General features: G+C 69.2%; 58 protein-coding genes and 1 pseudogene (2 of these 59 cut by a window edge). 34 read left to right on the top strand and 25 right to left on the bottom strand.

Annotated features, from left to right (window positions below):
• The 5 genes from BLW75_RS02895 to BLW75_RS02875 form a co-directional block, all read left to right on the top strand.
• A protein-coding gene (locus BLW75_RS02895) for an alpha-ketoacid dehydrogenase subunit beta (protein ID WP_034318751.1) crosses the window boundary here: on the top strand, positions 1–45 show its 3' end. The gene continues 954 nt to the left of window position 1, outside the view; 45 of the gene's 999 nt are visible here — the last part of the coding sequence; its start codon lies off the left edge, out of view; it ends in the stop codon at positions 43–45.
• Positions 38–1231, top strand: coding sequence for a dihydrolipoamide acetyltransferase family protein (locus BLW75_RS02890; RefSeq protein ID WP_034318752.1), 1194 nt, complete (start codon positions 38–40; stop codon positions 1229–1231). The genes BLW75_RS02895 and BLW75_RS02890 overlap by 8 nt, the downstream gene beginning before the upstream one ends.
• A gap of 81 nt (positions 1232–1312) precedes the next feature.
• Entirely contained in the window at positions 1313–2584 is a 1272-nt protein-coding gene (locus BLW75_RS02885; RefSeq protein WP_241783914.1) for an MFS transporter, read from the top strand.
• Complete coding sequence (locus tag BLW75_RS02880; RefSeq protein ID WP_034318754.1) at positions 2538–2888, top strand: VOC family protein; 351 nt, start codon at positions 2538–2540, stop codon at positions 2886–2888. Before BLW75_RS02885 ends, BLW75_RS02880 begins: the two co-directional genes overlap by 47 nt.
• Before the next feature lie 70 nt (positions 2889–2958).
• Positions 2959–3732: a PE-PPE domain-containing protein gene (locus BLW75_RS02875; protein ID WP_034318756.1), complete on the top strand. Its 774-nt coding sequence runs from the start codon at positions 2959–2961 to the stop codon at positions 3730–3732.
• Positions 3733–3828: 96 nt separating this feature from the next.
• Here the strand turns inward: BLW75_RS02875 and fusA are convergent, their stop codons facing one another.
• Positions 3829–5910 carry an elongation factor G gene (fusA, locus tag BLW75_RS02870; RefSeq protein ID WP_091596650.1) on the bottom strand — a complete coding sequence of 694 codons (2082 nt, stop codon included), beginning with the start codon at positions 5908–5910 and terminating at the stop codon, positions 3829–3831.
• 335 nt (positions 5911–6245) lie between these two features.
• Between fusA and BLW75_RS02865 the strand changes: the two genes are divergently transcribed.
• From BLW75_RS02865 to BLW75_RS02855, 3 genes are all read left to right on the top strand, one after another.
• Positions 6246–7265: a sigma-70 family RNA polymerase sigma factor gene (locus tag BLW75_RS02865; RefSeq protein WP_034318761.1), complete on the top strand. Its 1020-nt coding sequence runs from the start codon at positions 6246–6248 to the stop codon at positions 7263–7265.
• Between the two features lie 67 nt (positions 7266–7332).
• The gene (locus BLW75_RS02860; protein WP_034318765.1) at positions 7333–8748 is read left to right on the top strand and encodes an MFS transporter; all 1416 of its coding nucleotides are present in this window, start codon (positions 7333–7335) and stop codon (positions 8746–8748) included.
• Complete coding sequence (locus BLW75_RS02855) at positions 8745–9488, top strand: isocitrate lyase/PEP mutase family protein (protein WP_034318768.1); 744 nt, start codon at positions 8745–8747, stop codon at positions 9486–9488. The genes BLW75_RS02860 and BLW75_RS02855 overlap by 4 nt, the downstream gene beginning before the upstream one ends.
• 101 nt (positions 9489–9589) lie before the next feature.
• Here BLW75_RS02855 and BLW75_RS02850 read toward each other — a convergent pair whose 3' ends face one another.
• Positions 9590–10726 carry a serine hydrolase domain-containing protein gene (locus tag BLW75_RS02850; protein ID WP_034318771.1) on the bottom strand — a complete coding sequence of 379 codons (1137 nt, stop codon included), beginning with the start codon at positions 10724–10726 and terminating at the stop codon, positions 9590–9592.
• 211 nt (positions 10727–10937) lie between these two features.
• Here BLW75_RS02850 and BLW75_RS02845 point away from each other — a divergent pair, with 211 nt between their 5' ends.
• Positions 10938–11432 carry a hypothetical protein gene (locus tag BLW75_RS02845; protein ID WP_034318774.1) on the top strand — a complete coding sequence of 165 codons (495 nt, stop codon included), beginning with the start codon at positions 10938–10940 and terminating at the stop codon, positions 11430–11432.
• On the opposite strand, the gene BLW75_RS02840 is transcribed toward BLW75_RS02845, so the two are convergent.
• Positions 11429–11791 carry a hypothetical protein gene (locus BLW75_RS02840; RefSeq protein ID WP_034318776.1) on the bottom strand — a complete coding sequence of 121 codons (363 nt, stop codon included), beginning with the start codon at positions 11789–11791 and terminating at the stop codon, positions 11429–11431. The genes BLW75_RS02845 and BLW75_RS02840 overlap by 4 nt on opposite strands.
• Positions 11792–11862: 71 nt before the next feature.
• On the opposite strand from BLW75_RS02840, the gene BLW75_RS02835 reads away from it, so the two are divergent.
• From BLW75_RS02835 to BLW75_RS02825, 3 genes are read left to right on the top strand one after another with little or no spacing between them, the layout of a single operon-like run.
• The gene (locus BLW75_RS02835; RefSeq protein ID WP_034318779.1) at positions 11863–12258 is read left to right on the top strand and encodes a GntR family transcriptional regulator; all 396 of its coding nucleotides are present in this window, start codon (positions 11863–11865) and stop codon (positions 12256–12258) included.
• Positions 12255–13280 (top strand): DUF1648 domain-containing protein, encoded by a 1026-nt coding sequence (locus BLW75_RS02830; protein WP_034318782.1) that lies wholly within the window; start codon positions 12255–12257, stop codon positions 13278–13280. The genes BLW75_RS02835 and BLW75_RS02830 overlap by 4 nt, the downstream gene beginning before the upstream one ends.
• Positions 13281–13330: 50 nt before the next feature.
• Entirely contained in the window at positions 13331–13681 is a 351-nt protein-coding gene (locus BLW75_RS02825) for a DUF5997 family protein (RefSeq protein WP_091596647.1), read from the top strand.
• Positions 13682–13712: 31 nt separating this feature from the next.
• On the opposite strand, the gene BLW75_RS02820 is transcribed toward BLW75_RS02825, so the two are convergent.
• Entirely contained in the window at positions 13713–14069 is a 357-nt protein-coding gene (locus BLW75_RS02820; protein ID WP_241783916.1) for an SCO4402 family protein, read from the bottom strand.
• A gap of 224 nt (positions 14070–14293) precedes the next feature.
• The gene (locus BLW75_RS02815) at positions 14294–15043 is read right to left on the bottom strand and encodes a LysR family substrate-binding domain-containing protein (protein ID WP_034318790.1); all 750 of its coding nucleotides are present in this window, start codon (positions 15041–15043) and stop codon (positions 14294–14296) included.
• A gap of 267 nt (positions 15044–15310) precedes the next feature.
• Here BLW75_RS02815 and BLW75_RS02810 point away from each other — a divergent pair, with 267 nt between their 5' ends.
• Positions 15311–15844, top strand: coding sequence for an MmpS family transport accessory protein (locus BLW75_RS02810; protein WP_167373465.1), 534 nt, complete (start codon positions 15311–15313; stop codon positions 15842–15844).
• 104 nt (positions 15845–15948) lie between these two features.
• Here BLW75_RS02810 and BLW75_RS02805 read toward each other — a convergent pair whose 3' ends face one another.
• Genes BLW75_RS02805 through BLW75_RS02785 form a run of 5 tightly spaced genes read right to left on the bottom strand, consistent with a single transcriptional unit; the run spans position 15949 to position 23207 of the window.
• The gene (locus tag BLW75_RS02805; RefSeq protein ID WP_034318795.1) at positions 15949–18672 is read right to left on the bottom strand and encodes an AbfB domain-containing protein; all 2724 of its coding nucleotides are present in this window, start codon (positions 18670–18672) and stop codon (positions 15949–15951) included.
• A 9-nt stretch (positions 18673–18681) separates the two neighbouring features.
• Complete coding sequence (locus BLW75_RS02800; RefSeq protein WP_034318798.1) at positions 18682–19674, bottom strand: ABC transporter permease; 993 nt, start codon at positions 19672–19674, stop codon at positions 18682–18684.
• Positions 19671–20627: an ABC transporter permease gene (locus BLW75_RS02795; RefSeq protein WP_034318802.1), complete on the bottom strand. Its 957-nt coding sequence runs from the start codon at positions 20625–20627 to the stop codon at positions 19671–19673. The genes BLW75_RS02800 and BLW75_RS02795 overlap by 4 nt, the downstream gene beginning before the upstream one ends.
• 34 nt (positions 20628–20661) lie before the next feature.
• The gene (locus BLW75_RS02790; RefSeq protein WP_091596640.1) at positions 20662–22137 is read right to left on the bottom strand and encodes a sugar ABC transporter ATP-binding protein; all 1476 of its coding nucleotides are present in this window, start codon (positions 22135–22137) and stop codon (positions 20662–20664) included.
• A 2-nt stretch (positions 22138–22139) separates the two neighbouring features.
• Positions 22140–23207, bottom strand: a complete 1068-nt coding sequence (locus BLW75_RS02785; protein WP_034319068.1) for an ABC transporter substrate-binding protein — start codon at positions 23205–23207, stop codon at positions 22140–22142.
• Positions 23208–23368: 161 nt separating this feature from the next.
• Between BLW75_RS02785 and BLW75_RS02780 the strand changes: the two genes are divergently transcribed.
• The 5 genes from BLW75_RS02780 to BLW75_RS02760 all read left to right on the top strand — a co-directional run bounded on the left by BLW75_RS02780 (position 23369) and on the right by BLW75_RS02760 (position 28128).
• On the top strand, positions 23369–24367 hold the full coding sequence (locus tag BLW75_RS02780; protein ID WP_034318806.1) for a LacI family DNA-binding transcriptional regulator: 999 nt from the start codon (positions 23369–23371) through the stop codon (positions 24365–24367).
• Between the two features lie 90 nt (positions 24368–24457).
• Positions 24458–25561, top strand: coding sequence for a sensor histidine kinase (locus BLW75_RS02775; protein ID WP_241783918.1), 1104 nt, complete (start codon positions 24458–24460; stop codon positions 25559–25561).
• Positions 25558–26199 carry a response regulator gene (locus tag BLW75_RS02770; protein ID WP_034318813.1) on the top strand — a complete coding sequence of 214 codons (642 nt, stop codon included), beginning with the start codon at positions 25558–25560 and terminating at the stop codon, positions 26197–26199. The genes BLW75_RS02775 and BLW75_RS02770 overlap by 4 nt, the downstream gene beginning before the upstream one ends.
• Before the next feature lie 175 nt (positions 26200–26374).
• Positions 26375–26773: a hypothetical protein gene (locus BLW75_RS02765; RefSeq protein ID WP_034318817.1), complete on the top strand. Its 399-nt coding sequence runs from the start codon at positions 26375–26377 to the stop codon at positions 26771–26773.
• A gap of 2 nt (positions 26774–26775) precedes the next feature.
• A complete protein-coding gene (locus BLW75_RS02760) occupies positions 26776–28128 on the top strand; it encodes a DJ-1/PfpI family protein (RefSeq protein WP_034318820.1) in 1353 nt (450 codons plus the stop codon).
• Here BLW75_RS02760 and BLW75_RS02755 read toward each other — a convergent pair.
• Positions 28064–28423: an antibiotic biosynthesis monooxygenase family protein gene (locus BLW75_RS02755; protein ID WP_034318823.1), complete on the bottom strand. Its 360-nt coding sequence runs from the start codon at positions 28421–28423 to the stop codon at positions 28064–28066. The two genes, BLW75_RS02760 and BLW75_RS02755, sit on opposite strands and share 65 nt — an antisense overlap.
• A 50-nt stretch (positions 28424–28473) precedes the next feature.
• On the opposite strand from BLW75_RS02755, the gene BLW75_RS02750 reads away from it, so the two are divergent.
• Together BLW75_RS02750 and BLW75_RS02745 are read left to right on the top strand one after the other, a co-directional pair.
• Entirely contained in the window at positions 28474–29322 is an 849-nt protein-coding gene (locus BLW75_RS02750; protein ID WP_034318826.1) for a DUF1206 domain-containing protein, read from the top strand.
• A gap of 51 nt (positions 29323–29373) precedes the next feature.
• A complete protein-coding gene (locus tag BLW75_RS02745) occupies positions 29374–30723 on the top strand; it encodes a DUF2252 domain-containing protein (RefSeq protein ID WP_034318828.1) in 1350 nt (449 codons plus the stop codon).
• Between the two features lie 19 nt (positions 30724–30742).
• Here the strand turns inward: BLW75_RS02745 and BLW75_RS02740 are convergent, their stop codons facing one another.
• The 3 genes from BLW75_RS02740 to BLW75_RS02730 all read right to left on the bottom strand — a co-directional run bounded on the left by BLW75_RS02740 (position 30743) and on the right by BLW75_RS02730 (position 35592).
• On the bottom strand, positions 30743–33313 hold the full coding sequence (locus BLW75_RS02740; protein WP_091596637.1) for an FtsX-like permease family protein: 2571 nt from the start codon (positions 33311–33313) through the stop codon (positions 30743–30745).
• A 4-nt stretch (positions 33314–33317) separates the two neighbouring features.
• The gene (locus tag BLW75_RS02735) at positions 33318–34058 is read right to left on the bottom strand and encodes an ABC transporter ATP-binding protein (RefSeq protein ID WP_034319075.1); all 741 of its coding nucleotides are present in this window, start codon (positions 34056–34058) and stop codon (positions 33318–33320) included.
• A 115-nt stretch (positions 34059–34173) separates the two neighbouring features.
• Complete coding sequence (locus BLW75_RS02730; protein ID WP_034318830.1) at positions 34174–35592, bottom strand: amidase; 1419 nt, start codon at positions 35590–35592, stop codon at positions 34174–34176.
• A 159-nt stretch (positions 35593–35751) separates the two neighbouring features.
• On the opposite strand from BLW75_RS02730, the gene BLW75_RS02725 reads away from it, so the two are divergent.
• Genes BLW75_RS02725 through BLW75_RS02720 form a run of 3 tightly spaced genes read left to right on the top strand, consistent with a single transcriptional unit; the run spans position 35752 to position 37639 of the window.
• Entirely contained in the window at positions 35752–36840 is a 1089-nt protein-coding gene (locus tag BLW75_RS02725; RefSeq protein WP_241783920.1) for an MFS transporter, read from the top strand.
• 8 nt (positions 36841–36848) lie between these two features.
• Positions 36849–37073, top strand: coding sequence for a hypothetical protein (locus tag BLW75_RS43370; RefSeq protein WP_241783922.1), 225 nt, complete (start codon positions 36849–36851; stop codon positions 37071–37073).
• Entirely contained in the window at positions 37070–37639 is a 570-nt protein-coding gene (locus BLW75_RS02720; RefSeq protein WP_034318832.1) for a nuclear transport factor 2 family protein, read from the top strand. Before BLW75_RS43370 ends, BLW75_RS02720 begins: the two co-directional genes overlap by 4 nt.
• Before the next feature lie 254 nt (positions 37640–37893).
• Here BLW75_RS02720 and BLW75_RS02715 read toward each other — a convergent pair whose 3' ends face one another.
• From BLW75_RS02715 to BLW75_RS02695, 5 genes are all read right to left on the bottom strand, one after another.
• Complete coding sequence (locus tag BLW75_RS02715) at positions 37894–38535, bottom strand: response regulator transcription factor (RefSeq protein WP_034318835.1); 642 nt, start codon at positions 38533–38535, stop codon at positions 37894–37896.
• A gap of 10 nt (positions 38536–38545) precedes the next feature.
• Positions 38546–39787, bottom strand: a complete 1242-nt coding sequence (locus BLW75_RS02710) for an amidase (protein ID WP_241783924.1) — start codon at positions 39785–39787, stop codon at positions 38546–38548.
• Positions 39788–39840: 53 nt separating this feature from the next.
• Positions 39841–40032: a hypothetical protein gene (locus BLW75_RS02705; RefSeq protein ID WP_241783926.1), complete on the bottom strand. Its 192-nt coding sequence runs from the start codon at positions 40030–40032 to the stop codon at positions 39841–39843.
• Positions 40029–40529 (bottom strand): flavin reductase, encoded by a 501-nt coding sequence (locus BLW75_RS02700; RefSeq protein ID WP_034318840.1) that lies wholly within the window; start codon positions 40527–40529, stop codon positions 40029–40031. The genes BLW75_RS02705 and BLW75_RS02700 overlap by 4 nt, the downstream gene beginning before the upstream one ends.
• 70 nt (positions 40530–40599) lie before the next feature.
• Entirely contained in the window at positions 40600–42087 is a 1488-nt protein-coding gene (locus tag BLW75_RS02695; RefSeq protein WP_034319077.1) for a PAS domain-containing sensor histidine kinase, read from the bottom strand.
• 159 nt (positions 42088–42246) lie between these two features.
• On the opposite strand from BLW75_RS02695, the gene BLW75_RS02690 reads away from it, so the two are divergent.
• From BLW75_RS02690 to BLW75_RS02660, 7 genes are all read left to right on the top strand, one after another.
• Positions 42247–43386, top strand: a complete 1140-nt coding sequence (locus BLW75_RS02690) for an acyl-CoA dehydrogenase family protein (RefSeq protein ID WP_034318844.1) — start codon at positions 42247–42249, stop codon at positions 43384–43386.
• A gap of 34 nt (positions 43387–43420) precedes the next feature.
• Positions 43421–43792 carry a hypothetical protein gene (locus BLW75_RS02685; RefSeq protein WP_034318847.1) on the top strand — a complete coding sequence of 124 codons (372 nt, stop codon included), beginning with the start codon at positions 43421–43423 and terminating at the stop codon, positions 43790–43792.
• A gap of 5 nt (positions 43793–43797) precedes the next feature.
• Positions 43798–45105: an aromatic ring-hydroxylating oxygenase subunit alpha gene (locus BLW75_RS02680; RefSeq protein ID WP_091596634.1), complete on the top strand. Its 1308-nt coding sequence runs from the start codon at positions 43798–43800 to the stop codon at positions 45103–45105.
• Positions 45098–45592, top strand: coding sequence for an aromatic-ring-hydroxylating dioxygenase subunit beta (locus tag BLW75_RS02675; RefSeq protein ID WP_034318850.1), 495 nt, complete (start codon positions 45098–45100; stop codon positions 45590–45592). The genes BLW75_RS02680 and BLW75_RS02675 overlap by 8 nt, the downstream gene beginning before the upstream one ends.
• A complete protein-coding gene (locus BLW75_RS02670; RefSeq protein ID WP_034318853.1) occupies positions 45589–46338 on the top strand; it encodes an SDR family NAD(P)-dependent oxidoreductase in 750 nt (249 codons plus the stop codon). Before BLW75_RS02675 ends, BLW75_RS02670 begins: the two co-directional genes overlap by 4 nt.
• Before the next feature lie 14 nt (positions 46339–46352).
• A complete protein-coding gene (locus BLW75_RS02665) occupies positions 46353–47306 on the top strand; it encodes a PDR/VanB family oxidoreductase (protein WP_034318856.1) in 954 nt (317 codons plus the stop codon).
• A gap of 91 nt (positions 47307–47397) precedes the next feature.
• Positions 47398–48621, top strand: a complete 1224-nt coding sequence (locus tag BLW75_RS02660) for a cytochrome P450 family protein (protein ID WP_034318859.1) — start codon at positions 47398–47400, stop codon at positions 48619–48621.
• Between the two features lie 8 nt (positions 48622–48629).
• Here the strand turns inward: BLW75_RS02660 and BLW75_RS02655 are convergent, their stop codons facing one another.
• On the bottom strand, positions 48630–50135 hold the full coding sequence (locus BLW75_RS02655; protein ID WP_034318863.1) for an FAD-dependent oxidoreductase: 1506 nt from the start codon (positions 50133–50135) through the stop codon (positions 48630–48632).
• A 1-nt stretch (position 50136) separates the two neighbouring features.
• Positions 50137–51054 (bottom strand): AurF N-oxygenase family protein, encoded by a 918-nt coding sequence (locus tag BLW75_RS02650; RefSeq protein ID WP_034318866.1) that lies wholly within the window; start codon positions 51052–51054, stop codon positions 50137–50139.
• 108 nt (positions 51055–51162) lie between these two features.
• Between BLW75_RS02650 and BLW75_RS02645 the strand changes: the two genes are divergently transcribed.
• The gene (locus BLW75_RS02645) at positions 51163–52014 is read left to right on the top strand and encodes an alpha/beta fold hydrolase (RefSeq protein ID WP_091596631.1); all 852 of its coding nucleotides are present in this window, start codon (positions 51163–51165) and stop codon (positions 52012–52014) included.
• A 101-nt stretch (positions 52015–52115) separates the two neighbouring features.
• Here the strand turns inward: BLW75_RS02645 and BLW75_RS43365 are convergent, their stop codons facing one another.
• Both BLW75_RS43365 and BLW75_RS44065 read right to left on the bottom strand, forming a co-directional pair.
• The gene (locus tag BLW75_RS43365) at positions 52116–52289 is read right to left on the bottom strand and encodes a putative quinol monooxygenase (RefSeq protein WP_244175774.1); all 174 of its coding nucleotides are present in this window, start codon (positions 52287–52289) and stop codon (positions 52116–52118) included.
• 119 nt (positions 52290–52408) lie between these two features.
• Positions 52409–52468, bottom strand: a pseudogene (locus BLW75_RS44065) (putative quinol monooxygenase); the annotation flags it as partial.
• Between the two features lie 64 nt (positions 52469–52532).
• On the opposite strand from BLW75_RS44065, the gene BLW75_RS02635 reads away from it, so the two are divergent.
• Positions 52533–53732, top strand: a complete 1200-nt coding sequence (locus BLW75_RS02635) for a sensor histidine kinase (protein WP_034318869.1) — start codon at positions 52533–52535, stop codon at positions 53730–53732.
• Positions 53720–54367: a response regulator transcription factor gene (locus BLW75_RS02630; protein ID WP_034318872.1), complete on the top strand. Its 648-nt coding sequence runs from the start codon at positions 53720–53722 to the stop codon at positions 54365–54367. Before BLW75_RS02635 ends, BLW75_RS02630 begins: the two co-directional genes overlap by 13 nt.
• Before the next feature lie 115 nt (positions 54368–54482).
• Here the strand turns inward: BLW75_RS02630 and BLW75_RS02625 are convergent, their stop codons facing one another.
• The gene (locus BLW75_RS02625; protein WP_034318874.1) at positions 54483–54929 is read right to left on the bottom strand and encodes a VOC family protein; all 447 of its coding nucleotides are present in this window, start codon (positions 54927–54929) and stop codon (positions 54483–54485) included.
• Positions 54930–55030: 101 nt separating this feature from the next.
• Between BLW75_RS02625 and BLW75_RS02620 the strand changes: the two genes are divergently transcribed.
• Entirely contained in the window at positions 55031–55225 is a 195-nt protein-coding gene (locus BLW75_RS02620) for a hypothetical protein (RefSeq protein ID WP_034318876.1), read from the top strand.
• On the opposite strand, the gene BLW75_RS02615 is transcribed toward BLW75_RS02620, so the two are convergent.
• Positions 55194–55939, bottom strand: partial view of a serine hydrolase gene (locus tag BLW75_RS02615; RefSeq protein WP_034318879.1) — the 3' portion only. It continues 169 nt past the right edge of the window; 746 of the gene's 915 nt are visible here — the last part of the coding sequence; its start codon lies off the right edge, out of view; it ends in the stop codon at positions 55194–55196. The genes BLW75_RS02620 and BLW75_RS02615 overlap by 32 nt on opposite strands.

Raw genomic sequence — 55939 nt, 5'->3', positions numbered from 1 at the left:
GCCCGGTTGCAGTGGCACGACGAACCGGTGGTGGCCGGTGCCTGACTTCCTGCTCCCGGACCTCGGTGAGGGGCTGACCGAAGGCACCATCGTCACCTGGCTCGTCGCGGAGGGCGACACGGTCGGGGTCGACCAGCCCGTCGTCGAAGTGGAGACCGCGAAGGCCGCGGTCGAGGTGCCGGTGCCGTTCGCCGGCGTCGTCACCCGCCTCCACGGCGAGCCCGGCCAGTCACTGCCGGTCGGCGCTCCGCTGCTCACCATCGGCCCCGGTTTCAGCGAACCCGGCGTGACGACCGCAAGCGAGGGCAGCGGCAACGTCCTCATCGGCTACGGCACGACCACCACCACGAGGCGCCGCCGGACGCGCACTGTCGTCGCGACTCCCGAAAAGCCGCCGAAAGCGCCCGGCGTGATCTCGCCGTTCGTCCGCAAGATGGCCGCGGACAACAAGATCGACCTGACGAAGCTGGCCGGCAGCGGCCCGGGTGGCATCATCCGGCGCGCCGACGTCGAAGCCGCACTCACCGTCCCCGAGCAGAGGGACGGCGAAACGCGGATCCCGCTGACCGGCGTTCGCAAGGCGGTCGCCGACAAGCTGACGACTTCGCGCCGTCAGATCCCCGAGGCGACGGTCTGGGTCGACGTCGACGCGACCGAACTCGTCGCGGCGCGCAAGTCGCTCAACACCTCGGCACCGGATCGCCCGGTGAGCCTTTTGGGCCTCGTCGCCCGGTTCGCCGTGGCGGGCCTGCGGAAGTACCCGGAGCTGAACTCGCGCGTCGAGGGCGACGAGATCGTCCAGCTGCGGGACATCAACCTCGGTTTCGCCGCGCAGACCGACCGTGGTCTCGTCGTGCCGGTGGTCCGCGACGCGGGCGCACTGTCCACAAGGGAGCTTTCGGCCGCGATCGGAGATCGCACCACACAAGCCAGGGAAGGAAAAATCGGCCCGGCGGGCCTTACCGGCGGAACCTTCACGGTCAACAACTACGGCGTGTTCGGGGTCGACGGCTCGGCCGCGATCATCAACCACCCGGAAGCGGCGATCCTCGGCATCGGCCGGATCATCGACCGCGCCTGGGTGGTCGATGGCGCGCTCGTGGCGCGCAAGATCTGCGAGCTGACCCTGGCGTTCGACCATCGGGTGTGCGACGGCGGGACCGCCGGCGGATTCCTGCGGTTCGTCGCCGACTGCGTCGAGTCGCCGGTCACCGCGCTCGGGGAACTGTGAGCGGGCCGCACAACCCGCGGTTGTGACCCGCCAACGACCCGTTGTTCGACTTCGAGGTCCCGGCTTGCTTTGATCTCGCGGGTGGGCGGGAGATCGCTGGGGCGACGGTTCGGCTGGCTGTGGGCGGCGTACGCGGCGAGCGCGTTCGGAACGAGGTTCGCGTTCGACGCGTTCAGCCTGATCGCCATCGTGGCGCTGGGCGCGGGCACCACGGAGGTCTCGCTGCTGGCGGCGGCCGGTCTCGTCGTGGGCGCCGTGGTCGCGCTGCCGCTCGGCCCCTGGGTCGAGTTCCGCCGCAAACGGCCGGTGATGATCGCGATGGATCTGATCCGGTGTGCGGCGCTGCTGACCGTCCCGGTGGCGTACGCGTTCGGGTTGCTCGGTTTCGGTCAGCTGCTCGCCGTGTCCGTCGTCGTCGCCGCGGCCGACATCACGTTCCTGGCCGCCAGTGGGGCGTTCCTGAAAACCCTGCTGCCACCGGAAGATCTGCTGATCGCGAACGCCCGATTCGAATCGACGACCTGGACGGCGACCGTGCTCGGTCCGCCGCTCGGCGGTTTCGCCGTCGGCCTCTTCGGACCGGTGATCACGATCGCCGCCGACGCGGTCAGCTATCTGCTCTCGGCGATCGGGATCCGTGTGATCGGTGGTTGGGAACCGCCACCACCCGCCAAACCCGAAGGTCCCCGGCTCACCGGCCGCGACCTGCGGGAAGGCTGGCGGTTCATCCTCACCCACCCGTTGCTGCGCCCGCTGTTCGTCAACACGATCGTGGTCAACGGCCTGATCATGGCGACGGCGCCGCTGATGGCCGTCCTGATGCTCGGGCAACTCGGCTTCGCTCCGTGGGAGTACGCGGTCGCCTTCGCCGTGCCCTGCCTCGGCGGGCTGATCGGGGCGAGGCTCTCCCGGACCGTGGTCGCCCGGTACGGCCGGGACCGCGTCCTCTTCACCGCCGGTTGGCTGCGGGTCTGCTGGCCCGTCGGGCTGGTCTTCGTCCAGCCCGGTGTTCCCGGGCTGATCCTGGTCATCGCCGTGGAATTCTGCCTGATCACCTGCATCGGCGTGTTCAACCCGGTGCTCGCCACCAGCAGGCTCGAACAGGTTCCCCTCGACCGCGCCGCACGCACGCTGTCGGCCTGGTCGATCGCCGGAAAACTCACCACCGCCTCGCTGACCGCGCTGTGGGGCCTGCTCGCCGCCTTCACCGGACCGCGCGCGGCGGTCGGCATCGCCGGAGCGCTCATGCTCGCGACCCCGCTCCTGCTCCCCCGAAATCGTCGGAGGGCTGTGCCAGTATCGGCGCATGACGATCAAGAGAGTGGTAGCCGACCTCGAGACCAAGTCCCTTGAGCAGGCGAGAACCTTCTACGAACGAGTGCTCGGCTTCGAAGTGGTGATGGATCACGGCTGGATCGTGACCCTGGCCGATCCGGATCGGCCGGAGGTGCAGCTGAGCCTCATGACCCACGACGAGACGGCGCCCGTCGTCCCGGCCGTCTCGATCCAGGTGGACGACGTCGACGCGGCGTACGAGGAAGCGAAGGCGTCCGGCGCCGAGATCGTGCACGAACTGACCGACGAACCGTGGGGTGTCCGGCGGTTCTTCGTCCGTGATCCCGGTGGTCACGTGGTCAACGTGCTCGCGCACCGCTGAGGAGGTTTCATCAAAATTTCATGACTCGTCCCTAGCGTTCGAACACGCACCGTAGTCGAACGAAAGGACGATGAATGTGAAGAAGCTCAGGGGGGTCCTGGCGGCGGCCGCGCTGGCCGCCGGCCTGGTCGGCGTCACGGCGCCGGCAGCCCAGGCCGACCAGGCGCGCTACTACATCCTCATCGGCGGCACCTGCGATGGGGCCGCGACCGTCTACAACGACGCCTGGTTGCGGGGCGGGATCAAGAAGGTGGTCCACTACCCGGCGGGGGCCGCCGGAGCACCGAACTGCGACCAGACGCCGATGGACCAGAGCGTCGCGCGCGGGCACGAAGAAGCCCGTCGTGTCGCCCAAAGCTCTTTCGACGAGAACCCCGGCGCGGAATTCATCGTCGTCGGCTACTCGCAGGGCGCGCTGGTCGCGAACCTGGTGCTGAACGACATCGCCGACGGGAAGCTGGCGGTGGACAAGTCCCGGTTCAGGGCGAAGATCTTCGCCGACCCGATGCAGCCCGTCGGTCCGCCGGGACGCGGGATCAGCGCGGTGCTCCCGCCGGGCACCGGGGCGCCGTCGCCGTTCGGCGGCTACGTGTCGTTCGGTCCCGGCCGCACCGATTTCGCTGGTATCCCGTACATCCGCTACTGCATCGAAACGGACGGTGTTTGCCACTTCGACACCATCGAAGCGCCGGGCGGCTACTTCGCCCAGCACTTGTGTTACCAGTGGGCCCGTCCCACGGATCACCGCTCGATCATGGAGGACACGATCGCGGACGGCGTGTACACCAACGGATCGCACGCGCTGCCGCGGCAGAACTGCCGTCCGCCGTGGCCGGTGGCGTGACGGGCTGAAGACGGCTGCCGCCCGGCGCCCGATCGCCGGGTGGCAGCGGTTCGGGCGATGGCCCGCCCACAGCGTCGTGGGCGGGCCATCGTCGAGCTAGCGGACCGGTTCCACCGGCGCCGGGGCGTGGCCGGTCGGCCGGGCCGTGAAGGTGCCCCGGCCCTGGGTCCGGCTGCGCAGTCGCGTCGCGTAGCCGAACAGTTCGGCCAGCGGCACGGTCGCGGTGACCACGGTCGTTCCCGCGCGCGCCACCGATCCCAGCACCCGGCCTCGCCGCGCGGCGAGGTCGCCCAGCACCACGCCGACAGCGCTGTCGGGCACGGTGACGGTCACTTCGGCGACCGGCTCCAGCAGTGTGATCGTGCCGGCGGCCAAAGCCGCCCGGAGCGCGAACCGCCCGGCCGTCCGGAACGCCATCTCCGACGAGTCCTTCGAGTGGGTGGCGCCGTCGGTCAGGGTGACCCGCACACCGGTCACCGGATGCCCGCCGAGCGGACCTTCCGCCAGCGCGTCACGGCAACCCGCTTCGACGGCGCGGACGTACTCCCGCGGCACCCGGCCACCCACCACAGTGGACTCGAACTCGAATTCCCCTTCCGCCAAAGGTTCCGTGTCGATGACGACGTGGGCGAACTGCCCGGCGCCGCCGTCCTGCTTGACATGCCGGTAAACGAAACCGGACACGCCGCGGGCCACCGTCTCGCGGTAGGCGACGCGAGGCCGCCCGACCCCGACGTCCAGCCGGTGGTCGCGCCGGATCTTCTCCACCGCCACCTCCAGATGCAGCTCGCCCATTCCCGAGAGCAGGGTTTGGCCGGTCTCGCGATCGGTCCGGATGACCAGCGACGGATCCTCCTCGACCAGCCGCGCCAGCGCAGACATCAGCCGCTCCGTGTCGGTTCCCGTTCGTGCCTCGACGGCCACCGACACGACCGGATCGGCCACGACGGGCGGCTCGAGCAGGAGCGGCTCCGACGGCGTGCACAGCGTCGCGCCGGCCCTCGCCGTCTTCAGCCCGACCACCGCGACGATGTCACCCGCGACGGCGCTGTCCACCCTGGTGTGCCGGTCCGCCTGGACCCGCAGAATGCGGCCGACGCGCTCGATACGACCGCTGCCCACGTCCATCACCGCCTCCGAAGTCCGGATCGTGCCCGAGTAGACCCGCAGGTACGTCAACCGCCCGGTGGCGGTCGAGGTCACCTTGAACACCAGTGCCGCGAACGGCGCCGAGGCATCGGCGGGCCGTTCGCGGGCCGTGCCTTCGTACTCACCCAGGGCCGGCGGGACATCCGACGGGGAGGGCAGATACGCCACCACGGCTTCCAGCAACGGCTCCACACCGCGGTTGCGATAGGCCGAGCCGCACAGCACCACGACGCCGCCCCCGGTGCGGGTCAGTTCGCGCAGCGCCGAGACCAGCGTCTCCGTCGAAACCGCGGAAGACTCGCAGAACTCGTCCAGCGCCGCCGGGTGGAGTTCCGCGACGGTCTCTTCGAGCAGGCGGCGACGCCGGTTCGCTTCGTCCACAAGGGACTCCGGAATCGGTCCTTCCTCGGCCCTCTCGGCGCCGTCGGCCCAGACGAGCGATCGCATCCGCAGCAGGTCGACGACGCCCGCGAAACCGTCCTCCACCCCGATCGGCAGCTGGACCACCAGCGGACGCGGATGCAGCCGCTGCCGGATGGACTCCACGGCCGCGTCCAGATCGGCGCCCGCGCGGTCGAGTTTGTTGACGAACGCGATCCGCGGTACGCCGTGCCGGTCGGCCTGGCGCCACACCGATTCGCTCTGCGGTTCGACCCCGGCGACGCCGTCGAACACCGCGATCGCGCCGTCGAGGACCCGGAGCGACCGTTCGACCTCGTCGGAGAAGTCGACGTGGCCGGGAGTGTCGATCAGGTTGACCAGATGGCCGTCCCACGAACAGCTGACCGCGGCGGCGAAGATGGTGATGCCACGGTCGCGCTCCTGGGAATCGAAGTCGGTCACGGTCGTGCCGTCATGGACCTCGCCACGTTTGTAGGTGGTGCCGGTGACGTACAGGATTCGTTCGGTGAGGGTGGTCTTGCCCGCGTCGACATGGGCGAGGATGCCCAGATTCCGGACGGCGGACAGGGGACGGTGCGCATGGCGCGGGCCTTTCGAAAGTGATCTCCGGAGCTCGGACTGCGCGATTCGGGCGAACGCGGGCAGGCGCCCTCGCCGTCGCGGGGCGACGGGAAGGATGGCGCGAGAAGGTCAGGCGTTCGTCAACGGGCCGGTGCTAGCCGCGCGGCAGGCACCGGACGCGCGGAGACGCGAGGATCACCTCGTAGCGGGCCGAGGGGACGACGACGGCGTGGTGATGACGCACTGTCCTGTCTTTCCTCGCCGGGATGATTCGCGGGGAGTGTAGCCACCGGGGACGCCGGCCGGGAACCGATTTTCCGCGGGTTCGGCGGAACCCGACCAGTTTCCGGTGACGGCGGTGTCCATCCTTTCGAGGGACACCACAGGCGAAAGGAACGAGTATGAGGGCGGACGAGCCGCTGAGCTTGGCGAAGACCGGTGACGGCGAGGCGTTCCGTGATCTCGTCGCGCCGTACCGCCGCGAGCTGCAGGTGCACTGCTACCGCATCCTGGGCTCCGTGCAGGACGCCGAGGATCTGCTGCAGGAGACGTTGCTGGCCGCATGGCGCGGGATCGACGCGTACGAGGAACGCGCGTCCGTGCGGACCTGGCTGTACCGGATCGCGACCAACCGCTGCCTCAACGCGCTGCGCACGGGCGACCGCCGGCCGCACGACCACGCGGCCTACCGACCGGAGGTCCCGTTGCCCGAGCCGTCGCGGCGCCGCCCGGAGCCCAGCTGGCTGGAGCCCTACCCCGACGTCCTGCTCGCCGGGATCGCCGATCGGATGCCCGGCCCGGAGGCGCGCTACGAGACCAGGGAGTCGATCTCGCTCGCGTTCCTGGCGGCACTCCAGCAGCTTCCGCCGCGACAGCGGGCCGTCTTGGTGCTGCGGGACGTCCTCGGGTTCCGTGCCGCCGAGGTGGCGGGGATCCTCGACACCACGGAGAACGCCGTGACCAGTGCGCTGAACCGGGCACGTTCGGCGCTGGCCAAGGAAATGCCGGACGGCGGCCGCGAGACCGCTCCCCTGCCGGATTCGCCGCGGGAACGCCGGATCGTCGACGAGTTCACCCGAGCCTTCGAGACCGGCGACGTCGAGGCCATCGTGGCCCTGCTGACCGACGACGCGTGGCTCACCATGCCTCCGCTTCCCTGGGAGTACCAAGGCCCGGACGCCGTCGGGCACTTCCTGGCCACCGTCGCGCTCTGCGACGGCCGCCGATACTCGCTTATCCCCACCCGCGCCAACGGTCAACCCGCGTTCGGCTGCTACCTCCGTGATCCGAGGACGCCGATCGGGCACGCGCACGGAGTGCTCGTGCTGGAACTGGCCGGTGACCGGATCACCGCGGTGACCCGCTTCCTCGACAACTCACTGCTCGCCGCGTTCGGCCTCCCCCGCTCGTTGCGCGGCTGATCCTCCGCTCTTCCGTGGCCACGCCCGCCGGGCGTGCGCCCCGTCATGCCCGAAACAAGGAGAAATCTTGACCCCCAAACAGGCGTGGGTTCTGGGCCTCGCCTCATCGGCGTCGTTCATGATGGCGCTGGACAGTCAGATCGTGACGACGGCGCTGGGCACGATCCGCCGGGATCTGTCCGCGTCGATCGAGCAGCTCGAATGGACCGTCAACGCCTACAACCTCAGCTTCGCCGTCTTGCTGCTCACCGGTGCGGCGCTCGGCGACCGGTTCGGCCGCCGCCGGATGTTCGTCACCGGCCTCACCGTGTTCACCCTCGCCTCGGTGGGCTGTGCATTGTCCACCGACATCGGCACGCTGATCGTCGCGCGGACCGCGCAGGGCGTCGGTGCGGCCATGGTGCTGCCGCTGTCGCTCACCCTGATCAGCGTGATCTTCCCACCCGAACAGCGGGGCAAGGCGATGGGGCTCTATCTGGGACTCACCGGGCTGGCGACGTTCAGCGGCCCGTTCATCGGCGGTGCCATCGCCGAAGGGCTGGCGTGGCAAGGGATCTTCTGGCTCAACCTGCCGGTCGGCGTCGTCGCCGTCCTGCTCACGCTCCGGCGCGTCGACGAGAGCACCGGTCCGGCCACGCGGTTCGACCAAGGCGGCGTCGTCCTGGTGACGCTGGGATCGCTGGGCATCGTCTGGGGCCTGGTCCGGGGAAACCTCGCCGGCTGGGGCAGTGCCGAGGTCCTGGGCTCGCTGGTACTCGGCGTCCTGCTGGTGGCCGCGTTCGTGTTCTGGGAACGGCACAGCGAAGCGCCGATGCTGCCGATGCGGTTCTTCCGGCTGAGGGCGTTCTCCACGGCCAACGCGGCGAATTTCTGTGTCTTCGCTTCGCTGTACGGCACGCTTTTCTTCCTGCCGCAGTACTTCCAGACAGCGCAAGGACTCGGGCCTTTCGAGGCGGGACTGCGCATGATGCCGTGGACCGCGACCCTGATGATCTGCGCGCCCATCGCGGGCAAACTGGCGGACAAGTACAGCGCGCGCACGTTCGTGGCCGCCGGGCTGCTACTCCAGACCGCCGGCATGAGCTGGATCGCCCTGGTCGCCGCACCCGGAACGAGCTACGCCACCCTCCTGCCGGGGCTGATCGTCAGCGGTGTCGGCCTCACTTCGGCCATGCCCGCCGCGCAGCGTTCGGTCGTCGGGGCCGTCCGGCCGCCCGAGATCGGGCAGGCGTCGGGCGCGTTCATGATGGTGCGGATCCTCGGCGGGGTGTTCGGCGTCGCGGTGACGGTCGCCGTCTTCGCCGGCACCGGAAGTCACGGCTCGCCGGAGGAGTTCGGCGGTGGTTTCACCGCGGCGATGGGCACCGTCGTCGCGTTCGCCTTCGCGGGCATGCTGGTCGCCCTGGGGATGCCGGGCAGGCGACCGGCAGAGGCACCACGGGCATCCGCCCTGTCCGGTACCGATCGAGGAGGAAACCGATGACCGACCTGAACGCTCGCGCCGAAGCGCTCCGTGCCCTGCACAGCGGGGAAATGCTCGTCCTGCCGAACGTCTGGGACGCGGCGAGTGCCGAAATCTTGGCGGAGGCGGGATTCCCCGCGATCGCCACCGCCAGTGCCGCGGTGTCGGCGATGCTCGGCTATCCCGACGGCGAAGGCGCGCCGTGGCGGGAGATGTTCGCGGCGGCGAGCCGGGTCGCCCGCGCGGTGTCGTTGCCGGTCACCGTGGACGCGGAAGCGGGCTATGGCCTGGGGCCGCGGGAATTCGTGGACCGGCTGCTGGAGACCGGCGCCGTCGGCTGCAACCTGGAGGACACCGATCACCGGACCGGCAAGCTGGTCGACCCCGACGAGCACGCCGAACGGCTCGCGGACATCCGCTCGGCCGCGACCGAGGCGGGCGTCCCGATCGTCGTCAACGCCCGGGTGGACACGTTCCTGGGCGACCGCGGGATCCCCGAGCCGGAAAGGGTCGCCGAGGCCATCCGGCGGGGCCGGCTCTACCGGGAGGCCGGCGCCGACTGCGTCTATCCGATCGGGGTGCGACGGCGGGACGACCTCGCCGCACTGGTCACCGGACTCGCGTGCCCGGTGAACGGCAACGTCGGCGAGGAACTGGATCTGGCCGCGCTCCGGGAACTCGGCGTGGCACGGGTGTCGTACGGCCCGCGCTTTTATTTCGCTGCTCTGGAGGGTTTCCGGGCGGCCATCGAAAAGCGGTAGCCCTGAAGCCCAAGACTCCCACTGAGGGCTCGGAGCGGAGGGGGTCGTGAGTGGTAAAGAGCGTTAGAACGACACTTGTCACTCACGACCACCTGCACCCGTCACTTGCAGAACGCGGTGTCCACAGTGGCCATGACCGCCTTGGCGTCCTTGTCCCCGTCGCCGAAGGTGCCCGGCATCGCGGTCACCGCGAGCGCGACCGTGCGGCCGTCTTCCGTGGCGCCACCGCGGGTTTCGAATCCGTGGATGTCCCCGCCGTGTCCCCAGTACACGCCGCCGCAGCTGAGCGGATTGCTCATCAGGCCAAGGCCGTACTTCGTGCCGGGAAAGAGGGGCGCGTCGACCGTCGTCCGCATTTCGGCCAGCTGCGCGGCGGGAAGCAGCCTGCCTTCGAGTAACACCTTGAAGAACTTGCCGAGGTCACTGGGTGTCGAGATCAGCTGGCCTGCCGCGCCGCCCCAGGACGGGTCCAGCTCCGTCACGTCGATCACCTTTCCGGTGGCGGCGTTGCCGATGGCGTACCCCTGCGGATGCCGTCCCTGGATGGTCTGGTCGCCGACCTGCGGCCAGTAGGTGTGCTTCAGGCCCGCCTTCTTGATCACGCGTTCGGTGATCTGCTCCTGGATCGGACGTCCGGTCACCTTCTCGATCAGCATGCCCGCCAGCAGATAACCGGTGTTGCTGTACTCCCATTTGGTTCCGGGCGCGAACTTCGCCGGGTGGCTCAAGGCCGCCGCGAGCAGTTCGTGATTCGGGACGTACCGGTGCTGCACCTGCTCGAAGTTCTCCAGCCCGAGGTACTCGGTGTAGTTCGGCAGCCCGCTGGTGTGCTGCAGCAGCTGCCGGACGGTGATCTTGGTGGCGTCGATGCCCTCACCGCGCACGATCCCCGGAAGGTACTTCTCGATCGGCGCGTCCAGATCCACCTTGCCCTCGGCCACCAGCTGCAGGACCGCCACCGCCGTGAACGTCTTGGTGTTGCTGCCCGCCCGGACCGTGCCGTCCCGCGGAACGGGCACCTGGCGATCGATTCGCGAGGACCCCGCGACCAGCGACGACGCACGCCTTCCGTCAGCCACATAGGCGAGCGCGGCCGGGAACTTCTCTTGACGCACCAACGAGTCCAGCCCCTTCTGCAGGTCGGCCCCCTTGGCCGGGGCCGCATCCGCCGCCGTGGTCCACGCGGCGCCCATCAGGCCCGCCACCGTCAAGACCACGACACCCTTGCGTACCGTCATTCGCACTCCTTGCTCGAACGGATCGACACCTACGACTCTGGCCGGATCGGGCACGAAGATCAGGAGTGCTGACTGCCGAATCACAGGTAGCGCTGGCGCTACCTCCGAAAATTTTCGGACCGGAATTCGTCCCACCATTGTCCGCGCGGGTCGCGGCTGACTAAGGTCAGTTCGGAAAGTGGACTAGACCACCCGAGGCCGGGAGGCGACGATGCCCCTCGACGAACAGCAGACCTGGGCAATGCTGCGAGAGCTGGACGAACCCGGCCACTGGGAGGTGCCGCACGACTTCGACGGACCGGCCGAACGGGCGCGATTCGAGCGGCTGGCCGAACGGCTCGACCACCGCTTCGGATGCACCTGCGAAGTCGACCGCCACGTCCAGGACGCCAGTCACCTCGGCAGGATCGTGATCCCGGCGAGCGCGACCTCCGCGGGCGACCGGGTGACCGTCACGGTCAGCAATTTCGGCGGCCTCGTCGCGGTGACGCTGGGGAATCCGGGCAGCTACGACGAAGACGAGGAACGGGAGTTCTTCCCGGTCTCGGTCCGAAGACAGGTCGAAGACGAGCTGGAAGCGCTCGGCTACCTGCCCGTCTCCGAACATCCGTTATGGACCAGGTACACCGGGATCAGCGGATTCGACACCCTCTATCCCCCGGACCGGCCGCCTTCGTGGTGGGACCGGTTCTTCGACTACCTCTAGGCGTTGCTCGGCGCGAGCGCGCCGGCCAGTTCCGCCGCGTCCGGCACGCTGACCAGTACCTCGTCGAACGGGAGCCCGGCGACCCCGCGATCGATTTCGATCCGCAGCCCCGGCACACCCCTGCGGACCGACACCAACTGGCGGGTCCCCGTGCCCAAACCCCAGTAGCCCACCTTCAGCACCCCGCTGATCAGCGCCCCCGCCCGTCCCCCGCGCGTCCGCCGCAAGGGCGCGTCGACATGCTCGACGACCTTGATCGCCGCCCGCGGCACGACCACTTCGTCGCGCCACACGGCCAGCCGCTCCCAGCCCGAAAAACCGACCCGCACTCCACCCTCGGTGATGTCCAGCGTCGCCATCGTGATCGCCTTCCCTCCAGAGCTATCTGATGTAGTTGTTATAGTAAGTGTATAGCAGATATCCTTGAGGGGTGTTGCTGACTCTCGACCTCGACAGCGAGGTTCCGATCTACCAGCAGATCCGCGACCGGATCGTCGAAGCCGTCGCCGACGGCGTGCTGGCCGAGGGCAGCGCCCTGCCCTCCACCCGGCAACTCGGCGCCGATCTCGGGATCAACTTCCACACCGTCAACAAGGCCTATGACCTGCTGCGGACGCAGGGCTTCATCCGGATCAACCGCAAGACCGGCGCCGTGGTCCGGCGGGACGCGTCCTCCGGTCCGGCGGAAGACGGCTACGCGGACGAATGGCAAGAGCGCCTGCGCACTTTGCTGGCCGAAGCCGTCGCCCTGGGCCTGGGCCCGCGCGAAGTGACCAGCCGGTGCGAGTCCGTGCTGGGCTCCTTCGCCGTGAGCGCCCGCCGATGACCGGACCGCTCTGGCTGAACCTCGCCCTGATCGCGTTCACCGCGGCCACCTTCGCCTCGGCACCCGCGCTGGCACGGCCGACCCTTCCCTTCGGCGTCCGGGTCCCGGCCCGGCGCACCGGAGAGGCCGTGATCCTCCGCGCGCGGCGTCGCTACAACCGGGGAATCGCGGCAGGCGCGGTTGCCGCCTGCGCCGTCGTTCTCATCGACGAAATAGCACCCGAGGTCGTCCTGGTCGGTCTCGTCGCGACCTATTCGCTGCTCGGCGGCCTGGCCAGTCGTGCGATCGCCGCCGCGAAACGTCAGGAGGGCTGGTACGCCGGGGCCCGGCAGGCGGTCACCACCGACACCTCCTTGCGCTCCGACCCCGTCCGTCCACAGTGGATTCTGCTGGCGCCGGCGGTGCTGCTGACCGTCGTCACGGCGGCGATCGGCCTGGCCGTGGGCACGGCGAACTTCTCGACGGTCCTCACGCAGATCCTGGTCGTCGTGCTGATCCCGCCCCTGACCATCGCGATTTCCCGGGCCCGGCCCGAGATCGACGCCGCACAGCCGTCGGCGTCGGCGTCGCGGTACAGGGAATACCTGCACGGGGTGCTCAGCCTGCTCCTGGTCTCCGCGGGCTGCGTCACCGCGACCATGCTCGTCGTTTCGCTCCAGCTGTGGGAGGTCGTCGAGACGACTGTGCCGACGACGATCGTGGGCTACCTGCCCCTCCTCGCCGCCTTCATCGCGTGGATTGTCTTCTCCGTCCGCGCAGGCGACGCCGGACACCGGTTGACACCCACCGGCGACGAACCGGAGACCCGATACGAACAACGCGACGACGACCGCTATTGGCACGCCGCCGGGATGGTCTATCTGAACCGGAACGACCCCGCGCTCCTGGTGCACCGGCGGGTCGGGACGTACTGGACGCTCAACCTCGGGCATCCGATCGCCTGGGTCGTCCTCGCCGCGGTCGCCGTGGCCGGAGTGCTCGCCGGGCTCGGCATCGTCACGCTGCCCGAGAAGGGCGCCTGATCACAGGGCGTTACCCTGAGGCAATGACGTCGCAGAAAACCCCTCAAACGATGAAGCCCGCGACAGCGGCGAAGAAGCTGGGTGTGTACCTCGAGGCCACCCCGGTGGAGTTCCAGGAGGGTGTCGTCTCCCGCGACGAACTGAACGCGCTGCAGGCCGAACCGCCCGAGTGGCTGCGGGAACTGCGCCGCAATGGGCCGCACCCGCGTCCGGTCATCGCGGCGAAGCTGGGCGTCTCCATCAGCGGCCTGGCGCGCGGTGGGATCACGGGCACCCTCACCACCGAGCAGATCGACGCGATCAAGAACGAGAACCCCGACTGGCTGAAGCGGGAGCGCGAGACGCTGGCCGAGGTCCGCAAGGAGGAGGCGCGCCTCAAGGCCGCCCGCAGCGAAAGCTGACCGACCTCATCACGGAGGTGGCTGGGTACGCTCACCGTGCCAGGCAGGTGAGCGCCTTCGTGGCGAGTCGCCGAACCTCGCTCCAACCACTGTCACCGAACCAGGCCGCATCCGAACTCAGGGAGCCTTGGCGATCCGACACGGCGACGACCGCGGCCACGACCTCGCGGATCACGTCGCTCTCCTGGCTGTCACGGAGGATCGTCCCGATCGACGTGACCGGATCCACCAAGTCCCACGAGGTGTCGTCCGCCAGCCAATGGACGGCATTCGTGAGGTCCGGCCATCGGGTGTCCCCGCCCGCATCGTCCAGCGCTGGAGGCGCTGCTGAGAGCACTCTGAGCGCGTTGAGCACATCTTCACGCCGCTCGGGCCACGCGACATCCATTTTCGGCAGCCTACGCGCGGCATCGCTCGGTGCAGCTCGCCAACCCTGCCCGTAGGCACCAGGCCGTGTCCTGTAAGTCTGTTCGATGGGCTTCGGGATCCAGGTGGTTCCTGACGGTGCGGGCGGACGCGGCCTCGTACCGGGTCGTACTCGGCCGCGTCCGCCCGTCCCGTCAGGGACCCACCTGGGCGCGAAGACCGCGAACATGACTTACAGGACACGGCCTAACCGCGACGACGGGGTTTGCCGCGCTTCCCACCCTGAGGAGCGCGGCGATTCCCGGCCTGCGGCTTCCGGCCGGTGGCCTGAGGGCGTTTGCCCTTCGCCGGAGCCTTCTCCTGAGTCTTCTTTTCCGGAGCCTGCTGCCGCCCGCGCGTGCTGTTGACCGTGCGGCCGCGCACGATCCCGATGAACTGCTCCATCAGGTCGGAGGTCTCTTCGTCCGGCCAGGACAAGGCGACACCGGATTCGGGCGTGCCGGAGATCGGACGGTAGGTCAGGTCACGCCGGTGGTGCAGCCGCGCGAGTGACTGCGGGACGACGAGGAGCCCGACACCGGCGGCGACCAGCTCGATGGCGTCCGCCGTGGTCGCGGGGCGCTCCAGCGCGGGTTTCCCCGGTGGCGCGTCCCAGTCCAGCGTGTCGTCGAGCGGGTGCAGCACGATTTCGTCGGCGATGTCGTCGACGGTGACCTCGTCCGCGGCGGCGACCAGGTGGTCCTTGGGGACGACCACGACGGTCGTCTCGGTGTAGAGCGGGATCGCGTGCAGCCCCTCGCGATCGATGGGAAGCCTCAGCAGGACGGCGTCCACCTCGCGCTCCCGGACCAGCGCGGTGGCCTCGGCCGCGGTCGTCTGGACGAGTTCGAGCGGGACGTCGGGCGACCGCTCGTTCCAGATCCGGACCCACTTCGAGGGCGTCACGCCGGGGACGTACGCGAGTTTGAAGGAGGCGGGTGTGTCCGGGCCGGTCATGAGCCCAAGGTTACCGGGAGTATCGACGGAGGACTCCGGGGCCCGCGATGCTCGACCATGGCTCTTAGGGTCTTTCGACCTGTATTCGGGTGCTTGAGGTAACGGTGGCCGCGAACGGCTCGACTCGTGGTGCAGGGCGTCCACGGGGACGCTGGAACGAAATGAGCGATTCCCATGAGCCTTCCGCCCACGATGCCGCCCGCTCCGGAATCTCCGAATAAGTGGAAGAAATGGCCTTGGATCACCGGCGTCGTCGTCGCGGTCTTGTTGATCGCCGCGATCGCCGATGGCGGCAAGACCGATGATCCCGGGCGCACCGCGATCAGTGGTTCGACCTTGTCCAGCCCACCCATCGTGACCACCACGGATCCCGCTGTCGCGGCATCGGTGAGCTCCGCGGCCGAAGCGGCCCGCGAGTCCGTCTCACGTTCGATCGCCGAGTCGGCCGGCCGCTCGTCCGAGGCGGAACGGAAGTCCTCCGAAGCCGCGATCGCGCAGCGAAAGGCGGACGAAGAAGAGGCGAGCAAGGCCCGGAAGATCACTTACAGCGTGACCACCACGGGATCGGGCATCTCGTCCGTCACCTACCTGAAGCCCGGCTTCAATATTTCCCAGGAAACGAACGTCAAAGGCAAGAAGTGGTCAAAGACCATCGAGTCCGACGAATCGGCTCTGGGCGTCAACATGAACGCGCAGAACGCGGGCGGGGGCACCATCACCTGCCGGATCAGCAGGGGTGACGGCACGACCATCGCCGAGAACAGCAGCTCCGGTGCTTACGCTGTGGTGAGCTGCGGCTGAGCACCGTCATCGTGGGCGAGCCGGTGTCCCCAATGTCGCATCAGGGACACTGAGCGTCTCAAATGCGACATTGGGAACCCGGCGCACCCACGGCGCGAGACCCGCTACGGAGCCCAAGCCGCGGAGACCGCCCAGGTCACGTCCTGGTCGTACGAGACCGGGTTGTCGAACGGGTGGCCACCGCCGCCGGCGGCGACGTAGACCTCCTCGGCGTAGTGCCGCATGTTCGTGCCCAGTTCGTTCACCGACGCCAGCCGGACTCCACCGGCCGCGGGCTGGGCGCAGAACGTCGCGTCCTTCCGGAACAGGTCGGTGTTGTCGTTTCCGCCCAGCCGCACCCGGAAGTCCGCGTGCCGCAGGAACCGGCCCGGATAGTTGCGCGCCTCCAGCGAGTAGCACGACGGATCCGCGAGGCCGCGCCGCACGACGAACGTCGCGTCCGCCTTCAGCAACGCCGCGCTCCCCCCGTTCACCACATCCGTCCTCGCGAGACCGTCACGGTGCCGCAAGAACCGGTCGGTGAAGCCGGGTGTGGTCACCTTGAACGATCGCGCCTGGTCCAGCGGCAGATCCGCACCGCTGCGCCAAAGCGGGACCGACGCCGCCCACGTCGTGTCCGCCGCGAAGCTCGACGGCGTGTCCCACGGGTTCGCCCCGCCGCTGCGTGCCAGATAGACGGTCGCGGCGTAGTGCCGCAGATACGCGCCACGCTGGTTGAAGGACTCCAAAGCCGTTCCGCCTGCGCCTTCCCTCGTGCAGAAGGTCGCGTCGCCGGCGAACAGCGCCGAGCCGTCGTTCGCGTCCTTGCGGATCCGTGACGACGAATGCCGCAGGAAGTGCCCGGGGTAGTTCCGCGACTCGAACGACAGGCACGACGCGTCGGCCAACCCCTGGCGGGCCCAGAACGTCGCGTCCTTCTTGGCGAAGTCCGCACTGCCCTCGCCGAGGACGTCGGTCCTCACGAAGTCGTCCTGATGCCGCAGGTAGCGATCCGTGTACCCCGCCGTGGTGACCCGCAACGACACGAGTTCACCCCGGCCCACCTCGGTGCCCTTGGCGATGGCGAGCACCTTCTGGTTGATCTCGCGCACCCGCGCCTCGGTCATCTTCAGCACACGGCGGTCGTAGGTGTAGAAGCCGTTGACCTCGTTCTCGACGTCGTACGGCTCGGTGTAGACCGACGCGGAAAGCCCGCGGCCGTGCACGAACCGCCCGACCTGCTTGGTGATCTCCACGTACCGGTTCGTCAACGACGTCTCGTCCGGATACAGCGCGCCGTACGCGAACCCCTTGCCCGGTTCCCATTCGTGCCCGGCGACGCGCCTCCCGAGCCCGCCGTACTCACCCAGCACGGCGATCCGGCGCGCGTCAGGTTGCCTCGTACCGGTGGAGACCTGGTACGCGTGATCGTCGATCACATCGCCGTTGCCCGGGTCCGGATCGGAGACGCAGCAGTTCGATCCGGAGTTGTGGTTGATCAGCCGGGTGTCGTCGATCGAGCGGACGAGATCGACGATCCGGCCGGCCTCGTACTCGCCCCAGCCTTCGTTGAACGGCACCCACTGCACGATCGACGTGATGCCCTTGTGCTGCTCGATCATCCGCCGCAGTTCGGACTCGAAGTTCGCGTGCCCGTTCGGGACCTCGTCGACCGAGTCGAGCGACGGCATGTCCTGCCAGACCATCAGCCCGAGCCGGTCGGCGTGGTAGAACCACCGCGCGGGCTCGACCTTGATGTGCTTGCGGACCATGTTGAAGCCCAGCGCCTTCTGCCGTTCGAGGTCGAACCGCAGTGCCTCGTCGGTCGGCGCGGTGTAGATGCCGTCCGGCCAGTATCCCTGGTCGAGCGTGCCGAGCTGGAAGACGAACTTCCCGTTGAGCAGCGGCCGCATCACGCCGCCGACCATCGCCTTGCCCAGCGACCGCATGCCGAAGTACCCCGTGACGACGTCGCCTCCCGGCAGCCGGACGCGCAGGTCGTAGAGGAACGGGTCGTCCGGCGACCACAGCCGCGCGTTCGGCACCGGAACCCGCAGGCGGGAACCGACTGCACCGGTGGCGGTCCCCACCACTTGACCACCCGAAAGGACTTCGGCGGTCGCTTGCTGCCCGGCCGTCCCTTGGACGACGAGGTCGAGCGCGCCGCCGGGAACATCGGGGGTGGTGTCGAGCCGCGTGATGTGCTCCGCACGCACAGGCTCCAGCCAGACGGTCTGCCAGATCCCCGACGCGGCCGTGTAGAAGATGCCGTCAGGCGTCTTCCGCTGCTTCCCCACCGGATAACGGCTTCCGTCGACAGGCGACGCCACGCCGACGACGATCTCGTTCTCTCCCGCCTTGAGCGCCGGGGTGATGTCGAACGAGAAGGCGTCGAAACCGCCGGTGTGGTTCCCGACCGGCGTCCCGTTGACCCAGACCCTGGTCTCCCAGGTGACGGCACCGAAGTTGAGCTTCACCCGGCGACCGTCCCAAGTGGACGGAACGGTGAACGTCCGGCGATAGAACATGGTGTCCTCATGCCGTTTGATCCCCGAAAGCATCGACTCGATCGGGTAGGGCACGAGGACGTTCTCGCTCAGCGGCCTGCCGATCGGCGGCGAGTTCAGGTTCGGTGCACCGGTGAAACCCCAGGTGCCGTTGAGGTTGAGCCACTCCGACCGCACCAGTTGCGGGCGCGGGTACTCGGGCAGCGCGTTCGACGGCGAGACCTGGTCCGTCCACGGGGTCGGAAGCGGGACGGGGGCGGCTTGGGCGACGGGGACGAGTGTCGTCGCGGCGGCCAGCAGACCGGCCACGACGCTCAGGGCGCGCGCGGTTCTTCGGTGCATGCGATCTCCCTATCTCCGGGCGGTCGTACGCGCCAATGACCGTTGCAGCACAACGACCACCAAGAGGAACGCGCCGCTGACCACCGACTGGTAGTTGCTGTCGAGAGTTCCGATCTGGTTGATGACGTTCTGGATCACCGTTCGGATGCCCACTCCGATGACCGTGCCGAGAATCGTGCCCATTCCGCCGGTCAGCAGGGTGCCCCCGATGACGACGACGGAGATGGCGTCCAGTTCGAGGCCGACCCCGATCACCGTGACGCCGGATTGGAGATACGCCGCGGTGAGCGCGCCCGCCAGCCCGGACAGGAGGCCGCTCATCACATAGACGGTGACCTTGGTGCGCGCCACCGGCAGCCCCATCAGTTTCGCGGACTGTTCCGATCCGCCGGTCGCGAACACCGACTGCCCGAACCGGGTCCGCCGCAACAGCAGCCCGCCGAGCAGGCAGAGCGCCGCCGCGATGAACACCGGATAGCCGAACCCGAACAGCGTGCCGCGCCCGAGTTCGACGAACACCTCGTCTTCCGGGATCTTGTACGTCGTCGCACCCTCGCTGGTGATCGCGAGCAGCAGCCCGCGGGCGAACAGCAGGGACGCCAGCGTGACGATGAACGGCGCCATCCCGGTCTTCGCCACGAGCAGCCCGTTGACCAGGCCGATCAGCCCGCACACCGCCAGCGGCAGCAGCAGCGCGACGAGGAATCCCCATTGCGACCCGTAGGCGGCGAGGACCCCGCCGAGCGCGTAGACCGACCCCACCGACAGGTCGATCCCGCCGGTGATGATCACGAACGTCATCCCGAGCGCGATGATCGCGAGGAACGAGCTCTGCAACGCGATGTCGCGCAGGTTGTCCAGGCTGCCGAAGCGCGGGAACAGCAGCCACGCGACGGCGACCATGAGCACCAGCGCGATCGCCGCGCCCTGTTTCTGCAGGACCCCGGTCATCAGCTCGCGCCGGGTGGAGTCCTGAGCGGCCATCGTGGGCGCCGCGGTCATCGGCTGCTCCGTTCCCGTGCGACGTACACCGCGCCGACGATGATCGCGGCCTGGATCATCTGCGCGGTCGAATCCGGCAGGTTGTGCTTGATGAGCGTGGCGCGGACGAGCTGCATGAGCAGGACCCCCATCACCGTGCCGAGGATGCGGACGCGCCCGCCGGTCAGCGGGGTGCCGCCGACCACGACCGCGGTGATCGCGGACAGTTCCATCAGCAGGCCTGCGTCCGCGGGGTCGCCCGCGCCGAGCCGGGCCGTGGAAAGCACTCCGGCCAGCGCCGCGAGCAGCCCGCAGATCGCGTAGACGCCGATGAGGACGCGGGTGACCGGCAGCCCGGCGAGCACGCTGGCCCGCCGGTTGCCGCCGATCGCGACCAGCCGCCTGCCGAACGCCGTCTTCCCGACCAGCGCCGCCATCAGCACGGCGAGGACGGCCGCGATGAGCACGCTCACGGGGATCCCGAGCACCTCGCCGGTGCCGAGCGCGAGGAACCCCGGATCGTGCAACTGGATCAGCTGGCCATCGGCGAGCACCAGCGCGAGCCCGCGCCCGCCGACGAGCAACGCCAGCGTCGCCACGATGGGTTGAATCCCGACTCTGGCCACGAGAACGCCGTTGAACGCCCCAGCCGCCAGCCCCGCGGCGAGCGCGATGGCGACCGCGGGCAGCGTTCCGTAGCCGAGGTACAGCGGCACGAGCGCGGCCGACAGCGCCATCACCGCGCCCACCGACAGGTCGACGCCCTCCGTGCCGATCACCAGCGCCATCCCGAGCGCGACCACCAGTACCGGCGCGGCCTGGATGAGCTGGGTGCGGAAGTTGCCGACGGTCAGGAAGTTCGCCGTGAACGCGATGTTGAACAGCACGAGCGCGACGACGGCGACGTACACGCCGTACTCCTGCAGCCACCGCGCCACCCGGGTCCGGTCCACCGTTTTCGCCGTGTCCGTCATGGTGGGCCCCGGTTCCTCCGTTCTCCGCTGGGTGCTAGTCATCCGTGCCGCCCGAGGCGATCGCGGCCAGCACGTGGTCCTGCGTCAGCTGCTCCCCCGCCAGTTCCCCGACCACCGCGCCGTCCTTGAGCACGATCAGCCGGTCGGCGCCGTCGAGGAGTTCGTCCATCTCCGAGGAGATCAGCAGGACGGCGAGCCCGTCCTTCGCGAGTTCGTCGATGAGCGCCTGCACCTCCGCCTTCGCGCCGACGTCGATCCCCCGGGTCGGCTCGTCGAGCAGCAGCACCTTCGGTTCGGTACAGAGCCAGCGGGCCAGCAGCACCTTCTGCTGATTGCCGCCGGAGAGCTCCGCGACCTTCTGATCCGGGCTGGACACCTTGATCCGCAGGCGTTTCACGAACGTATCGACGATGCTGTCCTGCCGGGCACGGCTGACCAAGCCGAACCGGGACAGCTTCGGCAGCGCGGCGAGCACGATGTTCTCCCGTACCGAGAGATGCGGGATGATGCCCTCGGTCTTGCGGTCTTCGGCGAGCATGCTGACCCCCGCGCGCATCGCGGCGGCCACGTTCCCTTGCGGGACTTGCCTTCCACCGACGAGGACGGTGCCGCCGGACAGCGGCAGATCACCGACGATCGCCCGCGCGGTCTCCGTCCGGCCGGAGCCGAGCAGCCCGGCGAGACCGACGATCTCGCCGGGCCTGATCTCCACCGAGACCCCGCCGAGGCGATTGCCGCTGGTGAGGTTCTCCGCGCGCAGCACCGGTTCCCGGCCCGCCTCGTGATCGCCCTCGAACGCCGTCGCGCCGTGCGAGCGGATGTCGCCCACACTGCGGCCGAGCATCATCGACACCAGTTCCAGCCGCGGCAGACCGGCGAGTAATCCGGTGTGGATCCGCTTGCCGTCCCGCAGCACCGTCACCCGGTCGCAGATCCGGTACAGCTCGTCCATGCGGTGACTGACGTACACGATCGCGATCCCGCGTTCGTGCAGTCCGCCGATGACCTCGAACAGCGTCTCGACCTCACGCGGTTCCAGCGAGGACGTCGGCTCGTCCATGATCACGACGTCGGCGTCGACCGACACCGCACGGGCCAGCGCGACCATCTGCTGCGCGCCGACCCCGAGTGTCCCGAGTGGACGGCGGACGTCGGCGTCGATGCCGTAATCCTTCAGCAGCGCCGCCGCGTCGGCGTTCATCCGCGCCCAGTCCACCAGCCCGAACCGCTTCCGCGGCTCCCGGCCGAGGTACACGTTGCTCGCCACGCTCATCAGCGGGATGAGGTTGACCTCCTGGTAGATCGTGGAGATCGCGCCCCGCGCGTGGATCGTGCCGGAGTCCGGCTTGTGCACGCCGGTGAGCACCTTGATCAGCGTCGACTTTCCGGCGCCGTTCTCACCCACCAGCGCGTGCACCTCGCCCGGCCGCAGCGCGAACGACACGTCGTCGAGCGCGCGCACCCCGGCGAACGTCTTCGTCACGCCTTCGACCTCGAGAACCGGTTCCATCGTCAGTACGCGTTCCCGAGCTTCTGGGCCGCGTTCGCCGAGTCGTACTGGTCGTCGGAGATCACCACGGTCGGCGGGATCTCCTTGCCGGCGGCGAAGTCCTGCAGCGTGGAGAAGGCGAGCGGGCCGAAGCGCGGGTTGGACTCGATCACCGCGTTGTAGCTGCCGTCGGCGATGAGCTGGACGGCGTTGCGGGTGCCGTCGATCGAGACGATCTTGACGTCCTTGCCCGGTGTCTTGCCCGCGGCCTTGAGCGCGGTGACCGCGCCGATGCCCATCTCGTCGTTCTCGGCGTAGACGGCGGTGATCTCCGGGTTGCTCTGGATGAGCTGCTCCATGACCGCCTGGCCCTTGGACCGGTCGAACTCGCCGGTCTGCTCGGCGACGATCTGGATCCCCGTGGTCGCGGCGATCTCGTCCTTGAACCCCTTGGTGCGATCGGTGGTCACGTTGTTGCCCGACGCGCCGAGCAGGATCGCGACCTTGCCGGTGCCGCCGGTCGCCTTCACCATCTCCTGCGCGGCGCGTTTGCCCTGCTCGACGAAATTGGAGCCGATGAAGGTCAGGTAGTCGGTGCACGGCTGCGAGGTCACCTTGCGGTCGATCGTGACGACCGGAACCTTCTTAGCCTTCGCCGCGTCTAGGGCGGGCTGGAGGCCGTCGGAGTTCAGCGGAGCGACGATGAGCAGCTGCGCGCCACGGTCCAGCAACGACTTGATGTCGCTGACCTGCTTGTTGAGGTCGCTCTGCGCGTTGGTGATCAGGAGTTTGTCCGCCGGGACGCCGAGTTTCGTCGCTTCGTCCTTGATGGACTGCGTCTCGGCGATGCGGAACGGGTTCGCCTCCTTCTCCGACTGGGAGAAGCCGATGATCGCGTTCTTCACGTCCACCTGCGGGTAGCCGGTCTTCTCGCGGGCGCATCCCGGCCCCGCGGCCTGGCTCGGCGCCGCCGAGGCGGCCGGTCCCGCCCCCGACGGGGCGGATTGCTGGTTCTCGCGGCTGGTGCAGGCCGTCAGCGCGAGCGCGAGGCCGGTCACCAGGAGCAGGGTGCGGCGGATGGGCAGGGACATCGATCGCTCCTCGGGGAAGTCGAGCACACGGATCTGCGGTGACCCATGTCACTCATAGGGACGATGCCAGATTTACATCGTTGGTACAACGTTGTAAATCCGCCGTTCGCGCGGCTAGGCTGTGCCGGATCTGTGCCGGAGCACTGCAGAGGGGAGCGAGGGTGGCCACGCTCAAGGACGTCGCCAAGCTGGCGGGCGTCTCGGTCAAGACCGTGTCGAACGTGGTCAACGGCTACGACTTCGTCAAGCCGGAGAACCGCAAGCGCGTCGAGGAGGCACTGGCGTCGACCGGATACCGGCCCAACCTCGGTGCCCGCAATCTCCGCCGCGGCCGCACCGGGTTCCTCGGGCTGATGCTGCCCGAGCTGAGCATCCCGTACTTCGGCGAGCTGGCGGGACTGGTGCTGCAGGCGGCGCAGGAACACGAGTGGAACGTCCTGATCGAACAGACCCTCGGCACCAGGGAACGCGAACGCAACGCGCTGTCCGCCCTCGGCCCGCATCTGATCGACGGCGCGATCATCAGCCCGGAGGCGTTGCACACCAACGACTTCGAGGATCTGGCGCCGGGCGTGCCGCTGGTGATGCTCGGCGAGCACGTCGTCGACGTCCCGATAGACCACGTCGGCATCGACAACGTCCAGGCCGCCAGGATCGCGGTGCGGCACCTGATCTCGCTCGGCCGCCGCCGGATCGCCGCCATCGGCGCGCATCCGCAACGCCACACCGCCGCACAACGGCTGGAGGGCTACCACTCCGCGCTCGAAGAAGCCGGTCTCACGCCCATTCCCGAACTGGTCCTGCCCGCTCTGCGCTACCACCGCGCCAACGGCGCCGAGGCGATGGCGCATCTGCTCGCGCTGCCGGAACCGCCGGACGCGGTCTTCTGCTTCAACGACCTTCTCGCCATCGGCGCCCTGCGCGCCGCGGCCGAACGCGGCGTCCAGGTGCCGTCGGACATGGCGATCGTCGGCTTCGACAACAACGAGGAGAGCGCGTACAGCCTGCCTTCGCTCACGACGATCGCGCCTGACAAGGCGGCGATCGCGCGGGCCGCGGTCGATCTGCTGCGGCGGCGTATCGCGGGCGGGAGCGACCTGGAACCGGAAGACGTCCAGACGCCGTTCTCGCTGGAGATCCGGAACAGCACCATCGCCTGACCCCCGCATTTCGTCCTCTGAACGCGGTAGTTGCGTGCGCAAGGACCGCATTCAGAGGACTGAGCGCGGGACTCGTGGCATTGTGTGTCCGTGAACCGGGCCCTGGCCGTGCTGACCATCGTCGCGTACGTGACGTTGCCGCTCGGCTCGGCCCGATACGAGACGCTCGTGCTGCCGACACTTCTCGCCGGGCTGGTCTACGCGGCGATCGCGATCGCCGGCTTCCCTTGGGTGCAGAAACACGGGCGCGCTTGGGCGATCGCGTACGTCTGCGTTCAGTTACCGCTCGGCTTCACCCTGTTCTCGCTTTCGGGCGCCGCCGTCGGTGCCGTCCTGCTTCTCGTGATCCTCGTCTGCCACACCGTGTTGCTGCTGCCGCTGCCGGTGGCCTTCGGGGTCGCGGTGGTGATCCCGTTGATCCACCTGCCGATGGCGCCGCTGGACGGGCTCCGTGAGGGGCTCGGGACGCTGGCGGTCATGGTCTTCGCCGCCGTGGTGACCGAACTGGTGGTCCGCGAGAAGCGTGCGCGAGAGGAACTGGCCGAGGCGCACGAACGTCTTCGCGACCAGGCGGCGCAGGCCGAACAGCTCGCCACGATCCAGGAACGCAACCGCCTCGCGCGCGACATCCACGACGGGCTCGGTCACCATCTCACCGTCGTCCAGATGATGTTGCAGGCCGCCCGCGCGGTGATCGGCACCGGCGACACGGAACGGGCCGACGGGATGCTCGCCAAGGCACAGGACCAGTCGCGCGAGGCGTTGGCGGAGGTCCGCCGGTCGGTGTCGGCGTTGCGGGAGCCGCGTTCCGAGCCGCTCGCGGACGCGGTGCGGGCCCTGACGGAGGAGACTTCCGCGGCGGGCGTGCCGACCGGGTTCGAGGTCAAAGGCACCGCGCGGAACGCTCGCGCCGACGTGGAGGAGTCGCTGTTCCGGGCGGCCCAGGAGGGACTGACCAACGTGCGCAAGCACGCGCGGGCCACCGCGGCGACCGTGGTGCTCGACTACGCCGTCGCCGATCGAGTCCGGCTCGAAGTTCGCGACGACGGGCTCGGGTTCGCCGGGGATCCTCCGCCGGACAAGGGTTTCGGTCTCGTGGGACTACGCGAGCGGGTCGCCGGGCTCGGGGGCAGCGTCTCGGTCGACTCCGAAGAAGGGCACGGGTTGACGCTCACCGTGGAGGTGCCGGGATGAGCGTCCGGGTGCTGATCGTCGACGACCAGGCGTTGTTCCGCGAAGCGTTGGCGACCCTGCTGGAGGTCCAGCCGGAGATCGATGTCGTCGGTGAGGCCGCGAACGGCGAGGAGGCCGTCCGGCTCTGCGCCGAACTCCGTCCCGACGTCGCGCTGATGGACCTGCGGATGCCGGTGCTGGACGGGATCGCGGCCACCGCGCGGCTTCGGGCCGAGCAACCGGACGTGCGCGTCCTGGCGCTGACGACGTTCGACGACGACGAGGACGTGTTCGCCGCGTTGCGTGCGGGCGCCGTCGGCTATCTGCTCAAGGACGTCTCGTCGACGCGGCTGGTCGAAGCGCTGGTCGCGGCCCAACGGGGCGAATCGGTGCTGCAACCCTCGGTCGCGGCGAAGCTCATCGCGAGGGTGGCGCGGCTGCCCGCCGAGGCACCTCGGCCGTTGGCGACCCCGCTTTCGGAGCGTGAACTCGAGGTCGTCCGGCTCCTGGCGGACGGCCGCAGCAACCGCGAGATCGCCAAGACGCTGTTCCTCGCCGAGGGCACCGTGAAGAACCTCGTGACGAACGTCCTGTCCAAGCTCCAGGTGCGGGATCGCACCCAGGCGGCCCTGCGCGCGAAGGAGCTCGGCCTGTTCTGATCGGCGAGTCGTGACTGGATGGACGACACGCGTGATCAGACGGACGACACGCGTGACTGGATGGACGACACACGCACGACGCGGTCACATGACCTCGCACATGACTTCCGGCACCTGCTCCCGTGCCCCGCCTCGGCCGAACATTGCTCCCATCGCATCGACCGAGGGAGCCGAAATGAAGCACACGACAGAACCGAAGACCCGTAAGCAGGCCGTCCTGCACTTCATCCGCCACGCCGTGGAAATGCTGGTCGCGATGGTGGCCGGAATGATCGTCCTGGAGCCGGTCTGGTCGTTCCTGTGGCCGGGCCTTCCCGGGAACGTGACCGCGAACGCCTTGGTGATGGCCACGAACATGTCGCTCGGCATGGCGCTGTGGATGCGGATCCGGCGTCACGGCTGGGCTTCGATCGCCGAGATGTCGGCCGCGATGTACGTGCCGTATCTGCTGTTCCTGCCGTTCTTCTGGACCGGCTTGATCTCGGGATCGACAGTGATGACGGCCGGGCACGTGCTGATGGTGCCCGCGATGCTCGGCGCCATGTTCCGCCGCCGCACCGACTACGGGCTCTGACCATGCGATTTTTCACCGTGCTGGCGTTCACCGTCGCCGCGCTGGCTCTGCCGGTCACCTTCGGCGCGGTCACCCTCAACGCCAGCTTCGAAGACCGCTACACGCCGAGAAGCGACGGCATCACGCCGCGCCCGGCCCACCGGCCGCACGATCCCGTGAAACCGACCGCGGTGGTCGTCGTGGGGAACGAGGGTGCCGTCGTCTCCGACGCGCTCGCGCCCTACGAGGTCCTGGCGGCGTCCGGCGCGTTCAACGTCTACACCGTCGCGCCGGAGGTCCGGCCGGTCACGCTGACCGGCGGCCTCGACCTCATCCCGGACCTGGGTTTCGCCGACCTCGACAGGCTGCTCTCGTCCGCCGCGCCGGACGTCGTGGTGGTGCCCGCGTTGCCGGATCTCGGCGAGCCGACCACGCGGCCAGTGACCGACTGGCTGAAGCGGCAGTCGGCGCGGGGCTCGCTGCTCATGAGCGTCTGCAACGGTTCGGGCGTGCTCGCGACGGCCGGGCTCCTCGACGGGCGGAAAGCCACCGCGCACTGGATCCGCATCGACGGCTTCGACGACGAGTTCCCCGCCGTGGACTGGATTCGCGGCACGCGCTACGTCGACGACGGGAACATTCTGACCACGGCGGGGATCCTCTCCGGGATCGACGGGGCACTCCGGCTCACCGAGCGCTTCGCCGGCACCGAGACCGCGCGGAAGGCGGCGGAAGCCGTCGGCTGGGCCCACTACTCCCCCGGCTCCAGCCCGCCTATGACGCAGAACACCTTCGAAGCCGCGGACACCGTGGTCGGGTTCAACACCGCCTTCCGGTGGGACAAGCCCAGGCTGGAAGTCCTGCTGACGACCGGGATCCGCGAGCTGGAACTGGCCGCGGTGTTCGACACCTACGGCCAGTCCCTCGCGGTCGAGACGCGGGCGGTCGGTCTCGACGGCACGCCGATCCGGTCCCGGCACGGACTGACCTTCGCGCCGCGCGGCACCCCCACCACCGAGCTCGACCGGCTGATCGTGCCCGGCACCGACGCGGCCGCGAGTCACGCCGCCGACCGATACTCCGGGCTCGCACCGGTGTACCTGCACTCGGTGCCGGGGTTCCCGTTCGACGCCGTACTCGAAGACCTCGTCCGCACCACGGACAGCGCGACCACGCGGTGGACTGCCAGAACACTGGAGTACCGGACCGACCACCTCGCGCTCGACGGCGAAGCGTGGCCGTGGACGGTCACGCTCCGGCCGTTCGGGTTGGCCGCCCTCGGCCTGCTCGCGGCCTTCGGGATCCGCGCCGTCAGCCGGCGATTCGCGGGCCAGGGCCCGTCTCCCGTACGACGCGGTAGCGGGGATTCGCACTGACCAGTGACTCGACCTCGCCGGGCAGGCCGTCGAGCGCGGCTTGGATGGCCGCGAGCCGTCCCGCGGTATCCGAGGTCTCTTCGAAGTGCCGGTAGTCCGCTTCACTCGCCCAGCTGACGACGTTCACGACCCTCGTCCCGTCCACGCTCGCGTGGAAACGGGCCGAAACGTAGCCCGGGTAGAACCGGACCCAGCGGTCCTGGATCTCCGCGAAGGCCTCGATCAACGCCGCCTGGGTCTCCGGTCCGTCGACCGCGTACTCGATGATCGAGTAGAAACCTCTGTCCTCGCCCATGTTCACTCCTCGAAACAGATGGTGAACCCGAGCCTTCACCCTCGACCTCGGTGGAGATCAAGAGTGACCTGCCCGACATGTTGCTCCTACCGGCCCTGGCGTGCGGCCGTCCGCTCGGCAAGGATCTCCCGATGCGCGAGAGCAAGACGTTCGGCCTGATCGCCCGAGGCGGGCTCGTCTGCTACGCGGTCGTGCACCTGCTCGTCGCCTGGCTCGCGGCTCAGGTCGCGCTCGGTGACAAGGCGAAGGCGGACAAGGCGGGCGCACTGCAAATGGTGGTCGCCGAGGGCGGCGCGTGGCTGCTGTGGGTGATCGCCGCCGGTCTCGCCGTCCTGGCGTTGTGGCAGCTCAGCGAGGCGATCACCGGGCATCGGCACGTCAAAGCGCGGCGGCGGACCGTGCGCCGGATCGTCAGCGCCATCGAGGTCGTGCTGTACGGCCTCGTGTCCTACAGCGCGGTGAAGACCGCCGTCGCGGGCGCCGACGACGGGCAAGGCTCACTCGTCGCCGGGATCCTCGCGGAGTCCTACGGCCAGGCCCTGGTCACGACCGCCGGGATCACCGTCGTCGCGGTGGCGGTGTTCCTCGCCCAGCGCGGCTTCCGGAAGACCTTCGTGCGGGAACTCGACTTCGGCGGCGCGTCCGGGCCGACCCGCACCACGACGATCCGGCTCGGGCAGATCGGCTGGATCGCGCTCTCCGCCGCGTACGGCACCATCGGTGTGCTGACGGTCGTCGCCGCGGTCACCTTCGACCCCGCCAAGGCGAGCGGGCTCGACGTGGCCCTGAAGACGCTCGTCGCTCAGCCCTACGGCGTTCCGATGCTCCTTACGCTCGCGGCGGGAATCGCCGCGTTCGGCGCCTTCGCGCTGCTGGACGCGCGTTTCCGGAAGATCTGACCTGCCCGGCGAACCGACCTGTGGCACCGTGAACGACGTCTGGAGGTCGTGATGGCAGGTGTGGTCGGATTGATCCGTGAGCAGGGCGAGGACGAACGTCAGGCGCGGATCGTCGAAGTGCTGGTGGAGGCCTTCGAGGACCTCATGCGCGCGGACGCCGACGCGTTCCGCCGCAAGTTCCGCAAGATGGCTGCCGCCCCGTTCGCCTTCTACCGGGGCTCGGCGTGCCTGTTCTACGCGGACATGGCGCACGAGGACGATCCGTGGGCGAACGCCGAAACCAGTCGCGTGTGGATCCAGGGCGACCTGCACGCCGAGAACTTCGGCAGCTACATGGATTCTTCGGGGACACTGGTGTTCGACGTCAACGACTTCGACGAGGCGTACCTCGGCTGCTTCACCTGGGACCTCAAACGGCTCGCCGCCAGTGTCGCGCTGCTGGCGTGGAGCAAGGCGATCTCGGACGACGACATCCAGACGCTGATCGGCACCTACCTGCGCGCCTACGTCAAACAGGTCCGCGAGTACGCCGAGCGGCCCGGCGACGAACTCGTCCGCCTCCAGCTGGACAGCACCGAGGGCGTCCTGCACCAGGTCCTCCTGAGAGCCCGGCTCAAGACCCGGATCGATCTGCTCGACGAACTGACCACTGTGGAGGACTACGACCGCAGGTTCCGGCACGGGCCCGGTGTCCGGGTCCTCGAGAAGGCCGAGCACGAGATCGCGACCAAGGCCTTCGAGTCCTATTTGGACACCATTCCGGAGAACAAGCGGTTCGGCAGCATCACCTACCGGGTCAAGGACATCGTCGGCCGGACCGGATTCGGCATCGGCTCCGCCGGGCTGCCCGCGTACAACATCCTCGTCGAAGGCCGCACCCAGGCACTCGAGAACGACGTCGTCCTCTCCATGAAGCAGGGAAACGTCGCCGCGCCGAGCCGCATCGTGTCCGAAGAGAGCATCCGCGGCTACTTCACCAACGAGGGGCACCGGACCGCCGTCTCGCAGCGCGCGTTGCAGGCGCACGCGGATCCCTGGCTGGGGTACACGGAGATCGACGGGACCGGGTTCGTCGTCTCGGAGCTCTCGCCTTACGTCGACGACCTGGACTGGTCGGATCTGACCGAGCCGTCGGAGATGGGGCCGGTCCTCGACTACCTCGGCCGGGCCACCGCGAAGATGCACTGTGTGTCCGATTCGGACTCCGAGCAGACCCTCGTCGATTTCCAGAGCGAAGCGGCCATCGCCGCGGTGATCGGCGACCGCGAGGAGGAGTTCGTCCGCACGCTGACCGAGTTCGGGATGGCCTATGCCGAGCAGTCACGAGACGACCACCGGTTGTTCGTGGACGCTTTCCGCGGCGGGAAGATCCCCGCCGTCCGGCCTGCCGCGGAGGGCTGACCGGACGACGGGGAACGCGTTACTCGCGGAGACCGATCGCTTCGATCGGCTTCGACCGCAGCGCCACGCGGGTGGCGAGACCGAGCGACAGGACGCCGAGCAGGATCGCCCCGGCGATGACCCCGCCGAAGACGGTGATCGTGCCGGACGGCAGCGGTGTGCCGCGCAGGCCGAGGTTCAGCAGTACCAGCGGAACCCCCGCCACCACGGTCCCCAGCAGCGCCGCGACACCGACGGTCGTCAGCGCTTCGAAGCGCATCATCCGCACGACCTGGCGTTTCGTCGTGCCGATCAGGCGCAGGAGCGCGAACTCCCGGGAACGCTGCGCCGTGCTCATCACCAGGGTGTTCGCCACGGAGATCACGACATAGCCGAGGATCACGCCGACCGCGACCAGGTTCACGTAGAACTGGGCCTGCTGCTGCCCGCCGGCGGGGGCGGCCACCGCCGACCCCGGTGTCACGGCGAGTCCCGGGTAGCGGGTCGCGAGATCGTTCAGCGCGGCGGTCACGGTGGCGGCGTCCGCGTCGGGCTGCTGTCGCACCAGCACCGCGTCGTCCAGCCGATCGCCGGTGTGCGCCCTGGCGAGGTCGGCGGGCAGCACGTAGCGGCCGAAAGCCTGGTCGCGGGTGTAGGTGGCGACCAGCCGCAGTTTGGCCGGAGCGCCGTCACCGAAGTAGAACTCGACCTCGTCGCCGATCTTCTTCTCGTACCAGCCTGCTTCCGATTCGCTCATCGCGACGGTGTTCCCGGTCAGGTCGGTGATCTTGCCCGACACCACGCCCAGCTCGAGGTTCCCGCGGATCTGCGCGCCGTCCAGTCCCTGCGCCGGGTACCGCTCGACGCGCAGGCTGTCCTGTTCCTGCACCGTGTTGATCACCTCGGTGCGGACGACCGAGGTCGCGGCGGCGACGCCGGGGATCCGCCGCGCCGCCTCGGCGACCTCCGGCGAGAGCCCGCCCGTGCCGCCGGCGAGCACATGGTCCGCGGTGGTCGACGCGACGGTCTCCTCCTGTCGCGCGGCGGCCGCGGAGGTCTGGCTGTAGAACATCGTCAACGCGAACGAGACCGCCAGCATCACCGGTGTCACCGCGGCGGCGAGGCGGCGCGCGTTGGTCTGGTTGTTCGCCGCGGCCAGGTAACCGCTGATCCGCGACGTCCGGTTGAGCACCGGCGCGAGCAGCCGCGTCATCACCGCGACCACCTTCGGGCCGAGCACGGCCAGCCCGATCACGATGATCAATGACGAACTCCCCGAAGCCGCGAGGCCCGCGTCGCCGCTGAGGAAGATCGGGACCATCGATCCACCGAGACCTGCCACCACCAGCGCACAGCCGATGAGGACACGGACACGCCCGAGTTCGCGCCGCTCCACCGCGGCCTCGCCGAGTGCCTCCACCGGCCGGATCGACGACGGGCGCCGCGACGCCGACCAGGCGGCCAGGCGCGCCGTGCCGAGGCCGAGCGCCAGCGCGGCGACGAGCGGGATCGGGCTGATCGCCAGTTCGAAGTCCGGCGGGATCACCCCGATGGCCCCGAACGCGTTCCTCAGCCCGAATCCGACGGCCACACCGAGTCCGCTGCCCAGTACCCCGGCGACCATCGCGACGATCATCGTCTCGGCGCCGATGAGCTTGCGGATCTGCTGGGGGGTCGCCGCGATCGCCCGCAGCAACGCGAACTCCCGGCGACGCTGGTTGATGACCAGCGCCAGCGTGCTGGCCACGACGAACACCGCGATGAGAAGCGCGAAGCCGCCGAACGAGCCGGCCAGCGCCATCAGCAGCATCCTGGTCTGGCTGACGTCGAGGAACTCGACCGTGCTGCGCTCGACCCCCGTCGTCACCGTCACCTTGTCGGTACCGATCGCGTCGCGGATCCGGTCGGCGAGGTCGCCCGGCGTGACACCCGGGTCCGCCAGCACACCGATCGCGTGCGCCTGTCCGGGTGTCCCGGCGAGTTCGGCGGCCTTCTCCGCCGAGAAGAACACCGCGGATTGCCGGGCGAGGCCGTCGCCCGACTTCGGGGCGGCGATACCGGAGACCCGGAACTCCACCGGCGCCGAGCGGACGGCGATCTTCACCCGCTGACCGGCCGACACCCCGCTCCGCGACGCCAGGTCCGCGTCCAGGACGACCTCGTCGGCGCCCGCGGGCGCCCGGCCGTCACGCAGTGAAAACGGCGCCAGCGGCGCGGCGTCCCAGTTGTGGCCCAGCGACTGGCCGCCTTCGGGACCGTTCAGCGTCCGGCCGTCGGCCGTCACCACGGTGGCCGGGAAGCTCTGCTCCGCCACCACACCGCGGACGCCCGGCACCGCGGAGATCGTCCCGGCCAGGCTCACCGGCACCGAAGCCTGCTCGGCGACCTGCTGGGTCTCGAGCGGACCGGCGCCAGGCGGGTCGACCTTCTGCTGACCGCCGACGACGACCGCCGCGTCCGCGTACCGCTGTGTCGGGACACCCGCGCGCAGGCCGGATTCCATCAGGATGCCGCAACCGGCGACCAGCGCCGTCCCGCAGAGGATCGCGACGAACGCGCCGACGAAACCACTCAAGCGGGTCTTGATCGTCTGCCAAGCCAAATCCCACATGACGTCACCACTCCCCGAGGTGGGTCATGCGCTCGGCGACCCGCTCCGGGGTCGGCTGCGGGAGATGGCCCGCCAGCTTGCCGTCGGCGAGGAACAGCACGCCGTGCGCGGCCGAAGCCGCGACCGGATCGTGGGTGACCATCAGCACGGTCTGGCCCATGCTGTCCACAATGGAGCGAAGCAGATCGAGGACCTGGCGCGCGGTGCGCGTGTCCAGTGCCCCGGTCGGTTCGTCGGCGAGGACGACCTCGGGCCGGGTGATCAGCGCGCGGGCGATCGCGACCCGCTGCTGCTGGCCGCCGGAGAGCTCCGACGGGCGGTGTTCGAGCCGCTTCGCGATCCCGACCCCTTCGACGATCTCACGCAGCCACTGCGGATCCGGCTTCTTCCCGGCCAGCCGCATCGGCAGCGTGATGTTCTGCAGCACGTTCAAGGACGGCAACAGGTTGTAGGCCTGGAAGATGAACCCGATCCGGGTCCGCCGCAGCTCGGTGAGCGCTTTCTCACGCAGCCTGTTCAGCTCCGTGTCCCCCAGCAGCACCCGGCCGGAACTCGGCTTGTCCAGGCCCGCCGCGCAGTGCAGGAAGGTGCTCTTGCCCGATCCCGACGGTCCCATCACCGCGGTGAACGAGCCCTTGCGCACCTCGACGGTCACCCCGTTCAAGGCCGTGACCGCGCCGTCACCGGATCCGTAGACCTTGCTCACGGATTCCAGCGCCAAGGCGCGTGTGCCCCCTGAATTCATCATTTCCCCTTAACCGGTGGTGATCTCTCTCGATGAAACCTACGGCCGTCGAGGGCCCGGATCGATCCCGCGTGAGGGAAGACTCGTGGTGGTGCTGGCACCACCATGACGCCGGTCACGGCGACGGGACCGACGGACGGCGAGCGGTGTGCCCGTTCACCTTCTCCAGCGCGTGCGCGATCTCCAGCGCGCGCAGGTCGGCGTGACGCGCCGTGACCACCTGCACCCCGACCGGCAGCCCTTCGCCGGTGAAGCCCGCCGGGACGGCGGTCGCCGGGCATTCCGTGGCGGAGATCAGGTAAGCCGCCCGCATCCAGTGCAGGTAATCCTCCACTTCGGACCCGCCCACCGTCTTCGGGTACTCCAGTGCCGCGTCGAACGGAAGTGCCTGGCTGGCGGGAAGAACGAGGGCGTCCACAGTGGTGAAATAGGCGCGGACCCGGTGGAAGAGTTCGGTGCGCAGCCGGATGGCCGTGGCGACGTCCGCTCCGGTGAGCGCCCGTCCTTTCGCGACATTCCAGTGGATGGCCTGCTTCACTTTGTCCGGTTCGCCGTCGACGAGGTCACCGACCCCTTGCGCGTAGTTCAGGGCGCGGAAGGTCTGGAAGACCTCCTCGGCCCCGGTCAGGTCGAGACAGCCGGAGACGACTTCGGCGCCGAGGCCGCGCAGGACGTCCACCTGGGCTTCCACGATCGCCGCGACCTCGGCGTCGACAGGCACCCGGCCGTCCAGATCGGGTGAGACCGCGATCCGCAGGCCGTCCAGCCGGGCCGGCAAGCCGGCCGCGAAGACGGCGCCGGATTCGGGCAACGACAGCGGCGCGCGCTCGTCCGGGCCCGCCTGTACGGACAGCAGGAGGGCCGCGTCGGCGACCGTGCGCCCCATCGGGCCTTGGACGCCGAGGGTGAACCAGGCGTCCTTCGCAGGCCATGCCGGGACCCGCCCCGGACTCGGGCGGTGGCCGACGACGTTGCAGAACGAGGCCGGATTCCGCAGCGATCCGCCCATGTCGCTGCCGTCGGCCAGCGACGTCAGCCCCGCCGCGAGCGCGGCCGCGGCGCCTCCGCTCGAACCGCCCGCGGAGCGGTCCGGCGCGTAAGGATTGCGGGTCAGGCCGAAGACCGGGTTGAAGGTGTGCGAACCCGCGCCGAACTCGGGAACGTTCGTCTTGCCGAAGACGATCGCTCCCGCCGCCCGCATCCGGGCGACGACGAGCTCATCCGCTTCGGGCACGTTGTCCTCGAACGCGGGCGAGCCGAAGGTGGTGCGCATCCCGGCGGTCGCGTGGAGATCCTTCACGGCGAGCGGAAGCCCGTGCAGGGGCCCGAGCGGCCGGCCCGCCGCGTGCGCTTCGTCGGCCGCCGCGGCGGCGGCACGCGCGCTCTCCTCGTCGATGCTGACCACGGCGTTCAGCCTCGGGTTCAGCGCCGCCACGCGGTCGAGGGTGGCGGCGAGCAGTTCCCTCGCCGACAACTCGCCGGTGGCGAGCATCCGGGCCTGGGTGGTGGCGGGCAGATCGTTGATCGCGCTCACGCGCGGACCTCCTCGATATCGGTGGCTCGGTAGGGAAAACCTTCAGTCCGGCAGCGGGTTCCTCCACTAGGCGCGGCACGTGGAGCTTCCTACGTTGGGACGAACGTTGCCGGGGAGGGGCGCAACGCCGACCGTCCGTCACCGTTCAAGGAAGAGCGCATGACAGCATCCACCGCTCCATCCAAGACCACCTCCGCCCAGACCCGCAGGCTCGCGATCGGCGCGGGCGCCGGAACCTCGCTGGAGTTCTTCGACTTCTCGATCTACACGGTCGCTTCCGCGCTGGTCTTCCCCAAGGTGTTCTTCTCCGGAGACACCGACCCTTGGTTCGCCTCGTTCATGAGCCTGACGACCTACACGATCGGCTACGTCGTCGCACCGCTCGGCGCGATCGTGATGGGCTGGGTGGGCGACCGCTACGGCCGCCGCCGCGCCATGCTCATCACCTTCTACCTCATGGGCGCCGCCACCGTCCTGATGGGACTCCTGCCCGGCTACGCCACGCTCGGTGTGGCCGCGCCGCTGCTGCTCGTCCTGTTGCGGCTGGTGCACGGCTTCTCGCGCGGCGGTGAACTGGGCGGGGCCTCGGTGCTCGCCGTGGAGCACGCGCCGCCATCGCGGCGGGCGGCGTTCGGCGCGTTCGTCGCACTGGGATCACCGCTGGGCGCACTCCTGGCGAACCTCGCGTTCGTGGTGATCTTCTACTTGCCGCAGGGCGTCATCACCAGCTGGGGCTGGCGGATCCCGTTCATCGCGGGCGCGGTCGTCCTGGCCATCGGTGTCTGGGCGCGGCGTGCCCTTGAGGAATCGCCCGTGTTCCACGAACTCGCGGCCAGCAAACTGGACAAGAAGATCGTCAAACTCCCGATCTGGAACGTCATCCGCGACAACTGCGGCAAACTGCTGCTCGCGGCGGGCGCGAACACCGGCCTCAACGGCGTCATGTTCGTCCTGGCCGGATTCATGCTCTCCTATGCCGCCGGCCCGGCGCCGAAGGGCCTCGGCCTGGACATCCAGGACGTGCTGTGGTGCACCTTGCCCGGCCTCGCGCTCCACGCGGTCACGGTCGTGATCGGCGCCCGGCTCTCCGACAAGCTGGGCCGCAAACCCGTGATGCTCGCCTCGGCCGTCGCGGTACTGGCCTACATGTTCCTCTGTTCCCCATCGCGCGGATCGGCACGCTGGCCGCCTGGACGCTGGCCATCGCCATCGGTTTCGCCCTCACCGGGTTCCTGTTCGGCCCGCTGATCACCTACTTGACGGAGCTGTTCACGCCCGAACAACGGCAGTCCGGCGCCGGGCTGGCCTACCAGCTGGGCGCGGTGCTCGGCGGCGGCCTCGCGCCGTCGGTGGCGAACCGGCTCATCGAATGGACCGGCACTTCGACGTCGGTCGGCTACTACCTCGCGGGCGGGATGGCATTGACCCTCGTCTGCCTGCTGGCCCTTCCCGAAACCGCACCAGTGAGGACCCGCCGATGAACGACGAACTCACCGAACTGCGCCACCGCGTCGAGGTACTGGAGGCCGAGGCCGAGATCCGCCGGATCCAGGCCCGCTACATGTTCCTCTGCGACACGCCGTGCCCGGAGTACGGCGTCACCGGCGACGACCACCGCATCGACCTGATCCTCGAGCTGTACGCGGAGGACGCCGTCTGGGAGGGCGTCGGCGAGCACTACGACGGGCAGTTCGGGCGCGCGGCGGGCAAGGACCGGATCCGGGCGCATTTCGCACGATTCTGGGATGAGAAGCGGGATCCGGCGCTGGTCCTCAACGCCCACTACCTGACGTCGGAGCAGATCCACGTCGACGGGGGCCGGGCCGAGGGGCAATGGATCCACGTCCAGCCGTGGCTGTACGCCGACGGCACGGGACTCCTGCGATCCAGCAGGCTCAACAACGCGTTCCGGCGCCACGACGGCCGCTGGCTCATCACCCGCCCGCGCACCGAGAACGTCTTCATCGCCCCGCTGCCCGGCGGTTTCGCTTCGGACTTCCCGGCGTCGTCAGTGCTGATGGCGCCGGGCTCAGTGCCCGGTCCGTGAAGGCCCCCCTTCCCTCGGCTCAGCCGAGGAAACTCGACCTTCACACCTCACGAAGTACATGAAGGCCCCCATCCTTGCGCCTAGGTACAGGAAGGGGGCCTTCATGTACTTCCGGCGGGCAAGGGCCTCGCGTGTCTTGGCGACCTACTGCCGATGCGCGTGTCGTCCAGTCCATCACGGGACATCGCCGGGCAGGCTCGTGAGTGGTAAGGACGGTTCTAACCGTCCTTACCACTCACGAGGCCGAATCGCGCCTAGACGGTGACCTGGTGTTGCAGGACGTCGCGCACCAGCGTGCCGAGGCTCTCCGATTCGGTCTTGGCCTTGATCCGGGCCCGGTGCACATCGACGGTCTTCACGCTCGTGCCCAGCCGGCGCGCGATCAGCTGGCTGGGCAGACCGTCGATCACCAGCCGCAGCACCTCCCGCTCGCGCGGGGTCAGGGTCCCGATCCGCTCGATGACGGCTTTGCGGCATGCGGCCGCCGAGAACCGCTCCGACGCGACCACCAGCTGCGCCTGGACGACCTCCAGCATCCGCTGCGGCTCGTAGGGTTTCTCGAGGAAGTCCACGGCGCCCAGCCGCAGCGCCCGCACCGACATCGGGATGTCGCCGTGCGCGGAGCAGAAGATCACCGGGGCCGGGAATTCGCGCGCGACGAGCTTCTCCTGCAGTTGCAACCCGCTGAGCCCCGGCATCCGGACGTCGATGATCAGCACACTCGGCTCGCCGGGATCGAACTCCTCCAGGAACGTCGGCCCGTCCGGGTAGACGAGCGCCTGGATGCCGACGCTCTCCAGCAGGAACACCAGGGATTGGCGGATGGCCTCGTCGTCGTCGACGATGTAGACCACCGGCGACGTCTCGCCGCCGGATGCGGAATCGGTGGTGACCATGGAGAGCTCCTTACCATGAATCCCCGGCGAGCACCCGCTCCACCCAGCACGCATGCCCGAGCAGTTCGGCGTCGCCGCCGTGACGACCGACCAGTTGCAGCCCGAGCGGCAGGCCCGCCGCGTCGGTGAACCCGGGCAGAGCGATCACGGGCAGGCCGAGAGCCTGCCAGCCCCGGCTCAGCACGGGATTCCCGGTCGCGTCCAGCCCTCGCGGCGCCGCGCCGGGCGCGGCCGGGCCGAGCACGACGTCGTAGGAACCGAACACCTCGGCGAGCCGGAGCGCGCCGTCGGCGATCACCGCGCGGGCGCTTTCGTACTCCTCGGACGAAGTCGCGGCGCCGGTCCGGAGCAGGTGCGCCAAGGGAGCGCTCAACCGCTCGGCCACGGCGAGCTCGGCGGCCCTTTCGCGGGCCGACTCGTAGGCCATCACCACCGGATGCGCGCCGGTGAGATCGGCCACCAGCCGCTCGTCGAGGAAAGCCGAGACCGTCGCCCCAGCTTCCCGCAGACGCTTCGCCGCTTGTGTCACGGCGTGCCGCATCGGCGCTTCGACGACGTCGAGCGCGTCGGCCGACCACACCAGGATCCGCGGCGGCCGAACGGGAGCGGGTTCGCCGGTCAACGCGGACCAGGCGATCGCGAGGTCGGAGACCGTGGCCGCGAAGACGCCGTGGCTGTCCAGGCTGGAGCTCAGCCCCGTCACCCCGGTGACCGGGTACCGGCCATGGCTCATCACCAGCGAGGCGACCCCGCAGTATGACGCCGGCCTCGTGACCGATCCGGCGGTCTGCGAGCCCAGCGCCAGCGGGACCTGCCCGGACGCGACGGCGGCGGCCGATCCGCTCGACGAGCCGCCCGGGGTGTGACCGGGAGCCGTGGGATTACGGGTCGGGCCAGGGGCGAAGAACGCGAACTCGGTGGTGACCGTCTTCCCGAGCGGCACGGCGCCGGCCGCGCGCCACGCGGTCACGATCGTCGCGTCCGAAGTCGCCGGAGCGGCCTCCGCGCGCAGCGCCGAACCGCAGCGGGTGGGCACGCCCGCCACATCGATGATGTCCTTGACCCCGAGTGGCACGCCCGCGCCCGGCAGGAAGCCCGCCCGATCGACCCAGGCGTGCAGATCCGCTTCCGTCTCGGCGATCCGGCGCAGTGCGCGCTGGTAAGCATCCTCCGGAGTGGTCCGCCCCTCTCGCAGATCCCGGACGAGTTCCCGCAGCGACCACGGGCGCGCGAGCCTCACTGCTCCACCCACGCGGCATCCGCTTCCCAGTAGTCCACACCGCCGGCGCTCACCCCGTGCCGCCACTACGAGGTACGCCTCAACAGGGGCTCGACCCGCGCGGTCACCTCGTCGGCGGCGTCGGGGCCGTCGGCCGGTGCCTGCCAGTGGACCCAGTCCAGCTCACGGCCCTCGGCGTCGTGCACGAACAGGTCCACATGGCGCCAGCCGTATCCGTGGGTGTCGTTGTAACACATCAAAGTGGTGCGCTCGCTCATGGCGCGATCCGGTGGAATTCGCGCCGGAAGTAGGCGAGCCCGCCGGCGTCCTCGTTCACGAAGACGTCCTCGACCTCGACGAAGAGCACGGTGTGGGTGCCCTGGGTGAACTCGGCGCCGACCTCTCCGATGAGGACGGCGGCCGCGTCGCGGACGACGGGGATGCGGAACCGGTCGTGATCCCAGACCTCGAACCGGAACCGGTCGAGCATCGGCACGTCCGTCGCACCGGCGAACTGCAGGGCGAGGTCCTTGTGCTGGGGCGCCAGGACGTTGATGGCCATCCGCCCGTTGGTACGGAAGATGTCGTGCGTGTAGCTCGACTGGTTGACGCACACCAGCAGGGTCGGTGGCGTGTCGGTGACCGAGCACACCGCGCTCACCGTGATGCCGGCGCGGCCGCTGACGCCGTCGGTGGTGACGATGTTGACAGCCGTCGAAAGGTTCGCCATCGCCGCGCGAAACCGTCGCTGGGTGGTGGTCAGCTCATCGGGCATACCTCGACGCTAGAGCCGTGGCCGAAACCGGCGATATCCCGAGTTCCACCGCGCCGCCTGAGGATTTCCCTTACGTGGCCAGCGGCAGCGCGAACCCGAACCGGGAGCCACCGCCTTCACGCCGCTCGGCCCAGATGCTTCCGTGCTGCCGGGTGATGATGCGATGGCTCAGCGCCAGCCCGATACCGCTGCCGCCGGGTTTGCTGGTGAACGACTCGGCGAACGGGTCTCTGGCGATACCGCGGCCGTGATCGTCGACGGTGAGGACGCCGACGCCCTCCTTGGCGCGGGTGCCCACCGTGATCCGCCGTCGCACGGGTTCGCATTCCGCGGTCTCGTCGATCGCGTTGAGGCACAGGTTCATCACCACCTGACCGGTGAGGACGCGTTCGCACCGCACCGGCACAGGCGCCGGATCGAGCCGGATCTGGACGTCCACGGCGTGCGGCGCGGCGCTCAGCTCGATGAAGTACAGGCACTCCCGGACGATCTCGTTCAGGTCGACCATCTGCTCGACCTGTTCCAGATGCCCGACGAAGGACCGCAGTGAACCGACGATCTCCTTCGCCCGGTCGATCTGGCGGGCGACGCTGTCCAGGCCGTAGCCCATCTGCTCCCGGACGTCGCCGCCGGTCGCCATCGTGGCGGCACGCGCGCGGATGCCCGCGATGAAGTTCGCGGCGGCGGCCAGCGGCTGGCCGAGTTCGTGCGCGATCGCCATCGCCATGTCCCCCATGGCGTTGTAGCGGGCCAGATAGTTCTCGTGCCGCAGTTCCAGCTCTCGCCGCGCTTCGCCACGCACCCGCTCGGAGACGTCGTGCAGGATCATCAGATACGCGTCGACCTCGGACTCCGACAGCCGCTCCAGGCTCCCTTCCAGCCAGGTCGCGTTCTCCCCCGGCAACTCCAGCTGCACCGGCCCGACCGGATCCGCGCCGGCCACCACCTCGGTCCAGCGCACCGGCCTGCCGCCCAGATGCAGCCGCGCGTACGCGGTCAGCGGCTCCCCGGCCACTCGATCGTCGTCACCGGTCAGGCCGAGGAAGGTCAGCGCGCTGTCCGTGGCGAACCGCACCGCTCCGGCGGCGTCGAGCATGAACGCCACGGTCGAGGTGTGCCGCGCCAGCGCGTCGACGTACGACGTCGTCAGCTTCAGCTCCCGTTCGACCTCCTCGGCGCGCTGGATGTCGCGGAACTGGACCATCACCGCGGGTCCCCGCTCCAGCTCGACCCGGATGGCCACCGCGTCGGTGGGGATCACGCGGCCGGATTTGCTCCGGTAGTGCCACACGATGCGGCTCGAACCGTGGTCGACCGCGGCCTGGAGCCAGGCACGCCCGATGACGCGGTCGTACTGCTGCGCGGAACTGCTCATGTGGTCGGCCTTGAGCGGGCGCAGCTCCGAAAGGCTGAATTCGAGCATCTCGCACGCGGCGGGATTGGCCCACAGGATGTTCTTGGTCGCCGCGTCGTGGACGAGCACGCACACCTTCGAGGCGTTCATCATCGCCACGAAGTCGCCGGTGGCCAGCTCGGGCGCGATCGGATCGACCTGCACGGCCTCAGCATAGGAGTTCGCCATCGGGCGGCCCGGTAAGGATTTCCCCTACCGCCCTGCGTGGGATTCCCCCGCCACCGGCAGGCAATGACCAATGGCCACGCGCGGCGGTGATCCCTAGCGTCGGAGACACCTTCCCTACGACGCGAGGAGCGCCCGATGGCCCAGATCAAGGAGAGCCCGGCCACGACGCTCGAGGATGTCCTGGCCAAACTCCTCGAGCGCCGTCAGGAGTTCCGCGACCAGCGGTATGTGTCCCGCGACTTCGTCTCCCGGCTCAAGGAAGCGGGCATCTATCGCTCCGCGACACCCGAACGGTTCGGCGGTGCGCCCCTTCCCCCTGCCGACTTCCTCCGGATCGTGGAGCGGATCTCCGTCGTCGACGGCTCCACCGGCTGGGTGGCCAGCTTCGGTTCCGCGCTGGTCTATCTCGCGGCGTTGCCCGTCGAGACGCAGGCCGAGCTGTACGCCGAAGGGCCGGACGTGTGCTTCGCCGGCGGCCTCTTCCCCGTGCAGCGGGCCGAACCCACCGCGTCCGGCTTCCTGGTCGACGGACGCTGGAAGTTCGCGAGCGGCTGTATGGGCGCGGACGTCCTCGGCGTGGGGATCCCCGGTGACGACACGACCGCCGGAAAGCCGCGCACCGCGCTCCTGCGGCCGGAGCAGGTCGAGATCATCCAGGAGTGGGACGTCGTCGGGATGAAGGGCACCGGTTCCTTCGACCTCGTCGTCGACAAGGTCGAGGTTCCCCGCGAATGGACGTTCATCCGCGGCGGTGAACCCACGATCGACGAACCGTTGTACCGCTACCCCACGCTCGCCTACGCCTCCCAGGTGTTGGCGGTCGTCGGCGCGGGAGTCGCCCGCGCGGCGCTCGACTTCGCGACCGAGGTCGGGAGCGGCCGTTCTGGTGTCACGGGCGCGCCGAAACTCGCCGACCGCGCCTACTACCGGACGGGCCTCGCCGAAGCCGAGGCGACGATGCGCTCGGCGCGCGCGTACTTCTACGAGGTCACCGACGAGGCATGGCAAACGGTGCTGGACGGCGACCCCGTGACGCCGGAGCAGAACGCGCATCTCCGCCTCGCCTCGACGCACCTCGCGAGGACCGCCGCGGAGACCGTCAACCGGGTCATCGCCCTGTCCGGTACCGGCGCCATCGGCAACGACCACCCGCTGCAGTGGCTGCTCGGCGACGCCCTGGTCCCCCAGCAGCACGCCTTCCTGGGTCCGGCCATGTACGACGCCGCGGGTGCCGTGCTGATGGGGCATCCGCCCACCGTTCCCGGCTTCCAGTGACCCCCACCGACCGACGAGGAGTTGGACCCCCACCATGAGCGATACCCCGCTGCGCGTGCTGTTCTGCATCGGTATCAACCAGAACTTCTTCGACCTTCCGGACGGCGGCGTCGCCGCGGGCGACGTCTGGACCGCTTTCGTCGCACTGATGGACGGCATCAAGTGCCTTCCCGGCGTGGACTTCATCGGCGACATCGACGACGACTCGCATATGGTCGGCCCGTCCGACGGCTGGCCGTGGACGTGTTACCTGCTCTGCGACGTCGACACGCAGGAAACCGTCAAGCAGGCGTGCGACTTCCTGCGCTCCACGCCGGTCGGCGACAGCCCGTGGAAGCTGTGGAAGTATGCCAAGATCGAAGCGCGTATCGGCCGCGCCCTCACCCCGCGCGAATACCGGGGCTGATCGCGATGGCCACCGAGAGCACAGCGTTCACCGCAGCGACCGTGTATGACCTGCCGCCCGCGGACCTCGTCCTCGGCGACCGGGTCGCCGGCCGGATGTACACCGACCCGGCCGTCTTCGACCAGGAGATGACGAAGATCTTCGAGCGCTCCTGGATCTGGGTCGCGCACGAATCGGAACTGCCCAAGGCGGGCAGCTTCAAATCGACCCACGTCGGACGGCATCCGGTCATCGTGACCAAGGACCGCAAGGGCGAGATCCGCACGCTCGTGAACCGCTGCCGCCACCGGGGCGCGTCACTCTGCGAGAAGAAAACGGGCCACGCCAACGGGTTCACCTGTCCGTACCACGCCTGGTCCTACGGCCTGGACGGCAAACTGCGCGGCATCCCGTACCCCGACGGGTACGAGGGCGTCATGGACAAGGCCGACCTCGGCCTGAAGACCCTGCGCACCGAGTCCTACGGCGGGATGATCTTCGCGACCTTGAACGCCGACGCCGAACCGCTGGCCGATTTCCTCGGCGACGTCAAACCGTGGATCGACCGCTTCATGGCGCAGGGCGGCGGCTACCCGGTGAAGGTGCTCGGCACCCACCGGTTCACCTACCGCGGCAACTGGAAGATCCAGCTGGAGAACACCACCGACGGGTACCACTTCCCCATCGTGCACCGCTCCTGGATGGCGTCGGTCGACGCCGAAACCGCCGAGATGATGTCGTTCATGACCGACCCGACGGCGGTCACCCACGACCTCGGCAATGGCCACTCGGTGATGCAGATGGTCCCCGAGCACTCCGATCTGGAGGCGGACGACGGTAGCGAGCCGCTCCAACCTCGGTTCGACGGACTGGTCGCCCAACTGGAAGCCGCCGGAGCGGACGAAGCCGAAGTCCGGAGGCTCGTCCGTGCCGTGCACGGCACCGGGTTCAACCTCAACCTGTTCCCCAACGTGTCGATGTCGATCTCGTTCTTCCGGGTGCTGCGGCCGATCAGCGTCGACGAGACCGTCATCGAACACGTCGCGCTCGGCAGTGACGGCCCGCCCGAGATCGCCGGACCGGTCAACCGGGAGCGGTTGCGCGCCCACGAGCATTTCCAGGGCCCGTTCGGTTTCGGCACGCCGGACGACTCCGAAGGCTGGGACCGGGTCCAGCGCGGCGCCCAGGGCGCACCCGAGATGCCGATCATGGTCAACCGCGGTCTCGGCCGCGAAAAGCCCTCTCCCGAGGGCTGGCCGACCAGCCACGTCACCGACGAGACCGGAATGCGGGCGGCGTACGCCCAATGGAAGCGGATGATGAGCGATGACTGAGACCCTCACCGATCCGCGGGTGGTCCGCGCGATCGAGCTGGCCTGGCGTGAGGCCGCGCTGCTGGACGCCAAGGAATACGAAACCTGGCAACGGCTTTACGCCGACGACGGGATGTACATCATCCCGATCGAGCGCGACGCAGAGGACTTCGACGACGTCCTCAACATGGTCCACGACGACGCCCGGATGCGCGGGCTGCGCGTGCGGCGGATGACCGAGGGCTACGCGCTCGCCGCGGTCGACTCGGCGATCACCGTGCGGACCGTCTCGCGCTTCCTCCCCGGCGCCGTCGACGACCGGTCCGTCACGCTCAAGGCCGCCCAGATCATCGTGGCGTACAAGCGCGGCCGCCACGACCTGTGGGCCGCGGACGTCGATTACGTCGTCCGCCTCGGCGCCAGTGGCGACGAGGATCGCTTCGCCCGCAAGGTCGTCCGTCTGGTCAACGCCGACGAAGCCGTTCCCGCCGCGGGATTCCTGCTGTGAGCGGCACCGCGCCGGTCGCCGTGGTCACCGGCGGGGCGACCGGGCTGGGCGAGCAGATCACGCGGCGCCTGCACAGCGGTGGCCATCGGGTGGCGATCGCCGACCTCGACGAAGCGGCCGCAAAACGCCTCGCGACCGAACTGGACCGGAGCGGGACGCACGCCCAGAGCTACCGCGTCGACGTCGCCAGCCGTCCCGACATCGACCAGCTGCTCGCGTCCGTGCTCGGTGACTTCGGCGGAGTCCAGGTGCTGGTCAACAACGCCGCGCGCACCCAAGCGCGGCCGTTGCTGGAGATCACGCCGCAGGAGCTCGACGAGGTGATGGCGGTGAACTTCAACGGCACCTTCCACGCCTGCCAGCTGTTCGGCGCGCACATGGCCGAAGCGGGCTACGGCCGGATCGTCAACATGGCTTCCCTGGCCGGGCAGAACGGCGGCACCACGACCGGCGGGCACTACGCGTCGTCCAAAGGCGCGGTCCTTACGGCGACCAAGGTGTTCGCCCGCGAGCTCGCCGCCAGGGGCGTCACCGTGAACGCGGTCTCCCCCGGCCCGCAGGACAGTCCCATGGTCCACCGGCTCGTCGGCGAGGAGAACCTCGACCGGCTGAAGGCCGGGATCCCGGTGGGGCGGCTGGGCAGCATGACGTTCATCGCCGAAATGGTGGCGTTGCTCGCCTCCCCCGAAGCCGCCTCCGTCACCGGCGCCTGCTGGGACGCGAACGGCGGCCTGTTCATGCGCTGACCAGGAGCTCCCAGATGACGAACGTCCTCTTCCGCGTCGTCGAAATCACCGAAGAGACGCCGGAGATCCGTACCCTGCGGCTGGTCCGGCAGGACGACGAGCCGCTGCGCGTCCGGTACCGGGCGGGGGCGCACGTCGACGTGGTCGGCCCGACGGGGGTGCTGCGACAGTATTCGCTGTGCGGCGCCCCCGACGACCCGCGTTCGATCCTCATCGCCGTCAAACGGGAACCGGACTCGCGCGGGGGATCCGTGGCCATGCACGAGGTTTCGGTCGGTGATCACCTGAAGATCAGTGAACCGCGCAATCTGCTGAAGGTCGCCGAAGACGCGGACCGGCACGTCCTCGTCGCAGGCGGTATCGGCATCACTCCGCTGCTGTCGATGTCTTACGAGCTCTACAGCCGGGGCAGCGCATTCGAGCTGCACTATTTCGCCCGCTCCCGCGAAACCGCGGCGTTCGTGGAACTACTCGAAGACCGCGTCGAGTTCGCCGACCGGATCCGGCCGCATTTCGGCGTCCCCCGCGGCCGGCAGCCCGCCGTCCTGCGGACGATCGCCGAGGGGCTGACGCCGTCGGCCCATGTCTACACCTGTGGCCCGGACGGTTTCATGCGACAGGTCGGTGACGTGCTCGGCCCGGTCGTCGGCGCGGACCACGTGCATGTCGAGCATTTCGAAGCCGCCGAGGTGGACACGTCGGCCGACCGGCCGCTCACCGTCGAACTCGACACCGGAGAGGAATTCGAGGTACCGGCCGGGAAATCGATCCTGGCGGTCCTCGAGGACCACGGCGTCGAAGTGTTCAAGTCCTGCGAGGAAGGCATTTGCGGCTCGTGTGTGTCCGGCGTGCTGGAGGGCACGCCGGACCATCGGGACAACTGCCTGACCGCCGCCGATCGTGAAAGCCAGATGGCGCTTTGCGTCTCGCGCGCGCTCACCGACAGGCTCGTCATCGAGCTGTACTGAGCGCAACTCGTCACCTAATGGCGAATAGCCGGGCGACCGCTCCGCTGGCAGGGTGGATTCGGTCCGCTCCGCCGAGAAAGGGTGATCCCCGGTGACGCGTCCCCTGGTGCTGGATCCGCACGGCCACGACATCCACGCCGAGAACGAGCGCTTGCGCGAGCGTGGCCCGATCACCCGGGTGGAGTTACCGGGCGGTGTGGTGGCCTGGTCGGTCACGGGTCAGGAACTGCTGCGCGACCTGCTCAGTGACCCGCGCGTGTCCAAAGACGCGCGTCAGCACTGGCCGGCGCTGGCCGACGTCAGCGCGGACTGGCCGTTGCTGGTGTGGGTCTCGGTGCGGAACATGTTCACCGCTTACGGCGCCGACCACAAAAGGCTGCGTTCACTCGTGACACAGGCCTTCACGGCACGCCGGATCGCCACGCTGGAACCGTGGATCACCCGGATCGTCGATGGCCTCCTGACCGGTCTCGAAGCCCTGCCCGAAGGCGAACCCGTTGACCTGCGGGAGAATTTCGCCTATCCGGTGCCCATCGAAGTGATCTGCCACCTGTTCGGCGTACCGGACTCCGCGCGCGGCAGACTGCGCCACTCCGTCGACGTCTTCTTCCGGACCTCGGCGAGCCAAGAGGCGATGCTGGCCGCCTACCAAGACATCCACTCGATCTTCACCGACCTCGTCGCCGAGAAGCGGGCGAACCCCGGCGAAGACCTCACCACCGCGCTTATCGCCGCGCGGGACGACGGCGCCCGGCTGGACGAAACCGAACTCATCGACACCCTGATCCTGTTCATTTCGGCGGGCCACGAGACCACCGTGAACCTGCTCGACCAGGCCATCACCGCTCTGCTGACCCATCCCGGCCAGCTCGCCATGATCCGCGGCGGCGAGGTCTCGTGGGCCGACGCCATCGAGGAAACGCTGCGCTGGCAAGCACCCGTGGCCAATCTTCCGCTGCGCTACGCCGTCGAGGACATCACCGTCGCCGATGTCGTCATCCGGCAGGGCGACGCGATTCTGGCCGGCTACGCCGCCGCGGGACGCGACCCGGCGGTGCACGGGGACGACGCCGACGCGTTCGACGTCACCCGCGCCGACAAAGCGCACGTCGCGTTCGGCTACGGCGCGCACTACTGCATCGGCGCTCCGCTGGCCCGGCTGGAGGCCGCCATCGCCCTTCCGGCCTTGTTCGCGCGCTTCCCGGACATGGCCCTCGCGACCTCTCCCGACGCGATGCGGCACCTCGACTCGTTCATCTCCAACGGGCATCGCGTCCTGCCGGTCCTGCTGAACCGGCCGGTGTCGTCGTCGTAACGCCGAGGTCAGCGCCGCCGGAACCGTGCGGCCAGCGCGGCCACCGGCGACCGTCGCTCCCGCACCGGCAACCTGCCGGACGTGATGTCCTCCAGCAGTGTCGCCACGGTCTCCCGCGCACAAGTGCGGTTCGCGCCGATACCACCCGAGGGACCGCGTTTGATCCAGCCGACCACGTAGGCGCCGCTGAGTCCGTCGACACGGCCGGCGGTGTTCGGGATCGTGCCGCGGTCGTCGTCGAACGGGAGACCCGGCACCGGAACACCCCGGTAGCCGACCGCGCGCACGACCTGACCCGCCGCGATTTCGACCGGTTCGTCCTGGCCCGTGACGCGAAGGCCCCGCACCTGGGTGTCGCCGATGATCCCGGTGGGCGCGGAGTGGAAGCGCAAGACGATCCGGCGTCCGTCCGAGCCCGGCGGAGCCGTCCAGTCGACGGTCTCACGGCCGAGTTCGCGCAGCAGCGCCGCTTTGCCGGTGCCCGCGTCGATCGCGGCCGTGGTGCGCGGGTCCGCGGCGTCGACGACGAGCGGCACATCGGCGCGCCCCGCCAGCGCGAGCAGCTCCGGCGAGGTGTAGGCGGCGTCCTCCGGCCCGCGCCGGGCGAGCAGCACGACTTCTCGGATCTTGCTGCTGCGCAACCGTTCCAGCGCGTGCGGGGCGATCGTGGTCCCGGCGAGGTCGTCGGGGTCCGCGGTCAAAATCCGGGCGACGTCGAGCGCGACGTTCCCGGTGCCGACCAGCACGACTCGTTCCGCGGACAGGTCCACCGCGGTCGCGGGCACGTCCGGATGACCGTTGTACCAGGCGACGACGGTGGTCGCGGCGATGCTGCCGGGCAGTTCTTCGCCCTCGAGGCCGAGACCGCGGGCGGACGAGGCCCCGACCGCGTAAACGACCGCGTCGTGGCGCTCGGCGAGCTCGTCCACGGACACGTCACGGCCGACCTCGGTGCCCAGGCGCATCCGCAGCCGCGGATGCTCGTGGAGACGCGAGAACGTCTCGCCGATCCGCTTCGTGGCGGGATGGTCCGGGGCGACGCCGTAGCGGACGAGCCCGCCCGCGACCGGTAGCCGGTCGATCAGGGTGACTCGCGCGTTCGTGTGGAGGAGCAGGTCCTCCACCGCGTACATCCCGGCCGGGCCGGTGCCGACGACGGCGATGTCGGGCGGCGCGAAATCGCTCGGGATGGCCCGGTCGAACGTCGGCGGGGCCCACCGGTGGAAGTTCGGCGCCGGATCCACCGAAGAGACGGTCTCCCGGTCGGCGTAGAAGTCCGCGTTGATGCCCGCGTAGACCTTGAGCGATCCGGTCAGCAGATCCGCGGGGAAGATCGCGTCCACCGGGCAGGCGTCCGCGCAGGCTCCGCAGTCGATGCAGGAGGCCGGATCGACGTAGAGCATCTCGGTGGTGCCGAAGTCGGGCTCGTCCGGCGTCGGGTGGATGCAGTTGACCGGGCAGACCGACACGCAGGTGGCGTCGTTGCAGCAGGTCTGGGTGATCGCGAAGGCCATGTCAGATCAGGTTCGCCCGCTTGTAGAACACCAGCGCGGGGCGGGTGAGCAGACCGCACGAGCCGAGGAACTCCATCAGGCCCGCACAGCTCGACCGCATCATCGCCTTGTGGTGCTCGTTGGCCTTCGCCTCACGCAAGGCGCGCTTGGTGTCGAGCCCGGCGTTCTTGTAGACGTCGCGGTTGATCATGCTGCTGACGATGAAGTACGACGCGATCGCGATGACCAGCGCGTTGATCCGGCGGCGCACGAAACCCGCGCCCTCCAGCTGCTCCCGCGTCTCCTCACGGGCGAACTTCATGTGCCGGGACTCTTCGACGACGTGGATGTTGTTGATGGTGCGCACGAACGGGACCACCCGCTCGTCACGCATCCAGTCACGCTGCATCACGTCGAGGACCTCTTCGGCGACGAGAATGGCCGCGTACGCCGCTTCGCCGCTGGCCGTCGCCTTGAAGACCCGGCCGAGTTCGACGGCGAGCTTGCGCGGACGGTACGGGGGTGCGCCGAGTTTCTCCGCGCCGCGGGCGAACATGATCGAGTGGCGGCATTCGTCGGCGATCTCGGTGAGCGCCCACTGGAAGGCCGGGTCGGTCGGGTCCTTGGCGTAGAAGTCGCGGAGCACCATCTGCTGCAGGATCATCTCGAACCAGATACCGGTGCTCGCGACCGAAGCGGCTTCCTGGCGCGTGAGTTCCTTCTGCTGCTCCGTGCTCATCTCGGCCCAGTAGCTCGTGCCGTAGAGCGTGCTCCACTCCGGGCTGGCGCCGTGGAAGTTCTTGTCCAGCGGCGTCTCCCAGTCCACCTCGGTGGCGGGATCGTAGGACAGCATCGCGGACGAATCGAGGAGACGCTGCGCGGTCTCGTGGCGGCCGGCCCCGGCCGTTGCCGCGGTGCGTGGCACATCGGTGCTGGTCATACGGACCTCCCTGACGACGTCGACAGAGTGCGCGGCTACCTGTTACCGCGATTCACTGTTACTCAAGGTAACATATAGGAGCAGTCCACGAAAGAAGGGGAACCGCCCATGACCGCGCCCCGCCGCATCGCCACCTTCGACCATGACGGACTCATCTTCGACGTCCAGGACACCGGCCCGCTCGACGGCACCGTCGTCGTCCTGCTGCACGGTTTCCCGCAGACCGGCGCCTCTTGGACAGAGACCGCCACCCTGCTCCACCAGCGGGGATACCGCACGATCGTGCCCGACCAGCGCGGCTACTCACCTCGCGCGCGCCCACGAGGCCGCTACGCCTACCGGTCCGGCCGCCTCGTGGCCGACACCGTCGCCCTCATCGAGACCCTCGGCGCCGGGCCGGTCCATCTCGTCGGGCATGACTGGGGTGCCATCGCCGCCTGGTCGACGGCGGCACGACGGCCGGACCTGGTCAGGTCGCTGACCACCGTGTCGGTCCCGCATCCCGGAGCGTTCCTCCGCGCGATGCTGACCAGCGACCAGCTCGTCCGGTCGTACTACATGTTCCTGTTCCAGCTCCCCTGGCTGCCGGAATTCGCCCTCCGGCGCCTGCCACGCGTACTGGACCGCACGCTGACCGGCACCGGGATGACCCCCGACCAGATCGAGCAGGTCCGCCGGGACATCGTCCGCGGTGGAGCCCTCACCGGGGGACTGAACTGGTACCGCGCGATGCCGTTCCTGCACCCGGCCGCCCTCCGCACCCGGGTCACCGTGCCGACCACGCACGTCTGGAGCGACGGCGACACGGCCCTGTCCCGGCGAAGTGCCGAACTCGCCGGCCAGTACGTCGACGCCGCCTACCGGCTCGAAGTCCTGACCGGCGTCAGCCATTGGGTCCCCGAAGAAGCCGCGGCGACGCTGGCCGCCATCATCGACCGCACCGCCAGGGAGGCGGCCTAGGCGCTGTCCGGCAAGTCATGTCCGCGGTCTCCGCGCCCAGGCGACCCCTGACGGCACGGGCGGACGGCGCCGACCCATCGAACAGACTTACCGGACACCGCCTAGTCGACCGGCGTGACCTCGGCCATCTCCGACCAGGCGTCGCCGTCGAGGTTCTGGTAGTTGATCCGCGGTTTCTCCGCGACGACGGTCGACATGAACGGGAAGAACTCCTGGGCGTGCTGCGTGGCGACGTGCGCGTCGCCCGCGGCGCTGTCGGCGAAGACCTCGACCAGGACGAACTCGTTCTCGTCACCGGCGTTCTGGTAGTATTCTCGTCACCGGCGTTCTGGTAGTAGTCGAACGAGACGTTCCCGGGTTCGCTGCGCACCTGCTGGGTGTAGCGCTCGATACCGGCCAGCCACTCGGTGCGCTTCTCGGGACGGATCCGTGCTTTGAGGACGATCAAGATCATGCCCCGAGTATCGCAAAGCGGGCCTTCGCGCGCTCCGCTCCGAGGCCGATGAAAGACTGTCCCCGTGATCACGCGGCTCCAGTCCTGTTGGTCCGCGATCCGGTACCTGGCGGTCGGCGCGGCCTCCTCCATGGTCGCCTGGTTCGTCCTCGTCGGCATGCTGTTCGTGCTGCTGATGTGCCCGTTCGGCGTCGGGATCCCGGCGTTGCCGATCGCGCTCCAGCTGATTCGCCGCCCGGTCAACTTCGAACGCCGCCGGGCAGCCCGCCTGCTGGGTGAGCCGATCGCCGAGCCGTACCGGTCCGGCAACCCCGTGACGGACCCGGCGTCGCGCCGCGACCTGGGCTGGCTCCTCTTCCACGGTGCCACCGGTTTCGTCGTCGGCATCTTCGCCATCGCGCTGCCGCTCGGCGGGCTCCGGCAGATCGTCACGGCGTTCATCTGGCCGACGGTGCCCGGCGGAGTGGAAAGCTCGCTCGGGTTCATGGTCACGTCGTGGCCGCTGGCGGCGCTCAGCGCGGTCACCGGCGCCGGCATGATCGCGCTGATCTTCCTGTTCCCCCGCGTGGCCAGATGGCAGGCGTCCATCGCGCGCAGGCTGCTCGCGCCCGCTCCCGGGGTCGTGCTGACCGACCGCGTCGTCGAACTGGCCGCGTCGCGCGCCGCCGCGCTGGAGGCGCACGGTGCCGAGCTCCGTCGTCTCGAACGGGACCTGCACGACGGCACACAGGCGAGGATCGCCGCCGTGGTCCTGCAATTGGGGATCGCCGATTCGCTTTTCGACAAGGATCCGCAGCGAGCGAGGGAACTGCTCGGCAAGGCGCAGGACACCGCGACCGGCGCGCTGGCCGAACTCCGGACCGTCGTGCGCAGCATCTATCCGCCGCTGCTGACCGACCGCGGTCTCGACGGCGCGGTCACCGCGCTGGCCGATCGCTGCCCGGTTCCGTGCACCGTGGACGTTCGCACCCGCAGCCGCCGTCCCGCCGCCGTCGAAGCGGCCGCCTACTTCGTGGTCGCCGAGATGCTGGCCAACATCACCAAACATTCCGGTGCCGAACAGGCGTGGATCACGCTCGACGGCACCGCCGACACCCTGCTCATCGAGATCCGCGACGACGGCCACGGCGGCGCCGACGAATCCGCGGGCAGCGGCCTGTCCGGGATCCGCAAACGGGCCGAGGCGTTCGACGGGATCTTGAAACTGTCCAGCCCCGCCGGTGGGCCGACCGTACTGAAAGTGGAGTTGCCATGCGGGTCGTGATCGTCGAGGACGACGCGCTGCTGCGCGAAGGCCTGGTCATGCTGCTGAACACCTCGGGCATCGACGTCACCGCGGCCGTGGACGACGTCGACGAGTTCCTCGAACTGGTCACCAAGGACCGGCCCGACGCGGTCATCACCGATGTCCGGCTGCCGCCGACCCACACCGACGAAGGTCTCCGCGCCGCCGTCAAAGCGCGGAAGATGTACCCCGGGCTGCCCGTGCTCGTGCTGTCCGCGCACGTCGAAACCGGCTACGCGGCGGAACTCCTCGCCGACGGCAAGGGCGCCGTCGGGTATCTGCTCAAGGAACGGGTCGGGAAGGTCGAGAAGTTCCTCGACGCGCTGGACCGGGTCGTCAAGGGCGGGACGGCCATGGACCCCGAGGTCATCACCCAGCTGATGGCGCACCGCCGGGCGACCGACCCGCTCGAAGGGCTGACCGCGCGGGAACGGGAGGTCCTCGGGCTGATGGCGGAGGGCTACAACAACACGACCATCGCCGAACTGCTGGTGGTGAGCGACGGCGCGGTGCACAAGCACATCCGGAACATCTTCGCGAAACTCGGGTTGCCGGAGGACAGCGGGCACCGGCGGGTCTTGGCGGTACTGGCTTACTTGGGCGGCAAGGGCTGAGGTCCTCGGACGGCTGGCTCGACCGCTGACGCTTCTGGCCCGCGCGAGTACGTGAAGGCCCCCTTCATTGCGCCAGGCGCAGTGAAGGGGGCCTTCACGTACTCGGACAAGCCACTCACGAGGCGGCGAGCTCTTCCGCCAGCCCGACGATGATGCCCTCCGGACCGCGGACGTAGCAGAGCCGATAGATGTCCTCGTACCGCGCCAGCTCACCCACGAGTTCCGCGCCGTGGGCACGCAGGCGGTCGACGACGTCCTCGATGTCGTCGACCGCGAACATGACGCGGCGGATGCCCAGCGTGTTCGCCGGAGCGTCCTCCGGTTCGGGCGTGATGGCCTTCGGCCGGTGGAACTTCGCCAGCTCGATCCGTCCGGGACCGTTCGGGATCCGCAGCATGGCGATGTCCTGGCGGACGTCTTCGAGCCCGATGACCCGTTCCGCCCCCGGCCAGTCGAGCGGTCCCTTGCCCTCCAGTTCCATCCCGATTTCGACGAAGAACGCGATGACCGCGTCAAGGTCTTCGACGACGATGAGGACGTTGTCCATCCGCTGGATCGCCACGCTGAGGCTCCTCCTTCGTTCGGCGGGGTAGCGCCAGCACCACCTCGCGACGGGGGCCACTCCCCTGGTCGCCCGCCCTGCCGAACCATAGCGTCTTCCTCATGAACGACACCGAAAAGCGCGGCGGCGCACTGATCACCACCTCCCTCTGGCTCGTCCTCTTCGGCAGCGCGGCCACCAACTCGATCGGCCAGTTCGCGGGACTGGACTGGACCCTCCGCATGATCGCCGGCGCCGTCGCGGTCGTGTGCATCGTGCTTTTGATCATGCGCCATCTCGCGCGGCGCAAAGCCTGAGCCATTCGACGGCCTGTGCCGCGGCGAACCCGATGAACGCGTCCCGCTCCGGCACGCGTGACCGCGCGTCGACGGCGTCGGTGAAAACCCCCACCGCATACCGGCCGCCATCGGGATATTCGACCACGCCGGCCTCGTTGCGCACCGACGGAAGTGTCCCGGTCTTGCCGCTGACACGAATCCCGTCGTCCGGGAACCCGGACCGGAGCCGGTGCGGCCATACCTGGAGCTCCAGCCAGCGCCGGACGTCCGCGCACGCGGTCGGCGACGCGGCCTCGTCGCGCCAGATCATCCCGAGCAGCCGGGTGATCTCTTCGGCGGTCGTGGCACAACTGTGTTCCGGCTGGAGCGCACGCAACGAGGCGATCCGCTCCATCGGGAGTTCGGTCAGCAGTCTTTCGTCGTCCTCGTAGGAGATCCCGAGGTCCTCGCCGATGCCGCCGAGCGTCTCGCCGCAGTCCTGTGGCACAGTGGTGTGCTCGAATCCGAGGCCGCGCAAGGTTTTCTCCGTCGATTCCTTCCCGACGCGGTCGAGGATCAGGTCGGTGGCGACGTTGTCGCTGATCCCGATCATCAGGATCGCGAGGTCGTACCAGGACATCGAGATCTCGTGACGGAAGGTGGCGAGGCCGTACGGGCTCGGCGTGGGATGTCCGGGTGGGACGGTGATCCGCTCGCCGAGGTCGAGCCCGCCCTCGGCGCCCTGCTTCGCCA

This window comes from Amycolatopsis lurida (assembly GCF_900105055.1).
GTDB lineage: Bacteria > Actinomycetota > Actinomycetes > Mycobacteriales > Pseudonocardiaceae > Amycolatopsis > Amycolatopsis lurida.
The sequence above is the reverse complement of the archived record's forward strand: the minus strand, read 5'-3'. Positions and strand labels throughout refer to the sequence as shown.

Bases quoted from the DNA above. Each gene is read 5' to 3' on its own strand.
- BLW75_RS02735 (WP_034319075.1), bottom strand. From the start codon at position 34,058: ATGAATTCAGGGGGCACACGCGCCTTGGCGCTGGAATCCGTGAGCAAG.
- BLW75_RS02650 (WP_034318866.1), bottom strand. From the start codon at position 51,054: ATGACCAGCACCGATGTGCCACGCACCGCGGCAACGGCCGGGGCCGGC.
- BLW75_RS02830 (WP_034318782.1), top strand. From the start codon at position 12,255: ATGACCGGACCGCTCTGGCTGAACCTCGCCCTGATCGCGTTCACCGCG.
- BLW75_RS02740 (WP_091596637.1), bottom strand. From the start codon at position 33,313: ATGTGGGATTTGGCTTGGCAGACGATCAAGACCCGCTTGAGTGGTTTC.
- BLW75_RS02790 (WP_091596640.1), bottom strand. From the start codon at position 22,137: ATGGAACCGGTTCTCGAGGTCGAAGGCGTGACGAAGACGTTCGCCGGG.
- BLW75_RS02700 (WP_034318840.1), bottom strand. From the start codon at position 40,529: ATGCCCGATGAGCTGACCACCACCCAGCGACGGTTTCGCGCGGCGATG.
- BLW75_RS02795 (WP_034318802.1), bottom strand. From the start codon at position 20,627: ATGACGGACACGGCGAAAACGGTGGACCGGACCCGGGTGGCGCGGTGG.
- BLW75_RS02865 (WP_034318761.1), top strand. From the start codon at position 6,246: ATGAGGGCGGACGAGCCGCTGAGCTTGGCGAAGACCGGTGACGGCGAG.
- BLW75_RS02785 (WP_034319068.1), bottom strand. From the start codon at position 23,207: ATGTCCCTGCCCATCCGCCGCACCCTGCTCCTGGTGACCGGCCTCGCG.
- BLW75_RS02765 (WP_034318817.1), top strand. From the start codon at position 26,375: ATGAAGCACACGACAGAACCGAAGACCCGTAAGCAGGCCGTCCTGCAC.
- BLW75_RS02630 (WP_034318872.1), top strand. From the start codon at position 53,720: ATGCGGGTCGTGATCGTCGAGGACGACGCGCTGCTGCGCGAAGGCCTG.
- BLW75_RS02800 (WP_034318798.1), bottom strand. From the start codon at position 19,674: ATGACCGCGGCGCCCACGATGGCCGCTCAGGACTCCACCCGGCGCGAG.
- BLW75_RS02820 (WP_241783916.1), bottom strand. From the start codon at position 14,069: ATGGATGTCGCGTGGCCCGAGCGGCGTGAAGATGTGCTCAACGCGCTC.
- BLW75_RS02620 (WP_034318876.1), top strand. From the start codon at position 55,031: ATGAACGACACCGAAAAGCGCGGCGGCGCACTGATCACCACCTCCCTC.
- BLW75_RS02745 (WP_034318828.1), top strand. From the start codon at position 29,374: ATGGCAGGTGTGGTCGGATTGATCCGTGAGCAGGGCGAGGACGAACGT.
- BLW75_RS02680 (WP_091596634.1), top strand. From the start codon at position 43,798: ATGGCCACCGAGAGCACAGCGTTCACCGCAGCGACCGTGTATGACCTG.
- BLW75_RS02655 (WP_034318863.1), bottom strand. From the start codon at position 50,135: ATGGCCTTCGCGATCACCCAGACCTGCTGCAACGACGCCACCTGCGTG.
- BLW75_RS02770 (WP_034318813.1), top strand. From the start codon at position 25,558: ATGAGCGTCCGGGTGCTGATCGTCGACGACCAGGCGTTGTTCCGCGAA.
- BLW75_RS02725 (WP_241783920.1), top strand. From the start codon at position 35,752: ATGACAGCATCCACCGCTCCATCCAAGACCACCTCCGCCCAGACCCGC.
- BLW75_RS02755 (WP_034318823.1), bottom strand. From the start codon at position 28,423: ATGGGCGAGGACAGAGGTTTCTACTCGATCATCGAGTACGCGGTCGAC.
- BLW75_RS02720 (WP_034318832.1), top strand. From the start codon at position 37,070: ATGAACGACGAACTCACCGAACTGCGCCACCGCGTCGAGGTACTGGAG.
- BLW75_RS02855 (WP_034318768.1), top strand. From the start codon at position 8,745: ATGACCGACCTGAACGCTCGCGCCGAAGCGCTCCGTGCCCTGCACAGC.
- BLW75_RS02715 (WP_034318835.1), bottom strand. From the start codon at position 38,535: ATGGTCACCACCGATTCCGCATCCGGCGGCGAGACGTCGCCGGTGGTC.
- BLW75_RS02840 (WP_034318776.1), bottom strand. From the start codon at position 11,791: ATGGCGACGCTGGACATCACCGAGGGTGGAGTGCGGGTCGGTTTTTCG.
- BLW75_RS02685 (WP_034318847.1), top strand. From the start codon at position 43,421: ATGAGCGATACCCCGCTGCGCGTGCTGTTCTGCATCGGTATCAACCAG.
- BLW75_RS02690 (WP_034318844.1), top strand. From the start codon at position 42,247: ATGGCCCAGATCAAGGAGAGCCCGGCCACGACGCTCGAGGATGTCCTG.
- BLW75_RS02845 (WP_034318774.1), top strand. From the start codon at position 10,938: ATGCCCCTCGACGAACAGCAGACCTGGGCAATGCTGCGAGAGCTGGAC.
- BLW75_RS02760 (WP_034318820.1), top strand. From the start codon at position 26,776: ATGCGATTTTTCACCGTGCTGGCGTTCACCGTCGCCGCGCTGGCTCTG.
- BLW75_RS02705 (WP_241783926.1), bottom strand. From the start codon at position 40,032: ATGAGCGAGCGCACCACTTTGATGTGTTACAACGACACCCACGGATAC.
- BLW75_RS02675 (WP_034318850.1), top strand. From the start codon at position 45,098: ATGACTGAGACCCTCACCGATCCGCGGGTGGTCCGCGCGATCGAGCTG.
- BLW75_RS02850 (WP_034318771.1), bottom strand. From the start codon at position 10,726: ATGACGGTACGCAAGGGTGTCGTGGTCTTGACGGTGGCGGGCCTGATG.
- BLW75_RS02645 (WP_091596631.1), top strand. From the start codon at position 51,163: ATGACCGCGCCCCGCCGCATCGCCACCTTCGACCATGACGGACTCATC.
- BLW75_RS02815 (WP_034318790.1), bottom strand. From the start codon at position 15,043: ATGACCGGCCCGGACACACCCGCCTCCTTCAAACTCGCGTACGTCCCC.
- BLW75_RS02880 (WP_034318754.1), top strand. From the start codon at position 2,538: ATGACGATCAAGAGAGTGGTAGCCGACCTCGAGACCAAGTCCCTTGAG.
- BLW75_RS02875 (WP_034318756.1), top strand. From the start codon at position 2,959: ATGAATGTGAAGAAGCTCAGGGGGGTCCTGGCGGCGGCCGCGCTGGCC.
- BLW75_RS02665 (WP_034318856.1), top strand. From the start codon at position 46,353: ATGACGAACGTCCTCTTCCGCGTCGTCGAAATCACCGAAGAGACGCCG.
- BLW75_RS02805 (WP_034318795.1), bottom strand. From the start codon at position 18,672: ATGCACCGAAGAACCGCGCGCGCCCTGAGCGTCGTGGCCGGTCTGCTG.
- BLW75_RS02825 (WP_091596647.1), top strand. From the start codon at position 13,331: ATGAAGCCCGCGACAGCGGCGAAGAAGCTGGGTGTGTACCTCGAGGCC.